This is a genomic window from Sphingobium sp. 22B (assembly GCF_001580035.1).
GTDB classification, from domain to species: domain Bacteria; phylum Pseudomonadota; class Alphaproteobacteria; order Sphingomonadales; family Sphingomonadaceae; genus Sphingobium; species Sphingobium fuliginis.
Window position 1 is genome coordinate 285,881 of sequence record NZ_LTAB01000002.1, and the last position, 40,952, is coordinate 326,832.

The window sequence follows — 40,952 nt, forward strand, 5'->3', positions numbered from 1 at the left end:
CGGTCCGGTCGCCTGGGCCTATGAGCGGCCCGACGGCGGACGTTCGGTCGTGTGGGGCGGCAACGACTTCCATGACAACATGCACCTCTATCCGCAGCAACGCCGGTTCCTGGTGAATGGAATACTGTGGGCCGCAGGGGTCGAGGTGCCGCGCGGCGGCGCGAACGACCAGATGCCGCCGGAATTCTAGAATGGAAGGTCCGACCGGCCGCCGCGCGGATCGGCGCTGCGCCACGCACAGGATGGGGAGATACCGAGCCATGGGATTCGACCGGCGGCTGAAGGGCGCCGCCCTCGCCTTCGCAGCCATGCTGCTGCCGCAGCACGCGCTGGCCGAGGACGGCTTCTTCACGCGCGAACAGGTGATCCGCCATACGCCGGCCTGGACCGGCGAACGCTTTCCGGACGGACGGCCCAAGGTGCCCGAAGACATTCTGGAACGGATGCGGGAAGTCACTCTGGAGGAAGCCTGGGCGACGCTGCGCAGCGCCGGCTTCAACCATCAATATGAGGATGGCTGGCTGTCCATCTTCCCCGACAAGGTGCTGGTCGGTCGGGCGCTGACCTCCCAATGGCTGCCCGGCCGCCCGGACATCCAGACCGTACTGGAAAAGCAGGGCGCCGACGACGGACGCAAGGGCGCCATGAACGCCTGGCCGGTCGACATGCTGCAAAAGGGCGACGTCTATGTCAGCGACCATTTCGGACTGAAGCAGGACGGCCCATCGATCGGCGACAATGTCGGCAACGCCATCTACGCCCGCAGCGGCAACGGCGTCGTCTATGACGGCGCGGTGCGCGACATCAACGGCCTCAGGGAACTGCCGAATTTCGTTTCCTTCGTCCGCTCCTACGATCCGTCGCATCATTTCGGCGCCATGGCGACGGGCGCGCGGCTCAATTCGACGATGGTAGGCATCAACGGTCCGATCCGCATCGGCAAGGCGACGGCCATGCCCGGCGATGTCGTGCTGGGCCGGGACGGCGGCGTGCTGTTCATCCCGCCGCAACTGGCCGAAAAGGTGGTGAAGCTGTCGGAGAATACGCGGCTGCGCGACATGTTCGGCCATATGCGCCTGCGCGAAGGCAGATATACCGCCGGCCAGATCGACACCCGCTGGACCGACGCGATCGAGGCGGACTTCTTCGCCTGGCTCCAGGCCAATCAGAACAAGCTGCCCGTGAAGCCCGACGCCGTAAGGCAGATCATCCGCGATCATGAAGCGGGCATCCCCTATGAGGGATGACCGGCCCGCAACCCACCCTTCCCCCCGAAAATGCTTGAGAAAGGCCCCGCCATCATGGACTTCCGCCTCCCCTTCGCCACCCTCCTCAGTCTCTGCCTGGCCGGGGCCGCCCAAGCCGCCACACCCGCCGAAGTGGTCGCCCGTCATGTCGAGAGCATGAAAGCCGGCAAGCTGCAGCCGATCATGGACGATTATTCCGCGGACACCGTCGTCGTGACTCCCCAGGGGCTGGTCGCGGATCAGGCGCCGGCCAAGGGGCCGGGCATCTATTCGGGTCAGGCGCAGGCGCGGCGCGTCTTCACGACGCTGACCGACAAGGATCATCATCCCGGCATCAAGGCGATGGAAACGACCATCGAACCGGCCGGCCCGGACAGCGTCATCCTGCATTGGGTCCAGTTCAAGGGGCAGCCCCAGCAGGTCTCGGGCAAGGACGCCTTCATCGTGCGGGACGACAAGATCGTGTTCCAGGCCATCTTCGTCGACTGACCGCAGCGCCGGCGGACAGTACCGGCCTCAGCGCGACCGGACCGCAAGGTCCGGCCGCGCTGAGGTTCAGGCGGCGATCGGTGGGACATTTTCCTCGAATTCAGTCTGCTGAACCGAAGTCGCCGCCATAGCCCATTTGCGCGTAGACACGGACGGGTTGCGAATGCGGCAGGCTTTGACCTGCCTGTCCCAACTATTCGCATGCAAATATCAACAGCCGTTCCCGATCAACTGCCCCTTCATCAGGCGAGCGGGCTCACGACGTCGAGCCACTCGGTGATGGCCAGTGGGACCTTGTCCGCGCCATCCCGCAGGTCATAAAGCGCTTCGCCGCCAAGCTGGACCCGGCACACCGTGAAGGCCCGCTTTTCGTCACGGCTGTTGTCCGTCAATATGGAGGCGTCGGCCACGCCCAGCGCGTGCGATATAGCCTTCTGCGTCCTGGGAAACCGCGAGACGAGTTTGCCGGTGTCGACGCCGTGGCCATGTTCAAGCACGCGCTGGCTGACGCGCAATATGGACAGATCGGCGTTCGAAAGACCGACGAAAAACAGCAGGACGAAATAACCCGCCGCCTGAAGATCGGTTATCGTGTCGAGTTTCGAGGCGACCGTGCCGTCAGGCCGCTCTTCCCAATGGCTGAAGACGGTTTCGGTTGCGAATGGCACCTTCGCGGCCATGGCATGCGCGGCGAACGCCTTCACGCCATTTTGCGCCACCTGCATCCAGCCGAGGTTTGTGTCGCGCAATTCCTGCGCCCAGTCCACAAGCGATCCGTCCCCCTGGGCTTCCGGCAGAATCGAAAGCATCATGCGATCCGCGTTCAGCAGCGGCAGCTGGAGCTTTTGCGCAAGAATCTTGCGCCACATCGTCGATTTGCCCGACCCGTTATGACCGGCCAGAATGATCGCGAGCGGCTTGTCGGTCCTGACCTGTGCGGAAAGTATCTGGTCTACCGCGCCCTTGAGCGCCGTCACGCAAATTCTTGAAACTTGCCGTCGACAAGCTGGCCGCGACTCACCTGTCCGTTGAGCTTGCGGATGACGATCTTGGGATTATCTTCATCAACCGAATAGAGCGGCACATTCTTGCGCTGAGGAATAGCCACCCCGCCCCGCACGATACGGGCCGCGGCACGCTCCAACGCCTGGGAGCTGCGCTTGACATTATCCTTGACGAGCGCGGCCGACGGCTTCTGGGCACTGACGGTCACATTACCCAGTTTGGTGGTGACCGTCCGCGTGCGCTTCGAGCCCGCAGGCCCGATGATAATCCCGGTCTTTCCGTCGCGCATGCTCGCCGAAGCCATTTTGCTCTGCTTTGCCATAAGCCCGATATAGCTCTTCCGCAGATCAAGTTCCAGCCGTCATGATCGCCAGGAAATCCATCGGATCGTCCTCACGCAAAAGCGCGCGCGCCGCCTCATGGAGGGTAACGCGCGTCGGGGGGTGTATCACCCGAGTCTCGAACATGGCCTATCCCAGCTTGATCGCCATGTGCGCCCGGCCCCGACAGGAATGTTTCTTTCATGGCGGGGACTGAGGGATCATGAGGAGCGCAGGTCGCCCGCGGCCACGCAAGAGCCGCTTGTGGCCGCGGGCGGAAAGGATCAATATTTGAAGCCGACCTTGAAGAAGATGGTGCGCGGCGGGTTCTGTGCGCCTTGCAGCAGCAAGGTGCCCGCATAGGGCCCGGCCTTGATGGCCGTGCCGATCGGCGTGAGCGTGGAATAATAAAATTCATCGCCGATGTTGCGCGCCGTCAGCGTGAAATCCCACCGCTTGTCAGCGGTCTGGAAACCGATGAAGGCATTTAGGAAATGCTTCGAACCGATCCGATATTGGGGATTGTTGAGCTGGTCGGAGAAATAGCCGGTCTGCCAGTTGACGCTGCCGCCGAACTTGATCGCGCCCAGCCCCTCAATCGGGATCGAATAGTCGGCGGACGCGAAATATTGCCATTTCGGCTGGCCGGGAAATTGCTTGCCCGTATAGTTATAGGCGGGAACGGTGCCCAGCGCCGGCGCCGAATAATCGTCATATTCGGTTGTCAGATAGGTGACATTGAAAGCCAGCGACAGATTGTTGGTCGGCTCTGCCGAGGTTTCCAGTTCGAAGCCCTGCGTGTGCGCTGACGGCGCATTGCCGCGCGTGCTGACATAGGTGCCGGAGATCGGACTGAACGCCGACACCGCTGTCTGCAGATCCTTATAGTCGTTATAGAAACCCGTCGCGTTGACCCTCAGCCGGCGATCGAACCAGTCGGTCTTGAAGCCGACCTCGAACGCATTGACGGTTTCGGGTTCATAGGGCAGCGCGGTGGCAAGGTTAAGCGCGCGGTTGTTGAAGCCGCCCGCGTCGAAACCCTTGGCATAGTTGGCGAACAGGAAGATCGTCGGCGTTGCCTGGTAGGAAATGCCTGCCTTCGGCGTGAACGCATGCCAGGTCTTCTTGTTGAGCACGCCGCTATTGTCGAAATTTACCTGCGTCGCGGCGACAGTGACGCCGAGCGCGGGGATCGCGCCGCCTGTCTTCACCTGCGGATAGAGCGTCGGATCGATCGGATGGCCGTCTAGGTCATAGTTGACGCCCTGAAAATCGAACGCGCGCCGGATGCTGATATAGCGGCCGCCGGCGGTCAGCGTCAGCCGGTCGGTCAGGCGGTAATTGGCCTGGAGATAGGCTGAATAATTATGCGTTACGGTCTTGCCGATCTGATCGAAGGGCGCGGCGGGCAGCGCCGTGTCCGATTGCGGCAGTCCGGTCACATAGCCGATCCGGTTGCTTCGGAAATTTTCGAACAGATAGTAGAGACCACCCGTGAAATCGAACCGGTTCCAGTTGCCCTGCAACTGAAGCTCCTGAGTGAAGGACTTCTGCTTGTAGGTGATGTAATTGTCCGAAATGTCGATGCGCCGGGGCTGGGCCGCATTATAGGGCAGCCGGTTCTGACCGTCATTATTGTAGTTTACCGGGTCCTGGTCGAAGCCCCGCAGCGCGGTGATCGAATGCAGCGAAAGATGCTCGTCGAGATCATAGTCGATGCGGCCGGTCACGCCGCCCGAATGCGATCGGTTTATCCCCGGTCGCCCGGCATAGCTGACATTCGCCTTGTAGGGCGCGAGCGAGGTCGGGCTGTAGAAGGTGCCGCCCGTGATCGCGCCAAGGCCTGACAATGCCGGATTCGTGGGATTGTAGGTCGTCGCCACATATTGCGCGGCCTGCGAATGATCGATGGTCCCGTCGGCCGACAGGGTGATCTTCAGCGCAGCACCCGGCGTGAAGACCAGCTTGACGCGGCCGCCGGTCGTGTCCTGATTGTTGACGTGCCGCTGCTGCGAGGGGTTCCAAGTATAGCCGTCATGCTCGTCATGGGCGACCGCGATGCTGGCCGCCAGCACGCCGGGCACGATCGGGCCCGCCACATAGCCATGCGCGTTGATCGTATTGTAGTTGCCATAGCCGGCATCGGCGCGCAGGTCGAATTTATCGCCGGGCGTGCGTGTGACGTAGCGGATCGCCCCGCCGGCTGAATTGGCGCCGAACAGCGTGCCCTGAGGACCGCGCAGGATCTCCAGCCGCTCGACATCGGTAAGGTCTGACATGCCATTGATGGCGCGCGGCAGGTAAACATCGTCGATATAAACTCCGACCGTCGGATCGAAGATCGGATCACTATTGCCGATGCCGCGAATGAAGAAGGTATTGGTCAGCGGAGTGATGCCCGAGGGCGGCGTGTAGAGGCCTGGAATCTGCCCGGCCAGATCGCGCGTGGTGACGACATTCTGGTTCCCGCGGAACGCCTCACCGATAACGCTGACCGCCACGGGCGTCGACTGAATCCTCGATTCCTTGCGGGTGGCGGTAATGACAATATTGTCGACGACCCCGCCCGCCTCCGCATCGGGCGCCGCTGCGGTGAGGGCATCTTGTGCCCATGCCGCGGTCGAGACCAGCATGGTGGAGAGCGCCAGTGCGGAGAAAGCAGATTTCCGGACATGCTCCTTGCCGGCCCAGCTCCGCTTCTTTTTAATTGCTATATTCATTCCCAACCCCCTTATTAACATTAGAAATAGATATATGAGTCATGTTCAAAAGAATCTCTCATGTCTTATTTCGATTCTTTTCTGAACCGGACTTAACGATTCAAGGGGACGGCAAGAAGAAAGATTTACTTTAACCATGATTTATTGTTTAGAAATCCAAATCTATTATTGAGTAATATTTATTATGATATATTAAAATATTGCGATTGGGCGAGGAAAGGGCCAATCGCTTTCCAGCTGTGGACATCCGAGAAATGTGAGGCGGATTGCGTAGCGTGGCGACATCAGTCACTTCAGCAGCGCCAACAGCTCTATCGGAAGCTTGTCAGGAGCCGCGCCTTTATGGACTGACGTTGCGCGGCAGGACCTGAGGGGGATCGAATATGGCGACGCGCGGCGGCGCGCCCTCGAACAGCCGCGCCTCGATCAGGCAGGTCTGGGCGACGCAGCCCTGCGACAGGCCCGAAGCGCCGCGATCGAGCGTCAGCACATTGGGATTGCCGTGCCGCTCCAGCCCCGGACCCGGATCGAACCATGCACCGGTCGCCAGCCGCGCCACACCCGGCATGATCGCATCGCTCAGGATTGCGCCTGCAAGGCAGCGGCCGCGATCGTTGAACAGTTCCACGACAGCGCCATCCGCAATGCCTCTTGCGGCGGCGTCGACGGGATTGAGATAGACCGGCTCGCGCCCGGCGACCTTGCCCGCCCGGCTATAGGCACTGGCGTCGAGCTGGCTGTGCAGCCGCCGCTCCGGCTGGTCGGAGAGCAGATGGAGCGGATAGCGCGCGGCCTTCTCATGCCCCAGCCACTCGAAGGGCTCCCGCCAGACCGCGTGGCCCGGACAATCATCCAGCCCGAACCCGGCGATCTTTTCCGAGTAGATCTCGATCTTCCCCGAAGGCGTGGCCAGCGGATGGGCCAGCGGATCGCGGCGGAAATCCGCATGCATGACATGGGGTTTGTCATGGGCGGAAAGGTCGATGATCCCTTCCTCCCAGAAATGGTCGAAATCGGGCAGGTTGATGCCGGTGGCGGCGATCTTCCCCGCGCTTTCAGCATAGATGCGCCTTAGCCAGCCCATCATGTCCAGCCCTTCGGTGAAAGCAGCCCCGACACCCAGCCGCCCGGCCAGCGCGGCGAAGATGGCGTGATCGTCGCGCGCTTCGCCCTGTGGCGGCACCGCCTGCCGCATGGCGACGAAAAATCCCTCGCGGGTGGCGAAGCCGATATCGTCCCGTTCCAGCGATATGGTGGCCGGCAGCACGATGTCCGCCTGCCGCGCGACCGGCGTCCAATATGGTTCCTGCACGATGATCGTTTCGGGTCGCGCCCAGGCCTGCCGCAGCCGGTTCAGATCCTGGTGATGGTGAAAGGGATTGCCGCCCGCCCAGTGGACAAGGCGGATGTCGGGATAGCGGTGAACGCCGCCATTATAGGTGAAGCGCTCGCCCGGATGCAGCAGCATGTCCGCGATCCGCGCGCAGGGGATGAAGGCGGAGACGCCGTTGGTCCCTTGCGGAAAGACGGGACCGGGCAAGCGCGGATGCGCGCTGCCCATGACGTTCATCGCGCCATAGCCCAGGCCGTATCCGCCGCCCGGCAAGCCGATCTGCCCCACCATGGCGGCCAGCGTGACCAGCGCCCAGAAGGGTTGTTCGCCATGAGCGGCGCGCTGAAGCGCCCATGCGCAATTGAGCATCGTGCGATGCCGCAGCAGGTCCTGTCCCAGAGCGGCGATGCGGCCGGCGGGCACGCCCGTGATCGCGGCCGCCCAGGCGGGGGTCTTGGGCGTGCCATCCGCCTCCCCGGTCAGATAGGCGCGGAAACGGTCGAAGCCGACCGTATGGCTGTCGAGGAACGAACGGTCGAACAGCGGATCGTGCAACACCACCCAGGCGAGCGCCAGCATCATCGCCGCGTCGGTGTTGGGCCGGACCGCTATCCATTCCTCCGCATCCCCATCGCCCAGATTGTCGCCGACCGGCCCGATATTGACGATGCGCGCGCCCGCCTCCCGCAGCCGCCGCAGGCCGTCCCGCGCGCGATGCCGCCCCGCGCCGCTCGACGACACCCGCGTATTCTTGAGCGGCACCCCTCCGAAGCTCACGAACAGTTCGCAATGCGCCTCCAGCACGTCCCAGCTCGTATGGGATGCGTTGCTCTCGTCCATGCTGGCGGCGATGTGCGGCATCAGCACGCGCCCGGCGCCCAGGCTGTAGCTGTCGACGCTGCGCACATAGCCGCCCAGCATATTGTAGAAGCGGTGGAGCTGGCTCTGCGCATGGTGAAAGCGGCCGGCGCTGGCCCAGCCATAGGAACCGCCGAATATCGCCTCATTGCCGTGGTCGCGGCGCACCCGCGCAATCTCCGCCGCGACGATGTCGAGCGCTTCGTCCCAAGGCACTTCGACAAAGGCTTCCTCGCCGCGCCCCTCTCGCGCCCGCTTTTCCAGCCATCCCTTGCGGATGGCGGGGCGGAGGACGCGCAGCCGGGCCATGCCCTCCTCCAACTGGTCGAGGCCGATCGGATTGGGATCGGGATCGCTGCCGAGCGGCGCCAATCGCGGCGCCGCATCCCTGTCGCCCGGCGAGACCTCATATACGCCCCAATGGGCGGCGGAATAGCGGGTCATGAAAAGCCGGCGTCGAACAAGGGGCGCACATCCAGCCTGCGATCGAGGACGCCTGCGCGGAAATAGCGGTCGGCCGTCGCCTGCTGCGGGGCGATCGGCGTCTCGTCGATCTTCACCGGAAAGCGGTCCGCCCGCTGCTGCGTGCCGCGCAATATATCGAGCGCGAGCTTTTGCAGCCTGTTTGCGCCCTGAAGCACGACGCGCGAGCCCTCGCGCCGGTCGCCGACGGACAGCTTGTCTGCGGCCCCAGCGCCCTCGCCGGCGCAGGCCGAGATCGCAGCGCCGCCAGGAAGAAGCAGGAGGGATCGCCGGTCGAACCTATGGAGCATGAAATGGAGTCCTCAGAGATGAGGACCAGTTTAACTTCCGTTGCGGCGTCTGAGGCATGACGATGCCAAATAGATGATCGAGAGTCGCTAAAGCGGTTCCCGGCATAAGAGCCTCATCGAGATGACAGCCATTGCGGCTTCAAGGCCATCGCCACCATAGGGATACGGGTGCCGTCACGCCGTGCGTCACGAAGGTCCGGCGCCCGCTCGAAAGGCGATGGGATGAAGCGGTGCGGCCTTTTCCATCTCTCGCCTTTCCAGCAGGTCATAAATAGCTGAGAAAGTCCAATTCGTCAGCCCATCCCAGAGCGCCTATGCTGGATCGCCGCGCGGATGAGCGAAAGCCGATCCGTGCGATGGCACCCTCTATCTGGGCCAGGAGGACAGGATGAGCAGCACGGACCAACTTCGGAAAGAGGGCCGCAGAGGCGCGCCGGCATCCCTGCGCGTTCCGCGCGAACTCGCGCCGCCGGTCTCCTGGCTTTCCTGCGCCATGGCCGAGCGCCATGGCTGGGACGGAGCAATCCGCCGATGACGACAGGACGACGCCTTCATCTGGGCGCCTTCATGCGCCCGATCTCGATCCACACAGGGGCGTGGCGCTATCCCGGCGCCTGGCCGGACGCCAATTTCAATCTTGCGCATATCAAGCGTTTGATCGGCACGCTGGAAGCGGCGAAGTTCGACGCCTTCTTCATGGCCGATCATCTCGCCGTCCTGAACATGCCGAACGATGCGTTGAAGCGCAGCCACACCGTCACCTCGTTCGAGCCTTTCACGCTCCTGTCAGCCCTGGCGATGGTCACCAAGCGCATCGGCCTTATCGCGACGGCGTCGACCACCTATGATGCGCCCTTTCACGTCGCCCGTCGTTTTGCCTCCCTCGATCATCTGAGCGAGGGGCGAGCGGGCTGGAACATCGTGACGACGGGCAATCCGGAAACGTCGCATAATTTTGGCAATGAAGAGCATCTGGCCCATGCCAGGCGCTATGCGCGAGCCCGCGAATTCCATGATGTCGTGACCGGATTATGGGACAGCTGGGCTGACGATGCCTTTGTCCGCGACGTTGAGAGCGGCATATTTTTCGACCCGGAGAAGCTCCATGTCCTCGATCATCGCGGGCCGCATCTTTCAGTGCGAGGGCCCTTGAATATCGCCCGGCCCGTTCAGGGTTGGCCGGTGATCGTCCAGGCGGGCGCTTCGGAAGCCGGGCGTCAACTGGCGGCGGAAACCGCCGAGGTCATCTTCGGTGCGGCCGGGAGCCTGGAAGAGGGCAAACGCTTTTATGCGGACGTCAAGGGGCGCATGACGGCGATCGGACGCAATCCCGATCATCTCAAGATACTGCCTGCCGCATTCGTGATTGTGGGCGAGAGCATCGAGGAAGCCCGAGCCATTCGCGCACGGCTCGATGGCCTGGTCCATTACGACAGCGGAATCCGGTCGCTTTCCGCCATGCTCGATTTTGACGTGTCGGGCTTCGATCCGGATGGCCCCTTGCCTGAAATCCCGGAAAGCAATGGGAGCAGGTCCGGCCGCGAACGCCTGGTTGCGTTGGCGCGCGCCGGCAATCTTACGATCCGCGAGCTGGCGGCGCGCGCAGGCAGCTTTGCGGGCCTCGCTTTCGTGGGAACCGCGCAGACCATCGCGGATGAGATGGAGGCTTGGCTGGAGGAACGCGGATCGGACGGATTTAACCTGATGTTCCCGTTCGTTCCGGCGGGATTGGAGGCCTTCACCGCCAAGGTCATACCGGAACTTCAGCGCCGTGGCCTGTTCCGCAAGGATTATGAAGGAACGACGTTGCGCGATCATCTGGGCCTTCCGCGGCCGGCCAATCGTTTCTTTCCCGTGGCCCGCGCTCCGCAATCCGCCTGGGCCTGACAACTGACATGGCGGTGTCGCGGTCGTCAGCCGTCGAGAAATTCCACTAGCCGGCGGCATCGGCCGTCTGTCGTGAAGCAGTGAGCGGAGCCACATCTTTCCGGCTCCCCATAAAGTCCCCCCATAAGCGGAGAACAACTCATGGTGCAAATTCCCTACAAGACCGCGCTCGTCGTAGGCACAGGTCCTGGCATCGGCACGTCGGTGGCGCGGGCCTTGTCGGCCGCAGGCGCGAGGGTGGCGGTCGCGGCGCGCAATTCGGAGCGGCTGAGCAGCCTCGCCCAGGAGATCGGCGGTGCCGCATTCGCCGTCGATGCAACAGATGCCGCTTCTGTCGCAGCGCTGTTCGATGATGTCGACAGAAGCATCGGCATTCCGGAGGTCGTCCTGTTCAATGCAGCGGGCCGCGTCCGCGGACCCGTCACCGATATAGACCCCGGCCAGGTCCGCCACGCCATCGAGGTTTCCGCCTATGGCGGCTTCCTGGTGTTGCAGCAGGCGGCAAGGCGGCTCGTGCCGCTTGGGCATGGCGCGATCCTGCTGACCGGCGCAACGGCCAGCGTCAAGGGGTTCGCCAATTCTTCGGGCTTTGCGATCGGCAAATTTGGACTGCGCGGACTGGCGCAGAGCGCGGCGCGGGAACTGGCGCCCAAGGGTATTCATGTTGCGCATTTCGTCATCGATGGCGGCGTGCGCAGTGCGGGCCGCCCCGATCCGACCGGCGCACCGGACAGCACGCTCGACCCCGATGCGATCGCCGACGCCTATCTGGCCGTCCTGGCGCAGCATCGCAGCGCCTGGAGTTGGGAGGTCGAGCTGCGGCCATGGGTCGAGCCATTCTGAGCCGGACATCAGGTGACAGGGGCGGCGCCGGGATCGACGGTCGTCCGCCTTCGGGGCATGTCGACCTCTTAACGGAAATCGAGGGGATGCACGAGGTCGGCGGAAAAAGGGCGCTGCTGGTGCGTATCGCCCTGATGCCGTCGCGCCGTTATCGACGCCGCCCAAGACGCCATTGACACGCTGGCGTTGGATCAGATCGGTCCGTTTGGCAATGAAACTCGATGACGGCCGCAACGCACGACGGCGGACGGCGACTCATCCTGATTCGGATTGGCGAGCCAGACCCGATGAAGATGAGCACTATATCCATGCCATAGCGCTGTGATAGCCGCTTCTAATAGATCGTCCGTCCTGGCACGGGATGGGCTTCATAATGTGCGAGACGCGATTCCAAGGAGCCGACGTGCAGTTCCAGCTTGTGGCCGTCTGGATCGAGAAAATAGAGGGAGTTTCCTTCGCTGCGATTGGACTTCCAGATCACCGCCTCGTTGGAAATTCTCTCGCTTAAAGCAGCGAATTCGTTTTCTTCCACATCGAGCGCGATATGCGTGTAATCCGGTTGGGGGCCAGCGCGGCTCGCATCCAGTGAGAGGCATAGCCAAAGCGTTCCGGCCTCAACATACGCCCCTTCATCCCATTGGGCACGGAGGCTGAATCCCAGAAGGTCGCGGTAGAAGGCAATCGAGCGCCCTATGTCAACGACCGCCAAGGTGAGATGATTGAGCCCTCTCACTTTGCCAGGGTTCGTCAGGGACATGCACTCTGTTCCCATTGGTCGCCACGATCATGATTGCACAGACTGCGCATGCCTTTCAGCGGCTGAATATAGACTTAGTGCACCGCCTATGCCAGTCCGCCCCGCTTCTCCAATGAGTATCCGCGATAGATGGCTCTCGCTATTTCAATATGACGGTCTTCCCATTCTGATGAAAGGAGTGTGCGGAAAGGGGATCTTATGGCGCGTCATGCTTTCATTCTCGGCGGATGCGAAAGCCACCAACGAGTTCCCGGCCATCATTGATGAGAAGAGATAATGTCGGTCGCCTGCGGCATTGCGACCATGATCCGCACCACACACATCCAGCAGCAATGCTCTTGCGATCTGACCAGTTCACTCGTCACGGCGGCTAAATGCCCTGATCCATGCTGAGAAGAGATCATCTATAGTTTCGAACTCGCAATAGCTGTTCGCCCTCGGGGAAGCCTATTCAGGGCTATCGCAAGATAGATGAAAGGATATGCCATGGATTTGCAACTTGCAGGCAAGCGCGCTCTGGTGACTGGCGGCAGCCGAGGGATCGGCAAGGCGATCGCCCTTGCACTCGCGCAAGAAGGCGTCCGTGTCCTGCTGTCTTCCCGGAATGAAGCGGCGGCAAGCAACGCGGCCCAAGAGCTGTCGGCGCAGACCGGCGGCGAACTTCATGCCTTCGTCGCCGATACGCGCGACGACGCGCAGGTCGACGCGCTCGTCGCCGCGGCGGTCGAAAAGCTGGGCGGCCTGGACATCGTCATAAACAATGCCGCGCAGCCCGGCGCGCGACCGGAAGTGCCTGGCGTCGCTGGCGTCGCATCCGATTATCTGCTGGACGAACTCAATACCAAACTGGTCGGCTATCTGCGGGTCGCGCGGGCCGCAGCGCCGCATCTGGTGGCCAATGGCTGGGGCCGGATCATCAACATCAGCGGCCTGGCCGCACGACAGTCAGGCACGATCCCCGGATCGACCCGCAATGTGGCGATCGCCGCGCTGACCAAAAATCTGGCCGACGAACTGGGGCCAAAGGGCGTCAACGTAACCGTGGTCCATCCCGGCGCGACCCGGACGGAGAAAACCGCCAATGCCGTGGCCCAAAAGGCTGCCGTGGACGGCACCACCCTGGACGTGGCGGAGAAGGCCCTGTTCGGCCAGTCGCTGATCGGCCGTATCGTCGAGGCGGAGGAAGTCGCCGCGGTCGTCACCTTCCTCGCCTCTCCGCGCAGCGTCGCGATCAATGGCGACGCCATAGCGGCAGGCGGCGGCAGCCCGCGCGCCATTCACTATTAAACGGAGGTTGAGACATGGCTGACCTTGGACCGCCCCGGTCGTCGGCGCCTCTGTTGCGCGCGCGCTGACAGCGGCCGGTCAAGGTCGTGGCCGCCGCCCGCAATCCGGATCCGCCGCGCATGTCGCCAGCGGGAGCGACGCGATCCCGCTGGAGGTCGTGCCGTACAATGCCCGCAGCCGCATGTGCGGTTCGGTAATGGAACTCAGATGGGGATTCGGGCCTGTTCGCCAGGATGTTCGCGATCGACCACAATGAATGTCGCACCGCCTTCGGCAGGAGGGTCGGGCAAAGGGCAGTGGCAACGCGAACCGATCGTCACGCTCGAGCCGGCATCAAGAAAGTTGCTGGCGATCGCGAATCCCATCCGGCTGGAAGCCCCCAAGAATGAAAGCATGATGTCCTGAGTCAATCTTCCCAGGCCAGGTTGTAGACATAGGATTTTGCGCCCTTGCGGCTTACCCAGATGCCTTCAGGCGGAAGGCCGGCCTGCCGCTCCTTCTCGACCTCCCAGGGACGGCTCAGCATTGCTCCGGCCTTATCCGTCACATGCCATCCCATCGGCCGGCTCCATTGCAGGCGGAGATCGCGATCGGTCCGGCGCCAGATCGGCCTGCCCTCGATCATCCCGGCCGGCGCGAAGCGATAGATCAAGCCGTCCTCTTCGCGACGGAAAAGGATCGTGCGATCATGACGAATCTCCTCCGATCGCTTCTCGGCGCGAACCACCGCCAGCGCAAAACCGTCCCAGCCCTTTTCGCCTACGGTCTGGATCGCGGTTGCTTCCACGCGTGGTTCGGCCGCCAGTATTTCCAGAAAGCTACGAACACCCTGCACATTGCTGTCATCGCTATACGGATCCAGCACGCCTCCGCCACGAACGATATTATCGCCGATGATGACCGTTCCGACGCGCGACAGCGCAAGTGCCCAGCGAATATATTGGGGATTGTTGGGCTTGTCGGCGTCGATGAAGATCAGATCGAAAGGCCCCGACAAGGTGGGCAGCACATCGAGCGCTTTGCCTGTGCGCAGATCGACAAGCGCCGAAAGACCCGCGCGATCGATATTGCGTCGTGCGACCGCAGCATGCGCTTCGTCCCGCTCGATCGTGACGATCTGGCTGCCAGGGAGCAGCGACCGGGCCAGCCAGATCGTGCTGTAGCCACCCAGGGTTCCGATTTCCAATATGCGCCGCGCGCGCGCCATATGCGCGAACAGGGCAAGCATCCGACCCTGGAGAGGCGAAACGTCATGCGCGGGCAATCCCGCCGCTTCGTTTTCGGTCAGGGCCGCGCGCAACGCATCGTCCGCAGGTGCGAGCAATTGCGAGAAATACGCATCGACCGCGGCCCATTTGTCGGAGTCGGCCGAGGGATAGTCGGGCTTGCGGGTCATATGATCGTATCCCTTCCGCCATGCGCCTTCGACATGCGTTCAGACCTGTAGCCCACGATCGCCCACGACATGGACATAGACTTCCTCCAGGCTGGGACGGGAGGTGCTGATGGCAGTGACTCCCCTTTCGATCAGTAAACCCAGGACCGTGCGGATGACCGCCGGGTCGGCGACCTCCACCCGAAATCCGGTTGGGGCAAGAGGCTTCACCCCTGCGACGCCGGGCAAGGCAAGAACGTTCCGCGCAACACTGTCATCGCCTTCAAAATCGATCCGCTCATGCTGGGAAACAAGGCGACCGAGCGATTCGGGCGTCTCGACCGCCAGCAACTTGCCATGATCGATCAGTGCGACCCGGTCGCATACCGCTTCCGCCTCCGCCATGTCGTGCGTGGTGAGCAGGATGGTGCGACCTTCCCCGCGCAACTCGCCGACGAGGGCGCGGAACTCGCGCGCTGCGATCGGGTCCATGCCGATGGTGGGCTCATCGAGGAACAGGACCTGAGCATCGCCGATAAGTCCACGCGCCAGGTGCAGGCGCTGCTTCATGCCGCGCGAATAGGTTTCGACCCGGTCGTCGGCGCGGGCGGCAAGGCCGACCCGATCGAGCAGGGCGGGCACTTTGCGCCGCGCTTCCTCCACCGACACGCGGTACAACGCAGCCCAATAATCGAGCGTCTGGCGGGCAGTGAGTTTTGGGTACAGTCCCTTGTCGCCGCCGAAGACAATGCCGATCGCCGCGCGAACGGCAGCGGTTTCACGGACCACATCATGTCCAAGGACGAAGGCTTGGCCCTCGCTTGGCAGCAATATGGTGGAGAGGATGCGGACGAGAGTCGTCTTGCCCGCGCCATTGGGGCCGAGCAGGCCGCGCACCTCGCCACGTTCGATGGAGAGGGAAAGGCCCTCCAGTGCGCGGACACCGCCCGCATAGACCCTGCCCAGATTCCTTGTTTCTACCGCCGTCATGCCCATCAGCCTTACCCGAATGCGATCGAGCCATCGCGTCGCCCGCGCTCGGCCATGTGGTCGATCGCCAGCAGGGCGAGGAGCAGCCAAAGCGCTGCGACGGCTATCTCCCGACCCAGTTCGGACAGGATTGCGATGGTCGGGCCGTCCGCCATCATCAGCCGGATCGCAGCGACGCCATGGGTGCATGGCAGAATCTCGGCGATCCACTGGACCGGCGCCGGCCAGAAGCCGACAGGCACGGACACGCCGCAAAAGGCTATAATCGCTGTCGTGAGCAGGTTGATGAGAATGTTGCGTAGCGCCGGCACTGCTCCCGCCAGTGCGCCAAGGAAAACAGACAGGCAGAAGGTGCCGACCGACAACAGTACGACGCCCACCGGCGCGAACAGCAGACCATGAAGCGGCGGTCGCCAGCCGAATGCCAGGATCAGCATGGCGAACGTCGCGGCGGACGATCCGATCCAATGAAGGATCCAGACCGCCATGCGCCCGATGGTCGCGGGCGCGAGGCTGGAGGGTGAGGCAACCAGCAACGGATAAACACCATCCCAACGGTCCCACACGGCAGCGGCGATGGCGAAGGTGCCGACGCCGGCGACTGCTGCGTTGCCGATCAGCAAATAGTCGAGCTGTTGCGGCGATCCGGTCAGCCGGCCCATCAGCACCCATATGGCCGCGCTCGTGAGGATGCGCGCCAGCCAGCCGAAGGTCCAAGTCCGCCAGGTCCAGAACATCTGGAAATCACGGACACCGACGAGAAAGGCGTGGCGCATGATGCGGATGTTGCTCATGTCAATGACAGCGTTCCGTCCCGGCGCAGCCGGTTCAACATCCGTCCGATCACCAGAATTCCTATCAAGCCGGTCATCACCCCCAGCCCAACGGTCGCGCCCAAACGCTGCACCGCATCTTCGACAGGCCCCGGTCTCAGCGTATCGCGCACCAATCCAGCGGCCCAGTAGAAAAAGGTGAGCGGCGCGAAAGGCTGAAGCCACATGGGAAGGAAATGCACGGGAACCAACACCCCGCCCAGCAGATAAAAGGGCCCATTCACGGCATGTTGGAAGGTGCGGGTGGTGCCGGCCAATCCCAAAAGCGCTGTGAACAGCAATGCCGTCCCAGTGCTGGCGATAACGGTGGCCACGAGCGTTGCCGCGAGCAGTCCACCATGGATGATCGGCACATGGACTCCGAAGATCCCCCAGGCGATCAGCCAACCCTCTACAAAACCAAGGATGCCGAGCGCGGTCAGCACGCCCACCCGCCCAAGCAAAATAACGGCATAGGACACCGGACTGGCGACGATGACGTCCAGCAACTGTTGGCGACGATCCATGGAGACGACTTCGCCCGCGACAAAGAAACCCATCTGTCCGACCGTCATCAGCAGCGATGCGCTGAGGGCGAAAGGGGCCAGATCAGTGCGGCCAGAATGGATGAGGATCGCCATCGACGGCAGCGTCAGCAGTGGGATGACAAGGATCGGCAACAGATCCTCGACATTATGGCGCGTCAACGCGAGCTGCATTCTGCTAGCGGCCAATAGCAATCTTAACGTCAATGTGCGGATTCCCCCATAGGCCGCACTGTTAGTTCCAGTCTCCGCTTCCCATCAAATTGCTATTTCTCGACCAACTATTAGGCTTGCTGAGCAGTGGACGACCGGCAGGTTCGCTTCTGATCATATATGACATTGGTCAGCAGGGTTGGGAATGTCGAGCGCTGCCCCAGCAGGCCTTCCCCGTCACGCCCGATCCGATGCACGTCGACCCCCCGGTCAGCGCTTCCTTGTCCTGGGGCATGGCCAGGCCTTTCGCGTCGCAGCGAATACGGTCCTGGATGCCGAAGCGCTGCGTTCTTCCGGATTGTCGCGCAGATAATCCACCGTCACATTCCTCAGCTGGCTGATCGTCACATCGGCCGGAATGCAACTTTTCAGTTTATTGACCTCCCGCGTCGTATTGAATGCATCGACGGCGCCCGTGATATAGGCGATGCACTCATAGGTCTTCTCCAGATAATCATTGCTGCTGCGCGGCGTGGAGCAAAGCTCGTAAAGCTCTTCCCCGGTGTAGAAGCCGGCCAGCGCCGCAGGAGAGCAAGTCCCCGCCGCAACCGCCAGCAGCAGATAAACCGGTTTGCCAGATTTCATCATCCACACTCTCAAAAGCACGACAAAGGATCGCAGAACTATACAGCCGTCCAGCGGCGGACTTCCGCTGCTGCTAACCGGTTTCCCGCGTCGCGACCGTCGAGGCCGCAAAATCGCGGGCGTGATCGATGAAGGCCCTGAACGCCGCGGACGGATTTCGCCGGCTTGGATAATAGAGGCATAGTGATGAAAGCGGTGGTGTCCAGTCTTCCAGAACGCGAACGAGACGTCCTGCGGCCACGTCTTCCTGAACATCGGATTCCATGAAGAAGCCTATGCCAATACCGTCCAGGACGGCAATGCGCGCAAGACTGGCCTCATCCAGTGTGATCGGCCCGTCGACGTCGATTTGAGCCTGCCGGCCATGCTTTTCGAACTGCCAGCGGTAAAGGGCTCCATTCGGCAGCCTGACACGAATGCATGGGTGGGTCAGAAGGTCCGGCGGCACCTGCGGCTTGTCACGCTGCCCGAAATAGGCGGGCGAAGCGACGACGGCGTAGCGCCGACAGCGGCCAAGGGGGACTGCAATCATGTCGCTGGGAACCAGGTCGACGTGGCGGATGCCGATGTCGAAACCGTCAGCCACGACATCCACGAGCCGGCCTTCGGTGACCAGGTCGACATGAACCTGCGGATAGCGCCGCAGAAAGGGGAGGACGAGTTGCGCAAGGATTTCCCGCGCAGCGGTTGCGAACGCATTGATGCGCAATGTCCCCGAAGGCGTCTCCTGCTGCGACCGGGCAGCGTCCATCGCCTCGTGAATGTCCTGGAGCGCGGGACCGACCTTGCCGACGAAATGCCGACCGGCATCGGTCAAGGAAACGCTGCGGGTGGTGCGATTGAACAGGCGCACGCCAAGTTGGTGCTCCAGCTTGCCCACCGCATTGCTGAGCGCGGTGGTCGACATGCCAAGCTCGATCGCCGCAGCGCGGAAGGAGCCCTTGCGCATGATGGCGATGATGGAATCGAGTTCGATCAGGCTATGTCTTGCCATTGTCCTGCTTTTCGTGATGCCGCATCCCCCTTTATCCCGATTATCGCGCAGCACATCCACCCCTAAATTGATGCGACGATCGAGCCGGACAGGGATCGACCCACGCATCCCCGGCTGTCGGAAATGGAAGGAGAAGAGACGTGGCCATCGATCTGCCAAAGGCCATAGCTGACTATTTCGAAGCCGACCGCGCCAAGGACGCGGGCGGCGTATCACGCTGTTTCACCGAGACAGCGGTGGTGAGGGATGAAGGCAATATCCACCGGAGCCGGGACGAAATCGGGCACTGGAAAGCGGAGTCCTCCAGAAAATATAAGTATGCGGCCGAACCCTTCTCCCTCTCGAAAGAGGGTGACCGCATTGTCGTGGCCTGCCATCTGGCAGGCGATTTCCCCGGCAGCCCGTTGGACCTGCGCTATTTCTTCATGCTGGAAGGCGGGAAGATCGCTGAGCTGGAGATCGTGCCATGAGGGCCGATCGTCATGCCCAGCCGCTGATCGGGTCGACGGCGGCGCATCGGAAGTTCGGCGCATGACGCCGTTCCTCACCCTCCGGGGCAAGCGGGCGCTGATCACATCGGGCACGCGGGGAACGGGGGCGGCTACGGTCAGCCTCTTCCAGGCCCTTGGCGCGGATGTTCTGACCACCGCCCGGACGCGCCCGGCCGACATGCCGGATGCGCGCTTCGTCGCCGCCGATCTCAGCACGGCCGTGGGCTGCGCGGAACTGGCGGAAGCGGTGAAGGACCGGCTGGGCGGCGTGGACATCATCGTCCACATGCTGGGCGGCTCCTCCTCTCCGGCAGGAGGTTTTTCCGCGCTCGGCGACGACCAATGGCGCACGGAACTGGATCTCAACCTGCTGCCCGCCGTTCGGCTGGACCGGGAACTGGTGCCGGACATGGTGTCGCGGGGCCATGGCGTGGTCATCCATGTGACCTCCATCCAGCGGGAGCTGCCCCTGCCGGAAGCCACGACAGCTTACGCGGCGGCCAAGGCAGCGCTGTCCACCTACAGCAAGAGCCTTTCAAAGGAAGTTGCGCCCAGCGGGGTCCGGGTCGTGCGCGTCTCGCCCGGCTGGATCGAAACGGAAGCCTCCATCGAACTGGCCCGCCGATTGGCGGCGGAACATGGCGGCGACATCGAGCGGGGCAAGAAGATCATCATGGACTCCCTGGGCGGAATACCGATGGGCAGGCCGGCAAGGCCGGAAGAGGTCGCCAACCTCATCGCCTTCCTGGCGTCGGATCGCGCGGGGGCCATCAGCGGGGCCGAATATGTCATCGACGGCGGGACGGTGCCGACCGTGTGAACCCGGCCCCGCCGCAGGACGGCCGGTCCAGCCCCGGGTTCACCTCAGCCATGGATCGGCGTCATGGCCGGCAAGCCGGGCGAGCTGGACGAATTCCTGCCGCCAATAGTCATTCTGGCTGCCCGCCAGCCGGGCGATGTCGGCATAGCCGAAGTCGCCCAGCCGCCTGTCCCCCCGCAGCTTCTGTCCGAAGGCCGCGACCGCCACGGCAAAGGCCATGTCGCGCCGCGGCATGCTCGCTTCGGCAAGGAGGGCGGAGGCAACCGGCTTTTCGATCAGGCGGCTGCGCGTCTCTTCAGGCAATTTGTAGCGCAGGCGGACCGTCGCGATCTCTCCGCCGTCCCCCGCCGGAAAGACCGGGGCGCGATTGGCGGCATATCTGCGCGGAGCCAGCCAACCCGCCTCGCCCGCCGGGACGATCTCATAGAGCGCCGTCACCTGATGCCCGGCGCCGATCTCGCCCGCATCGACGCGATCATCGGCAAAATCCTGTTCGGCAAGGCCGCGATTCTCATAGCCGATCAGGCGATACTGGCTGACCAGCGCCGGGTTGAACTCCACCTGCACCTTCACATCCCTGGCAATGGTGAAGAGGGTGGAGGACAGTTCCTCGTCCAGCACCTTCCGCGCCTCCATGGCGCTGTCGATATAGGCATGGTTGCCATTGCCGAGGTCGGCCACCGCCTCCATCATCGCGTCGTTGTAATTGCCCTGGCCAAAGCCCAGGGTGGTGAGCGTGACGCCGTCCTCCCGGTTCCGCCTCACCATCTCCTCCAGGCTTTCCCGATCGGACAGGCCGACATTGAAGTCGCCATCCGTCGCCATGACGATGCGGTTGATGCCGCCGGGGATGAAATGGGCGCGGGCCGTGTCATAGGCGCGCTCCAGCGCCGGGCCGCCTGCGGTCGATCCGCTCGCGGCCAGCCCGTCCAGCGCCGCCTTGATCTCCGCCGGGTCATGGCTGCCCTCGACCAGCGTTTCGACGAAGCCGGCATAGGTGACGATGGATATGCTGTCGTCGGGCCGCAGGGCGTCGGCCAGCGTGGAGAGCGCCTGCTTGACCAGAGGCAGCTTGTCGGCATCCTGCATCGATCCGGACACATCGACCATGAACACCAGATTGGCGGGCGGCCGTTGCGACCGGGCCACGTCATAGCCGCGCAGGCCGATGCGCAGCAGCCGCGTACCGGGGTTCCAGGGCGTCGTCGCAATGTCGGTGGTCACGCTGAAGGGCACGGACGGGTCGTCGGGCAGCGGATAGTCGTAGCGGAAATAATTGATCATCTCCTCCGTGCGCACCGCCTCCGCAGGGACGGTCCGGCCACCCAGCAGCATGCGGCGGACATTGGCATAGGCGCCCGTGTCCACATCGACCGCGAAGGTCGATACGGGCTCGGCCGCGACCTGATGGACCGGGCTGACCGGATGGCCGTCATAGCGCTCGCCATTTTCGCCCGGGGCGGCGTCATTCACCGCTTCATAGGAGACGGAGCCGCCGGGCGCCTGACCGCATCCGGCAAGGACAAGAACGGGAAGGAGAGCGAGGGTGGTGATTGCAAGATGTGCGCGCATGCACGTTTCTCCACTGCTTCGGTAGAGAGAAAATAGGGGCGATGAAATGACGCTGGCAAGCGACGGGTGGAGAGTAATGGCGCGGCGTGCAGCACCGCCGGCGTCCAGCATCGGGCCTTTCCGGCGGAAATCCGTCATTTCCGCTGCGCCGTGCACATTTTCTGCACCGGAACTGCGCCAATTATTGATCGTCGGCACGCACCGGTCTGCGTCGGGAAGCCGCATTCTGCCCTGACATTCAGGGAGATAGATTGATGGGTTCCTCTGCCATGCCGCCGCCTTTGCCCCTGCTCGCGCGCTTTCGCTGGAAGCTGGCGGTCGCCTTGATGATCGTCGGGATCGGGGACTGGATGTTCTACCAACGGCATCTCCATGGCGGCCATCTGGGGCTGTTCGCGCTGGCCGTGCTGAGCGCGCTGCTGGCCGGGCGGCCCGTGCTGCGGCGCGACCGGAAGGCCTTGCCGGCAATGGCGGCGGCGGCGCTGTTCGCGCTGGCCCTGCTCCATGATGCGAGCCTGCTGGCCTGGGTGCTGTTCTGGGTAGCGGCCGGCATGGCCGCGCTGATCCCGGCGACGGCGCGCTTCGATGACGGATGGCGCTGGTTCCAGCGGCTGATCTGGCTGGGGCTGCGGGCGCCATTCGGGCCGTTGATCGATCTGAAGCGCCTGTTGAAGCTGCGCGCGGCGGGGCGGACCGGGCGCTGGAGCCTGCACGCGGCGCTCGGCACATTGACTTTGCCGCTGATGGGCAGCGTTGTGATCCTGACGCTCTTTTCAGCCGCCAATCCGCTGATCGAGCAATTCTTCTCCTCGCTGCTGCTGCCGGAACCGTCGCCCGAACTGATCGCGCGGCTGGCCTTCTGGGGGCTGCTGTTCACGGCGATCTGGGGCCTGCTGCGGCCGCGCCTGGCGCGGCGCCTGCTGCCGACATTCGACGGCGGGCACGACCGGCATCTGCCCGGCGTGTCGGTCGCTTCGGTGACGCTGTCGCTGGTCGTCTTCAACCTGATCTTCGCGCTTCAGAACCTGATGGACATCGCCTGGCTCTGGGGCTGGGCGCCGATGCCCGGCGGCATGACCATGGCGGACTATGCCCATCGGGGCGCCTATCCGCTGATCGCGACCGCGCTGCTGGCCGCGCTGTTCGTGCTGGTGACGCTGCGGCCGGGATCGGAAACCGCGCGCATGGGGACGATCCGGCGACTGGTGATGCTGTGGATCGGGCAGAATGTCTTCCTGGTCGCCTCATCCATGTTGCGCACGGCGGATTATATCGAAGCCTATTCCCTTACCCGCCTGCGGATCGCCGCGCTGGTCTGGATGGCCCTGGTCGGCTTCGGGCTGGCCGCGATCTGCTGGAGGCTGCTGCGGGAGCGGAGCGCGTCCTGGCTGATCAACGTCAATCTGGCGGCGGCGGGGCTGCTACTGACCGTCATCTGCTTTGTCGATCTGGGGGCGGTGGCGGCCGAATGGAATGTGCGCCATGCGCGGGAGGTCGGCGGACGCGGCGTGGCGCTGGACCTCTGCTATCTGGGCGAGCTTGGGGACTCGGCCCTCCTGCCCCTGCTCTCGCTGGAACGGCGACCCGGTTTGCAGCCGGAATTCCGGGAGCGGGTGCAGGCGGTGAGGCTGCGGCTTCACGCCAGGCTGGAGGCGGAACTGGATCAGCGCTGGACCTGGGCCGGGCAAGGACGGCTGGAGCAGGCGCGGGCGATTGCAGCGGATGCCGCACCCGCGCCCCTGAAAGCGGGACCGAGGGACTGCGCCGGCAGGCTGGTCCCGCCGCCGTCGCCGGTCAGCCATGTGGCCCCCGATGCGGTTCCTGCGTTGACAGCGGAGACGGGGAAATGATCCTATGCCCCATGCCCAGCACGATCCTGATCGTCGACGACGATCCCCATATCCGCCAGTTGCTCGTCTTCGCCTTCGGCAAGGCGGGGCTGGAGACGATCGAGGCAAGCGACGGCGAGGCCGCACTGGCCGAGGTCGAACGGCACGCGCCGGACCTCGTCATCCTCGACATCAACATGCCGCGCATGGATGGGCTGGAGGTCTGTCGCAGGCTGAGGGCGCATAATGACGTTCCGATCTTCTTCCTCTCCTCCCGCGATGACGAGATCGACCGGGTGCTGGGCATAGAGCTTGGCGGCGACGATTATGTGGTGAAGCCCTTTTCCCCTCGGGAAGTGGTGGCGCGATCCATGGCGATCCTGCGCCGCACATCGGCCCGGCCGCCGGCGGTGGAGGCGATCGGCACGATCCGGCATGGGCGGCTCGCCCTCGACACGGAAAGCTGGTCGGCGCATTGGGGCGCGGAGGAGGTCAGCCTGACCGTGACGGAGTTCACCATATTGCGCACCCTGCTGGCCATGCCATCGCGCATCTTTTCCCGCGACCAGATCATCGACCGGTTTCGCGGGCCGGGCTTTGCGCTGACCGACCGGACGGTGGACAGTCATATCCGCAACCTGCGGCGTAAATTCGCGGATGTCGGCGGCTTCGACATCATCGAGACGCGGGCCGGCATCGGCTATCGGCTGGGCGGGTGCAGCGGGACGGCGCCGCCTGCATGATCGCAGGGCTGAAGGGGTGGATAGCCCGGCATTGGCCTGTGCTGCGTTTGCGCACGATCCTGCTGGGCACCCTGCTGTTCGTGGCGGCGCTGCCGGGTTTCGGTGCGATCTTCCTGCGGGTCTATGAAAATGCGCTTGTTCGCCGGACGGAGGCGGAGCTCGTGGCGCAGGGCGCGGCGCTGGCGGCGAGCGCGGCGGTGGTGGGCAGGGGCATGGCCGCCGATCCCGCCCAGCCCGCCACGCCCGTGCGCTATCATGACCGGATGACGGAGGTGGACCTGCGCTCCTCCCCCATCCTGCCGCCGCGTCCCCGTGCAGCCCCGACGCGGGACCGGCCGGACGGCGCCGCCCTGGCGCTTGCGCGGCGGATGATGCCCGCCTTTGCCGAAACCAAGGTCACGACGCTGTCCTCGATCCTGATGCTCGACCGGCGCGGCGTGGTGCTGAACGGCCGGGAAGGCGGACGGAGTCTCGCCGCGCTGCCGGAGATCAGGGCGGCGCTGGGCGGCAGGGCCGTGACGGTGCTGCGGGAAAATGAAGGGACGGCCACCCGTTATCCGCTGGAATGGCTGAGCCGGGCGGCAAGCATCCGCCTGCATCATGCCCGGCCCATCCGCGTCGACGGCAAGCCGATGGGCGTGCTGCTGGTGTCGCGTTCGCCGCGTGCGCTGTTCCTGGGGCTGTACGAGGATCGCGGCAAGATCGCCCTGGGCGTGGTGGCGATCTTCCTGCTGCTGGTGCTGCTGTCGGCCATATTGTCGCGCGCCATCGTCCGCCCGATCGAAAGCCTGAGCCGCGCCACCCGCGACCTGGCGCTGGGCCGCCGGGTCGCGCCGCGTCACCCCTCGCTGCAGGTGGTCGAAATCAGGGCGCTTTATCGGGATTTCGAGCAGATGGCGGAGAGCTTGGAAAAGCGTTCCCGCTATCTGCGCGACTTCGCCTCTTCGGTCAGCCATGAATTCAAGACGCCGCTGGCCGGCATTTCCGGCGCGATCGAGCTGTTGCAGGATCATGGGGCGGACATGGCGGCGGCCGACTGGCAACGGTTCCTCACCAATATGGCGGCCGACGCCCAGCGGCTGTCCCGGCTTGTCCGGCGGCTGATGGAACTGGCGCGCGCCGACGTGCTGGTGGGCGAAAGCGACGCGCGCACGGACGCCGCGCCGCTGCTGGTATCGGTGGCGGATGCGCTGACGGCGGAGGATTTCGTCATCGACCTGCATCTGCCCGACGTCTTCCCCCCGCTGATCGTGGATGCAGCGGCATTGGAAGCCGTGCTGACGACGATAGCGGAAAATGCGCGGCAGGCGGGCGCATCGCGGCTGGACATCGTGGTCGCCTTGCAGGATCGCCTGGCATGGATCGACTTTGCCGACAACGGCCCCGGCATTCCGCCGGGGGACCGGCAGCGCATCTTCGACCTGTTCTTCACCAGCAAGAGGGAAGACGGCGGAACGGGCCTTGGCCTCGCCATAGCCCGGTCGCTGCTCGACGCCTATCATGGCGAGCTTCACCTGCTTCCTTCGGAACAGGGCGCTCGCTTCAGACTCGTGATCGCCATCGCGCCATAGGCCGCATGCATGAAGGCGCAACGCCGCCCATGCCGCGCATGTGCCCTCATCTCGATGGACGATGCCTCCTCCCGGACGTCGCCCGGTTGCGCCGCGCATGCCGGCGCTCTAGCCTGGGGCGGAACATCAATCCCTGAAAGCGTGCCTGTTGCCGATGCCTCCTGCTGCCTTGCGTTATGTCGTTCCGCTGATTGCCCTTCTGCCATGCTCCGTCCTCGCCTTGCCTGCCAGCGCGCCGAAACCGGGCCAAACCCGCGTGGCGATCGAAACCTCGCTCGGCACCATCATCGTGGCGACGGACGATCGCCGGGCACCGATAACCTCCGCCAATTTCCTGACCTATGTCGATGACGGCCGGTTCGACGGCGTCACCTTCTATCGCGCGGCGCGGCGCAAGAGCGATCCGAAGCTGGGGCTGATCCAGGGCGGCATCGATACCGATGCGCGCCGTTCGCTGCCGCCGATCCGCCATGAGCCGACGACGCGGACGGGGATCAGGCATCTGGACGCAACACTGTCCATGGCGCGGCCCAACCGCGCCAATTCCGCGATGGGCAATTTCTTCATCACCATAGGGCCGACGCCGAACATGGACGCGCGGGGCGATTATATCGGCTATGCCGCCTTCGGCCATGTCGTCGCGGGCATGGATGTGGTGAAGCGCATCCTCGCCGTGCCGACCTGCTGCGGATCGGGCCCGATGCGCGGTCAGATGATCGTCAAGCCGGTCAGGATCATCCGTGCGAAGCGGCTCGACGGCAAGCCGCATCCGACCCGCGGGGTGAAGCCATGGCTGCTAGGCCTCAAGCGGAAGATTTAGAGCCTTCCCGGCAGGCAGAATCATCTGCTGCCTGGGAATCCGTTCCGGGCGGCGGCTCACCGGCCCGGCTTGCGCAAATCGCTTGGGGACGGCAATGCTGCGCCCCGCCCGATGATCGCCGCTGGACTGGGGAACGGCGCCATGGGCATGCGGTCAGTCGCTCATGTCCGGATCACGCCCCTGACGCCTGTCGAGCCATCGCATGGCGGGTGTGACGGTTAGGCCGTGGAGCAGGATCGACATCAGTGCGGTCAGGCCGATGATCGCCCACAGGCGGCTGGCCTCTCCCACCTTCATCTGGTTCAGACCATAGGCCAGATAGTAGAAAGATCCGACGCCCCTTATGCCGAAGAAGGCGATGGTCAGCTTTTCGACCCGATCCGCCCTGAAGCCGGCCAGACCCACAAGACCCGTCACCGGACGAACGATCAACAGGATCAGCAGCACCAGCACAATGTCGGACGGGCGCAACGGCGACAGGAGACCGCCGATCAGCGCGCCGCCGAACAGAAGCAGGAGAGCCATCATCGAAAGGCGCTCCACCTGTTCGGTAAGGTCATGCATCTGCACGTTGAACGCATGGTCGCGATGCGACGCGCGCAGGGTCAGCGCCGTCACGAAGACCGCCAGGAAGCCATAGCAGTTGAGGATTTCGGTCAGGCCATAGGACAGGAAGGTGGCGGCTATGGCGATCAGGCCGTCTCCTGTCCGGGCAAGCTTCGTCTCGGCCGGAATGTGGAAGGTCAGCCATCCGAACAGCTTTCCCACGGCCCAGCCGCCGCCCACGCCGACGACAATCTCCCACAGCACGTTCAGGCCAAGCCATTTTCCGAACCATGGCTCCCCCATATTCCCCGTCAGGGCGAGCGCGATGGCGAGGTGGACGAAGGGAAAGGCAAGGCCGTCGTTCAGGCCTGCCTCCGATGTCAGGCCGAAGCGGACTTCATCTTCCTCGCCCGTGCGCGGCGGGCCGACCTGGACATCGGCGGCCAGCACCGGGTCGGTGGGGGCGAGGCTGGCGGCCAGCAGCAGGGCGATGGCCCAGGGAAGACCGAGCAGCACGCCCCCCAACAGCGTGATGAGCGCGATGCCCAGCGGCATGGTGATGGCGAGCAGCCGCCAGGTCACCATCCAGCGCCGCCAGTCGAACGGCCGGTCCAGCTTCAGTCCCGCGCCCATCAGGGCGATGATCACGACCAGTTCGGTAAAATGTTCGGTCACATCCGGATATTCCAGCGGCGACGGCCGGAATTCGATGCCGGGGATGCAGAATATCGCGGCGCCGATCAGGATGCAGACGATGGGCAGCGACAGCGGCAGCTTCCTCAAGGCCAGCGGCAGCCATGCGACCAGGACTATCAGCAGCCCCGCGCCCGTCAGGACCAGAATATAGGGATCGGGCGCGGTGAACGGCATTTCCATGGGGAGGCAACGCGCCGCCGCGGCCGGCGTTGCCGCGACATGGCCGGCGGTCCGCCCCTTCGTCCCGGAAGGTCAGCTTGCCGCGGCCAGCGCCCGGTCGATGTCGCCCAATATGTCGTCGATATGCTCTATCCCGATGGAAAGCCGCACATAGCCGGGCGACACGCCGGTCGCCATCTGCTCCGCTTCGTTCAACTGCGAATGGGTCGTGGACGCTGGATGGATCGCCAGGCTGCGCGCGTCACCGATATTGGCGACATGGTAGAAAAGCTCCAGCGCATCGATGAAGCGGCGACCCGCCTCCATGCCGCCGGCAAGCTCGAACCCGACGAGCCCGCCCTTGCCTCCGGTCAGATAATGCTCCGCAAGGGCCCGGGCGCGGCCATCCTGTTGCGAGGGGTGGATGACCCTGGTCACGGCGGGGTGGCGCGCCAGATGTTCGGCCACCCTGACCGCATTGGCGCAATGCCGTTCCATCCGCAGCGCCACGGTCTCGATACCCTGGATCAGCTGAAACGCATTGAAGGGGGACAATGCCGCGCCCAGATCGCGCAGCAGGATGACCCGCGCCCGCAGGATATAGGCGATCGGGCCCAGGGGCTTTGCCGCCTCTGCCCATATCGCGCCATGGTAGGAAGGATCGGGCGTGTTCAGCAGCGGCTGTCGTTCGGGATGAGCGGCCCAGTCGAAATTCCCGCCATCGACGATCAGACCGCCGATCGACGTGCCATGTCCGCCAAGATATTTCGTCGCGGAATAGACGATAATGGCCGCGCCGTGATCCAGCGGGCGGCACAGCAGCGGAGCGGCCGTGTTGTCCATGATGAGCGGGATGCCCCGTTCCCGGCCGATGGCGGCGACCTCCGCGATCGGGAACACCTCCAGCTTGGGATTGGGCAGGGTTTCGGCATAGTAGGCGCGCGTGCGATCGTCGGTCGCCCGCCGGAAATCTTCCGGATCGGCCGGATCGACGAAGCGCACTTCGATCCCCTGGTCCTTCAGTGTGTTCGCGAACAGATTATAAGTGCCGCCATAGAGCGCCGTCGAACTGACGATATTGTCGCCGGCCCGCGCCAGATTCTGGATCGCATAGGCCGACGCCGCCTGTCCCGACGCCACGGCCAGCGCTGCGGCGCCTCCCTCCAGCGCCGCGACCCGCTTTTCCAGCACATCGGTGGTCGGATTCATGATCCGCGTGTAGATATTGCCCATTTCCTGCAGCGCGAAGAGCGAGGCCGCATGCTCCGCGTCGCGAAACTGATAGGATGTCGTCTGGTGGATCGGCACCGCGACGGAGCCCGTCGCTGGATCGGCCCGCCATCCCGCATGAACGGCAAGGGTTTCCGGATTCGGCTTGTTCGTGGACATTGGGGCTCCGCAGCATCGTTGATCCGGCGTCAGGGTGACGGTGTGGCCCGGCAAAAACAAGAGGCTGCGTCACGCGCGGCGGTCAGGGGAGCCGGCCAGCTCCGCCTTCCGGCGCGCCGGAAGGCGGAGCGCCGGTCATGCCGTGGCCGCGGCTTCCCGCTCCTGCCTGAACCAGCGCGAAAGCAGGAACAGCACAGCGGCGACATAGAGGCCCGCGCCGGGAACCCACATCAGCAGCCCGGCAAGCTGCTGGTCCTCCAGCGGCGTCAATCCCCAGGCCAAGCTGCTGATGAAATGCGGGGAATAGACCGCCACGCTCGAAAAGGTCAGCAACGCGCCCAGCAGGCCCATCTGGAGCATGGTGGCCAGAAGAGCGGTCACCGCCAGAGGAAGCGGCGCGGCCATGACCCCACGCCACAGCGCCAGCGCGGTCAGCAGCAGGCTTCCCTGCATCGTCCAGTAGACGGCATGATCGGAAAGCGCGGCGGCATAGGCGCCGGGTATATGCCACGACCATAAAGCGGCCGCATGCAGGCAGGTCCATAAGGCCACGCCGCCCACGGCTCGCCGCTCGGCAAAAGCCATGGCCAGCAAGGGGGCGGCAATCGATGTCAGGACGAGATGGTGCAGGGTCCGGGCCGAAAACAGGGCGGAGGTCAATGCGCATAGCGGGGAGATGAACAGAAATGCGAGCAACAGGATCGCGGACAAGGACCGGCTTCTCCCGTCCGCGGACCGCAGCCGGAGGCTCGCCATGATGGCAAGCCCGAACGCTGCCAGCAGCACCGGATCGACGTTCCAGCGGGTCAGCAGGTCCACGGGCGCCGGCGCGGGTCCGCAATAGGGTATCCAGCCTGATCCCGGCTCCACGCGCTGCCTCCGTGCGAAATGGCGGATCGCCCTTTAACCGCTCGCGCCGGGGCTGGTTCCCGGATGCGGCATCGTGCATCGCGCGGCTGCGCTATCGTCGCAGCAGGACGCTGCCGACCTTGTCTCCATTGGACCGCCGCATCACGCAATGGGACGGCTGGTGCTGCTGGATGGCGTTCAGGATCGCAGCGGCATTCCCCCGCGACACGGGGGACCAGAATGGCGGCGTGGTGAAGGAAATCTCCAGATTCTCGGCGGCAGCGCGTTTGACGATCGAGCGAATCAGGGCGTTCTTATGGTCCGACATTCATGTCCCCCCAGCGATGTTCATGCGCCCGTCATGCGGCTTTGCCCGCATTTTCATGGTTAATTCCATCCAACTGGCCACAAACGGCAGGCTGGCCTTTTTGTTCCGCACCTGCGAAGAAAATTCTTTCGGCCATGTTTGCGGGCAACAGGGCAACAGGGCAGCGCGGGCAACCCGTGCATTCGGCCTTCACCATAGCACGCCATCGACCGGTTCCACCGGGGCGGGCGGCGGCAGATCGATCGACTGATACAGGTCCGCTTCGATCACCGTCGTGATGCTGTCGAGCGGCAGGTCGTGGACGCTGTTGCCGAACGGATCGACCAGATCGTCCCCGATCTGGAGCACCGCCAGATACATGAAGCCGGCGACCGCCGATCCGATCGGCGTCGCCGCGCCCAGCGTCTCCACCAGCCCGACCGGCAGCAGGATGCAGAAAAGCCGGGTGAAGAATTGCGGGAAGGCACGATATTGGGCAGGTAGCGGAGTATTCTTGATCCGCTCCATGCCGCCCTGCGCATTGGCCATGTCCACCAGCACGGCTTCGATCCGGCCTTGCTGGATAGTGTCGATGCATCCCCGCCGCACCAGACCGGCGACACGGCGTCCGCTGCCCTCCAGCAGGCCGTTGGCGGGATTGCGCCGGGCCAGTTCCGGATGATCGCCCGGGCCCAATATGCGGTGGATGTCCCCGCCCGTTTCCAGCCGCCGCAACTGCCGGCGCAGCGTGTGGACATAGGCCACCTGGCGCAGCACCAGTTCACGTCCCAGGGCCTGCGCCTCCTCCCCTTCGGGCAGGAAGGCCAGCACCGCGCGGGCGAAGCTGCGCGACGCATTGACCATCGCGCCCCACAATATGCGCGCTTCCCACCAGCGCTGATAGGCCGAATTGACCCGCACGCCGAGCACCAGCGCAAGCGCCGTGCCGAAGATGGTAAGCGGCAGGGCCGGAGCCCTGAACGGCGAGATGAAGTAGAAGATGGTGACCGCCAGGTCCCAGAAGAAGAGCGCGACCAGCACGCTCCAGGCTCGCTCGAAACCCTGACGGATGCGTGGGGCGGTACCGATGATCATGAGAGGTTACGAAACGGCACCGTCATGTTCGTCCAGCTTCAGCCAGGCGTTGCGCAATGCAAGGCTGCCGAATATGCCGACGGCTTTCAGCGTCGTGGCTTCCAGTGTCGGCACGCCATCGAGCAGCGCCAGGACAAGGCAGCCCAGGCCCAGAAGCATGGCGGCATAGATGGGCAGCGCCTCCAGGTCGTTCCATCCGATGGGGGCAAGGGCGTCGGCGCGGGAAAGCCGGATCGGCGGCATGACGGAAACTCCTCTTCCAGATGCAGGGATTTCCGCGAAAATGATGCGTTGCGAAAGGCGCGGTCAACGCTTCCCGCGCCGTGCAACCCAGTCTTGCGTCAGGGTGAAACGAGCAAGAAACGCTAACAGTCCGGGCTTATTTCGGAGACGCGGCAATGAAAACATACGGTCTTGCAACCTGACTTCCGTTGCATCGCAACATGCCGGGCCTAGCTTGTCCCCATGCCTGATCGCTTTGCCGAGATCGAATCCTTCGTGACGATCGCCCAATCCAACAACCTGTCGGAGGCGGCGCGGCGTCTGGGCCTGTCGCTGGCCGCGACCAGCCGCCGCCTGTCCCAACTGGAACAGCGGCTGGGGGTGCTGCTCGTCCGCCGCAACAGCCGGCATTTCAGCCTGACGGACGAAGGATCGCTGCTGTATGAACGGGCGGGCCACGCCCTGACCGCAATCGAGGAGGCGGAAACCGATCTGATGCGCCGGTCGACGGAGGCGAGCGGCACGCTGCGCATCGTCACGACCATCGACGCGGGGCGGGCGCGCCTGGCGCCGCTGTTCCACGAATATGCGCTGCTGCATCCCGACGTCACCCTGCATCTGGAAACGTCCGATCAGCCAGCGACCAGCATGATCGGCAGCGGGCACGACATCGCCATCTGCTTCGATCCGCCAGCCGACAGCGCACTGATGATGAAGCGGCTGGCGGACAATCCCCGGCTGCTCTGCGCCGCCCCCGCCTATCTCGACCGGCGCGGGCGCCCGTCGCGGACAGCCGATCTCGCGGGACACAACAAGATCGTCGTGGGCGCGTCGCAGGGCGAGTTGTGGCGAAGGATCATGGGTGGCGCGGCAGGATGGCGGCTGACGCTGAACACCAATGATGCCGAACTGGCGCGCGCCTGGGCGCTGGAGGGGTCGGGCATCGGCATCAAGTCGCTGTGGGATGTGCAGGAGGATCTGGAGAACGGCCGGCTGGAGCCGGTGCTGCCCGACCTGTCGCTGCCGCCCTCGACCATCGCGGCGCTCTATCTGCCGGGCCAGTTGAATTCACCCAAGGTCCGCTCGTGCCTCAACTTTCTCGCACGCCGCCTGCGCGGATCATGACGCCTTCTCCGTCGATCCCGCCTTTCATCGATGGGATCGAACGGGCAGGACGCCCCTATTTCACCGTCTCCTCCCGCTCCCGCGCGAGCCGCGTCGCCAGCAGTCGGCGTGACCGCCCGGCATAGCGGCGGCAGGCGCCGGGCGAGCCGTCATACCGCCCGGGACCGGCATTGTCCGGATGCGCGGCAATCAATATGTCGCAATTCAACATGCCCATGCGCCTGTAGCTGACAGCAAAACCTCTGACGATCGCGGCGCTGGAAGGTGCGGTAAAGCGGTAATTATCGGCCGACACCGGGTTGAGGCTGGACGCGAAGACGATCTCCTTGCACGCCCTGCCCTCACAGGCGTTCCAGCTCCACGTCATGCTGCCCATCGTATGGCCGGGCGTCGCATGCGCCTTGATGGATATGCGGCCCAGCCTCAGGACTTCTCCGTCATCCATGATGCGCAGCCGCGACACCGCCGGCCAGGTGCCGCCATAATCGAATTGCGGATCGTCCTTCGCAAGTGCGCCGGCCCGCAGGCCCTCGGCGCCGCGCCGGCTGGCCACCACCGTGGCGCCGGTGGCGCGCGCCAGCGCCGCAAACCCGCCGGCATGATCATAATGCGGCTCGGTACTCAGAATAAATTTGATGTCTTTGGGATCGAACCCCAGCTTGCGGACATGCCTCAGGATCGTCGGCGCCGCCTGCGGGAGCGCACCGTCGATCAGGACAAGACCCGCCCCCGTGTCGATCAGCACGACGCTCAGGCCGCCGAAACCCACCAGATAGCTGCTGCCGAAAATCTTCTCCGGCGGCAGAGGCGCAAGCCACTCCCGGGCTCTCTCCACCGCCATCGGGCGGGTCAAGGGGTCGTCCGCAGGCAAGGGCCCATGGGGTTCCGTCCTGACAGCCGCTGACGCGGAACTCACCGCCAGCGATGCGGCCATGGCTATCGATGCGATCATCTTCATCTCCCTTCCCTGCCGGGATGCCGATGGACGCTTTCGCGCACAAAGCATGATTTCTCGACAAAGCCATGAGAATAATTGATGACGGGCCATGGACCGCGCGCAACTTCCCCTGAACGCCCTGCGCGCCTTCGAAGCGGCGGCGCGCCACCTTAATTTCACCCGCGCGGCGATCGAGCTTTGCGTCAGCCAGGGGGCGGTCAGCCATCATGTCGCGCAGCTTGAGCGCCGCCTCGGCGTCCGCCTCTTTCACCGCCTGCCGCGCGGGCTGGCGCTCACTGACGAGGGACATGCGCTCGTGCCCGTGCTGGCGGAGGCGTTCGACCGCGTGGGCGCGACGCTCGACCAATATGCCGGCGGCCGCTTTCGCGAGATGTTGAAGGTCGGCGTCGTCGGCACGTTCGCGACCGGCTGGCTGTTGCCGCGACTGGACGCCTTTGCCCGCGCCCATCCCGCCATCGACCTGCGCGTTTCGACCAACAACAATCGCGTGGACCTGGCGGGAGAAGCGCTGGATTTCGCCATTCGCTTCGGTGACGGCGCATGGCATGGCACCCATGCCGAACCCATGTTAGAAGCACCGCTGACGCCGCTTTGCGCGCCGGCCATGGCCGCGCGGCTCAGCGCACCTGCAGACCTCCTCCATGAACGGTTGCTGCGTTCCTACCGGCCGGACGAATGGGCGCTCTGGTTCGGGGCCGCGGGCGTTGCCGCCCCGCTTCTGCGCGGGCCCGTTTTCGACAGTTCGGCGCTGATGGTCTCCGCCGCCATGGCCGGCCTGGGCGTCGCGCTGGCGCCGCCCGTCATGTTCATGCGCGAACTCGCCTCGGAACTGCTCGTCCAGCCCTTCCCGGTCATGATCGACGCGGGCCGTTATTGGCTCACGCGCCTCATCTCCCGTCCTGAAAGCGACGCGATGCGGCGCTTCCGCGAATGGCTTGCGGACAGCGGCGGGGCAGAAGCGCCGACCGCGCCATAGCATCGGATTCCGGCCCCGACATGGAGCCTTGTCCGCCCCATCGAAATCGTCCAGATTTCCGTCGAACCGATGGCGGAGAACAGATAATGGGCTTTCAGGCGGCGCTTCCGCGCATCCTTCGCGTCGGCGGCGGCGTGTCCGGCGAACTCGCCCCGCTATTGGCGACATTGGGGCTGTCGCGGCCGCTGATCGTCACCGACCGCTTCCTGAAGGACGGCGGGCGAGCCGATGCCCTGATGGACGAACTGCACAAGGCGGGAATGGCCGCCCGCATATTTGCCGACACCCTGCCGGAACCGACCGCCGCCTCCATCGAGGAGGCCCGCGCCTTTCTGGAGGAGGGCGATCATGACTGCGTCGTCGGCTTCGGCGGCGGAAGCCCTATCGACAGCGCGAAGGCGATCGCGGTGCTCGCCGTCCATGGCGGCGTCTGCCGCGACTATAAGGTGCCCCATGTCCAGGACGCGCCCGGCCTTCCCGTCATTGCGATACCAACGACGGCCGGCACCGGATCGGAAGCGACGCGCTTCACCATCGTCACGGATGAGACGACGGACGAAAAGATGCTGCTGGCCGGCCTCGCCTATCTGCCGACAGCCGCCCTGGTCGATTTCGAACTGACGCTGACGATGCCGCCGCGCCTGACCGCCGACACCGGGATCGACGCGCTGACCCATGCCATCGAAGCCTATGTGTCGCGCCGGGCCAATCCCTTTTCGGACAGCTTCGCGCTGTCGGCCATGCGCGCCATCGCGCCGCATCTGCGACGCGTATGGGCGGACCCGGAAGACCGCCCCGCACGCGAGGCGATGATGTTCGGTTCGACCCAGGCCGGCATCGCCTTCTCCAACGCCAGCGTGGCGCTGGTTCATGGCATGAGCCGGCCGATCGGGGCGCATTTCCACGTGCCGCACGGCCTTTCCAATGCGATGCTGCTGCCGGCTGTCACCGCCTTTTCGGCGCCGGGCGCCCTTCGGCGCTATGCCGATTGCGCGCGGGCCATGGGCGTCGCCGCGGCGGAGGAGGGCGACCAGGGCGCCGTGGGCAAGCTGATCGAGGATCTGACCCGCATCAACGAGGAACTCCGCGTCCCCACGCCCGCCGCCTACGGCATAGACGCCGACAAGTGGGACGCGCTGCTGCCGCTGATGGCGGAGCAGGCGCTCGCTTCCGGATCGCCCGGCAACAACCCCATCGTGCCGGACGCGGACGAAATCCAGGCGCTTTATCGCCAGGCCTGGGGGCCTTGATCCGGGGCCCGAGGCAGGTCGTAGCCATGCATGTCCCGATCCGGCACAACCCTATGTTAACCATCTTTAACCCTTAGCGCCGGGCGATCGGTCGCATAGGGTCGGCGCATGAAAAAGCTCAGCATTCTCTTCGCCGCCAGTGTTGCCGCCCTTGCAGCCTCGCCCGGCCTCGCTTCTCCCGTCGCGGGCACGGACGCGCTGCGCGAATGGAATCTGATCGTCCTTGGCAACCTCGATTCCTCTTCCGAAGTGGAAGGCAGAACCTTCGTGGGCGGCGACCTGACCGGCACGTCGTCCAATTATCAGATCGGCACGCCGACCGCCTCCCCCACCGGTCAGCCCGGCCTGACCGTGGTCGGCAACGTCACGGGCGGCGTCAAGAACCTGAACAACGGATCGGGCGCCGTCATCGGCGGCAATGTCGATAGCGGGTTCAACCTCAATGGCCCCAGCCAGACGGTGAAGGTCGGCGGAGCGATCAACAACACCAACGTCAACCAGAATGTGGTGCAGTCCGGACTGGCCGGTTCGGACCCCGCCTTCATCGGCAACCTGACCGCCCAGGGAGCGACCCTGGCCGGCAGCATGAAACAATTGTCCGCGACCCTGTCGGGCCTTTCCCCGAACAGCCAGATGGACATCAGCGGCAATCGGGCGACCTTCAACGCGGCCCCCGATGCGGACGGGCTGGCGGTCTTTTCTATCACGGCGGCAGACCTCAATTCCATCGGGGAAATCGCCTTCCATCTGAATGGCGCGGATACGGCCATCGTCAATGTGAGCGGGGCGTCGATCAACCTGAACGACAATTTCCTGGGCGGCACCGCGGGACTGGGCGAACATGTCATCTGGAACTTTGGCGATGCGCAGAATCTGGACCTGACGACCAGTTGGGGCGGCTCCGTCCTGGCGCCGTGGGCGGCCGCCCATAGCAGCAATTACATTCAGGGATCGGCTGTGTTCGGCAGCCTCGATCAGGACGGGGAAATGCATCTGGGCACCTATAATGGCGGGTATAATCCGCCGGTGACGCCGCCCGGCGGCAGTTCGGGAGGAACGCCGGTTCCAGAAGGTCCGGCATGGCTGCTTTTCATCTTAGGGGCCGGTGCGCTGTTTTTCGCAAGGCGGCGGCGTCGTTCGGCAGCGGCCGGGGGAATGTAAGGCCGGCGTCTCCTGTCTTCGTCATTGCGTGGAAGCGATCTTTTGTTCAGTTTCGCGCCGGATGATGAAAGAAGATGATCGGCAGGACCGCCCCATGGCCCGACATATCGCGTTTCACCGCAAACATCCCGTCGCCGCCACGCTGGTGACGCTGGCGCTATCGGCAATCGGCCTGGGCGGGACTCTCTGGGCCTGCGCCGACTCTTCCTGCTCGCCCGGCTGGCAATTGGCTTCCCCCGATTATGATTGCGGCGGACGCGCGGCGATCAGCCCGGGCAACGATACGCGGATCAACATCCTGCTGCTCATGCGAAGCCTGAGGCCCGTGGACGGCCCTCGCAAAGGCGCGGCGACCGATGTGAACAATCCGCAATTCGGTGGAACCTTCATGACATGGCCCGGCCTGCGCGCCGCCTTCTGGCCGGAAGCTGCAAGGGACAGCCAGGGCGATGGCGCTGCGGCGAACGGCCATGCGACCGACTGCGCGGCTTCCGCTGAAGCCACGACAGCCTTCAATGCCGCGCTTGCCGTCGAGACCGGCCTGCCGGAGGCGGAACGCACCGAACTGGCGCGGCTCCGAGCACAGACCGGTTGCGGCACGGTCGATTGGGGAAATGCCGCGATCTCCAGCAGGCCTGGCCGCGAATATCTATCCTATCTGAAAGCGGCAGATGCCTTCCACAAGGGCGACTGGCAGGTTGCGCGAGACAGCTTCGTTCCGTTGACCCGCGCCCGCAGCCAATGGGTCGCGGAAACAGCGAAATATATGCCGATCCGTATCGGCCTGCGCGCGGCGGTGGCCCAGGCGGTCGATGAATATGGCGATTTCGCTGGCCCCGAAAAGGTCGATCGCGCCGCGGTAGCGGAGGCGGGCAACGCCATCTCCGCTTATCTCAAGGCTTATCCCAGGGGCCGCTATGCCGCATCGGCCGAAGGGCTGATGCGCCGCGTGGCGTGGTTGAGCGGGGACATGGCGACGCTTGCCCGCAGCTATGAAAAGCTGCTGGCCACGGTGCCCGGCGACGATGAGGCAGCAGCCGATCTTGCAGAGGAGATCGACATCAAGCTGCTGGAACGTCAGGATGCGAGCCGGATCATCGGCAGCCAGAACGGAACGCCGCTGCTGCTGGCCGTGGCCGACCTCAAGCGGATGCGGCGGCAGGGCGCCGATCCGGCCGTCCTGTCTGCCACCGAGCTGACGGCGCAGAAGAGCCAGTTCACCGCCCATGCCGATCTTTACGGGCTGCTCCAGGCCAGCAGGCTCTATTATGCCGGGGACGATCCGAAGGCGATCCTGGCGCTGCTGCCCGATGCGGCGCGCAGCAGCCGCTTCACGCCGCTTGCTTTCAGCCGGCAGATGCTGCGCGGCATGGCCCTTGGTCGAACGCGCGATCCCAACGAGGCGGGATTCTGGCGCGATCTGCTGCGTGGGGCGAACCCGCTTTATGAGCGGCCGTTGGTGGAAATGGGGCTTGCTCTCCGCTGGCAGCGCGATGGACGGCTGGAGCAGGTCTTCGTGCCCGGATCGCCTGTCACGGACAGCATGACCCGGACGATTTTGCTGCAAACCCTGGCAAGCCCATCCATCCTGCGTGCGGCGGCGAATGATGGCACGCGTCCAGTGCGCGAGCGGGACGTGGCGCGCTTCACCTTGCTCTACAAGGATTTGACGAGAGGCGCCTTTGGCGATTTCACCGGCGATCTTGCGCTGGTGCCCACCAGCGCGGGAAGCGAGGGCGGGCTATGGGACTTCTCTCAGCAGGACATGATTCCGGTGGGGCTGTTCCGAAAGGGCAGATGGTCGGACGGCTTTCCTTGCCCCAGCATAGCGCAAACCGCCGCGACTCTCGCGCACGCTCCCGCCAATGCAAAGGCGCGGTTATGTCTGGGCGATTTCTATCGGCTGAACGGTTTCGATGGCTTCAGCCTGTTCAAGGCAGGTGGCGACAGGTTTAGCCTCGGCAATGGGCCGGACGGCTTTTCCGGCCACCCCCTCTCTCGCGCGGACATTTATGCCGCGATCATCGCGGACAAGGGAGCGGCGGCTGAAGACCGGGCCTATGCCCTGTATCGTGCCGTGATGTGCTATGCGCCGTCTGGCTTTAACGGCTGTACCGGGCCCTATCGCAGCTATGAGGAATTGGAGGCGGCGCAGGCACCTCAAGCCGATCGCAAGGCGTGGTTCACCGAGTTGAAGCAGCGCTATCCAGACAGCCGATGGGCAAAGTCCCTGCGTTATTATTGGTGAACATGCGTGCAAGCGGATGGTCGATGGCGTTGCTGGCGCTGCTGACGTTGACCGGCTGTCGGCGCGAGACGGAGGCGGAGCGTGTCGATCCGGCTGGTCATGAGGCATTCTATCTCTGGCCTGGCGTGCGTCCGGCAAAGCATGTCCGGGCGAAGATCCTCTACCTTCTTGATGGGGAGGTTCGGCGTAGGGGACCGGCCCGGCTTGAAAAGCTGCGCATGGGAATGCCCCGGTTGCCGGGCAAGAAGATCTGGCTGGTCGTCAGGGCCGATCGGCTGGACTGGAATGATGCTGTTTACGAGACGATCCTCGACGATCTGCATCGCTGGCGCGAGGCAGGCAATGAGGTTGTCGGACTCCAGGTCGATTTCGATGCCGCTACGCGCGGGATCGGCGGCTATGGCGACTTTCTGCGTGATTTGCGGCAACGCCTGCCCCGCCATTGGCGGCTGTCGATCACCGGCCTGATGGACTGGAGCGCCCATGGCGACCCGCAGGCCCTGGCAAGACTCGCCGGTCTGATCGATGAGGTTGTGGTCCAAACCTACCAGGGTCGCACCACCATCCCCGGCTATGAGGATTATTTTCGCCGGATGGAAAGCTTCCCCATTCCCTTCCGCGTGGCATTGATCGAGGGCGGAGCATGGCAGGCGCCGCCTATGCTATCGCGTCATCCGCAATTCAAAGGCTATGTGGTGTTCTTGCTATCCCGGAACAGCTCTGACGGCCATTGATTCTCAATCGGTTCCTTCCAGAGACCAGCGCCATGGGTGATTTGCCCAGGGTTGGAGGGTGGGTTTGAGGTATGATTTGGGCTGGGCTGGTGGTTTGCCGGTTTGCCAGGGCGGCCTGAGGGGCTGCGCTTGGGGGGCATTGCNCCAGGGTTGGAGGGTGGGTTTGAGGTATGATTTGGGCTGGGCTGGTGGTTTGCCGGTTTGCCAGGGCGGCCTGAGGGGCTGCGCTTGGGGGGCATTGCGCCTGGGCGCAGGAGATTGCGAATGGGTTATGTGTGAAGCGCGAGCTATAATGCCTGGCGACGCCCTACTCTTCCGGGGCTTGAGCCACAGTACCATCGGCGCAGACTGGTTTCAC

Annotated in this window: 41 protein-coding genes (1 of these 41 cut by a window edge); 19 read left to right on the top strand and 22 right to left on the bottom strand. The window is 64.3% G+C overall.

What is annotated here, in order from left to right:
* From A0J57_RS04215 to A0J57_RS04225, 3 genes are all read left to right on the top strand, one after another.
* Positions 1-190, top strand: partial view of a ThuA domain-containing protein gene (locus A0J57_RS04215; protein WP_235600780.1) — the 3' portion only. Its footprint begins 773 nt before the window's first position; 190 of the gene's 963 nt are visible here — the last part of the coding sequence; the start codon falls outside the window, past its left edge; the stop codon is at positions 188-190.
* Between the two features lie 70 nt (positions 191-260).
* On the top strand, positions 261-1,247 hold the full coding sequence (locus tag A0J57_RS04220; RefSeq protein WP_061934070.1) for an RraA family protein: 987 nt from the start codon (positions 261-263) through the stop codon (positions 1,245-1,247).
* 54 nt (positions 1,248-1,301) lie between these two features.
* Complete coding sequence (locus A0J57_RS04225; protein WP_044662922.1) at positions 1,302-1,736, top strand: hypothetical protein; 435 nt, start codon at positions 1,302-1,304, stop codon at positions 1,734-1,736.
* Between the two features lie 242 nt (positions 1,737-1,978).
* Here the strand turns inward: A0J57_RS04225 and A0J57_RS04230 are convergent, their stop codons facing one another.
* From A0J57_RS04230 to A0J57_RS04250, 5 genes are all read right to left on the bottom strand, one after another.
* Positions 1,979-2,713, bottom strand: a complete 735-nt coding sequence (locus A0J57_RS04230) for a zeta toxin family protein (protein WP_025546897.1) — start codon at positions 2,711-2,713, stop codon at positions 1,979-1,981.
* Positions 2,710-3,045, bottom strand: a complete 336-nt coding sequence (locus tag A0J57_RS04235) for a hypothetical protein (protein ID WP_226870094.1) — start codon at positions 3,043-3,045, stop codon at positions 2,710-2,712. The genes A0J57_RS04230 and A0J57_RS04235 overlap by 4 nt, the downstream gene beginning before the upstream one ends.
* Before the next feature lie 300 nt (positions 3,046-3,345).
* Positions 3,346-5,781 carry a TonB-dependent receptor gene (locus A0J57_RS04240; RefSeq protein ID WP_235600781.1) on the bottom strand — a complete coding sequence of 812 codons (2,436 nt, stop codon included), beginning with the start codon at positions 5,779-5,781 and terminating at the stop codon, positions 3,346-3,348.
* Positions 5,782-6,121: 340 nt separating this feature from the next.
* On the bottom strand, positions 6,122-8,416 hold the full coding sequence (locus tag A0J57_RS04245) for a molybdopterin-dependent oxidoreductase (protein ID WP_061934072.1): 2,295 nt from the start codon (positions 8,414-8,416) through the stop codon (positions 6,122-6,124).
* Positions 8,413-8,745 (bottom strand): hypothetical protein, encoded by a 333-nt coding sequence (locus A0J57_RS04250; protein ID WP_061934073.1) that lies wholly within the window; start codon positions 8,743-8,745, stop codon positions 8,413-8,415. The genes A0J57_RS04245 and A0J57_RS04250 overlap by 4 nt, the downstream gene beginning before the upstream one ends.
* 388 nt (positions 8,746-9,133) lie before the next feature.
* Between A0J57_RS04250 and A0J57_RS26310 the strand changes: the two genes are divergently transcribed.
* The 3 genes from A0J57_RS26310 to A0J57_RS04260 all read left to right on the top strand — a co-directional run bounded on the left by A0J57_RS26310 (position 9,134) and on the right by A0J57_RS04260 (position 11,475).
* Positions 9,134-9,280, top strand: coding sequence for a hypothetical protein (locus A0J57_RS26310; RefSeq protein ID WP_158298501.1), 147 nt, complete (start codon positions 9,134-9,136; stop codon positions 9,278-9,280).
* Positions 9,277-10,632, top strand: coding sequence for an LLM class flavin-dependent oxidoreductase (locus tag A0J57_RS04255; protein WP_061934076.1), 1,356 nt, complete (start codon positions 9,277-9,279; stop codon positions 10,630-10,632). The genes A0J57_RS26310 and A0J57_RS04255 overlap by 4 nt, the downstream gene beginning before the upstream one ends.
* A gap of 141 nt (positions 10,633-10,773) precedes the next feature.
* Complete coding sequence (locus A0J57_RS04260) at positions 10,774-11,475, top strand: SDR family oxidoreductase (RefSeq protein ID WP_061934078.1); 702 nt, start codon at positions 10,774-10,776, stop codon at positions 11,473-11,475.
* A gap of 334 nt (positions 11,476-11,809) precedes the next feature.
* Here A0J57_RS04260 and A0J57_RS04265 read toward each other — a convergent pair whose 3' ends face one another.
* Positions 11,810-12,232, bottom strand: coding sequence for a fosfomycin resistance glutathione transferase (locus A0J57_RS04265; protein ID WP_061934080.1), 423 nt, complete (start codon positions 12,230-12,232; stop codon positions 11,810-11,812).
* Between the two features lie 486 nt (positions 12,233-12,718).
* Here A0J57_RS04265 and A0J57_RS04270 point away from each other — a divergent pair, with 486 nt between their 5' ends.
* Positions 12,719-13,519: an SDR family NAD(P)-dependent oxidoreductase gene (locus A0J57_RS04270; RefSeq protein ID WP_061934082.1), complete on the top strand. Its 801-nt coding sequence runs from the start codon at positions 12,719-12,721 to the stop codon at positions 13,517-13,519.
* 203 nt (positions 13,520-13,722) lie between these two features.
* On the opposite strand, the gene A0J57_RS26815 is transcribed toward A0J57_RS04270, so the two are convergent.
* The 7 genes from A0J57_RS26815 to A0J57_RS04300 all read right to left on the bottom strand — a co-directional run bounded on the left by A0J57_RS26815 (position 13,723) and on the right by A0J57_RS04300 (position 19,033).
* Positions 13,723-13,929 carry a hypothetical protein gene (locus tag A0J57_RS26815; protein ID WP_153023161.1) on the bottom strand — a complete coding sequence of 69 codons (207 nt, stop codon included), beginning with the start codon at positions 13,927-13,929 and terminating at the stop codon, positions 13,723-13,725.
* The gene (locus tag A0J57_RS04275) at positions 13,926-14,915 is read right to left on the bottom strand and encodes an O-methyltransferase (protein WP_082718582.1); all 990 of its coding nucleotides are present in this window, start codon (positions 14,913-14,915) and stop codon (positions 13,926-13,928) included. Before A0J57_RS04275 ends, A0J57_RS26815 begins: the two co-directional genes overlap by 4 nt.
* A 39-nt stretch (positions 14,916-14,954) precedes the next feature.
* Positions 14,955-15,884 (bottom strand): ABC transporter ATP-binding protein, encoded by a 930-nt coding sequence (locus tag A0J57_RS04280; RefSeq protein WP_061934135.1) that lies wholly within the window; start codon positions 15,882-15,884, stop codon positions 14,955-14,957.
* A gap of 11 nt (positions 15,885-15,895) precedes the next feature.
* The gene (locus A0J57_RS04285) at positions 15,896-16,678 is read right to left on the bottom strand and encodes an ABC transporter permease (protein ID WP_061934084.1); all 783 of its coding nucleotides are present in this window, start codon (positions 16,676-16,678) and stop codon (positions 15,896-15,898) included.
* Complete coding sequence (locus tag A0J57_RS04290; RefSeq protein WP_082718583.1) at positions 16,675-17,415, bottom strand: ABC transporter permease; 741 nt, start codon at positions 17,413-17,415, stop codon at positions 16,675-16,677. Before A0J57_RS04290 ends, A0J57_RS04285 begins: the two co-directional genes overlap by 4 nt.
* Before the next feature lie 249 nt (positions 17,416-17,664).
* Positions 17,665-18,042, bottom strand: coding sequence for a Rap1a/Tai family immunity protein (locus A0J57_RS04295; RefSeq protein WP_235600782.1), 378 nt, complete (start codon positions 18,040-18,042; stop codon positions 17,665-17,667).
* A 70-nt stretch (positions 18,043-18,112) separates the two neighbouring features.
* Positions 18,113-19,033, bottom strand: coding sequence for a LysR family transcriptional regulator (locus A0J57_RS04300; RefSeq protein WP_061934088.1), 921 nt, complete (start codon positions 19,031-19,033; stop codon positions 18,113-18,115).
* Between the two features lie 140 nt (positions 19,034-19,173).
* Between A0J57_RS04300 and A0J57_RS04305 the strand changes: the two genes are divergently transcribed.
* Both A0J57_RS04305 and A0J57_RS04310 read left to right on the top strand, forming a co-directional pair.
* Complete coding sequence (locus tag A0J57_RS04305; RefSeq protein WP_061934090.1) at positions 19,174-19,503, top strand: nuclear transport factor 2 family protein; 330 nt, start codon at positions 19,174-19,176, stop codon at positions 19,501-19,503.
* A gap of 61 nt (positions 19,504-19,564) precedes the next feature.
* Entirely contained in the window at positions 19,565-20,344 is a 780-nt protein-coding gene (locus A0J57_RS04310) for an SDR family oxidoreductase (RefSeq protein WP_061934092.1), read from the top strand.
* A gap of 39 nt (positions 20,345-20,383) precedes the next feature.
* Here the strand turns inward: A0J57_RS04310 and A0J57_RS04315 are convergent, their stop codons facing one another.
* The gene (locus A0J57_RS04315) at positions 20,384-21,916 is read right to left on the bottom strand and encodes a VWA domain-containing protein (RefSeq protein ID WP_061934094.1); all 1,533 of its coding nucleotides are present in this window, start codon (positions 21,914-21,916) and stop codon (positions 20,384-20,386) included.
* Between the two features lie 254 nt (positions 21,917-22,170).
* Between A0J57_RS04315 and A0J57_RS04320 the strand changes: the two genes are divergently transcribed.
* The 4 genes from A0J57_RS04320 to A0J57_RS04335 all read left to right on the top strand — a co-directional run bounded on the left by A0J57_RS04320 (position 22,171) and on the right by A0J57_RS04335 (position 26,879).
* Entirely contained in the window at positions 22,171-23,766 is a 1,596-nt protein-coding gene (locus A0J57_RS04320; protein ID WP_061934096.1) for a DUF4153 domain-containing protein, read from the top strand.
* A gap of 11 nt (positions 23,767-23,777) precedes the next feature.
* On the top strand, positions 23,778-24,488 hold the full coding sequence (locus A0J57_RS04325) for a response regulator transcription factor (RefSeq protein WP_048575622.1): 711 nt from the start codon (positions 23,778-23,780) through the stop codon (positions 24,486-24,488).
* Positions 24,485-26,059 (top strand): HAMP domain-containing sensor histidine kinase, encoded by a 1,575-nt coding sequence (locus A0J57_RS04330; RefSeq protein WP_061934137.1) that lies wholly within the window; start codon positions 24,485-24,487, stop codon positions 26,057-26,059. The genes A0J57_RS04325 and A0J57_RS04330 overlap by 4 nt, the downstream gene beginning before the upstream one ends.
* Before the next feature lie 154 nt (positions 26,060-26,213).
* The gene (locus A0J57_RS04335) at positions 26,214-26,879 is read left to right on the top strand and encodes a peptidylprolyl isomerase (protein WP_044660868.1); all 666 of its coding nucleotides are present in this window, start codon (positions 26,214-26,216) and stop codon (positions 26,877-26,879) included.
* Positions 26,880-27,032: 153 nt separating this feature from the next.
* On the opposite strand, the gene A0J57_RS04340 is transcribed toward A0J57_RS04335, so the two are convergent.
* The 7 genes from A0J57_RS04340 to A0J57_RS04365 form a co-directional block, all read right to left on the bottom strand.
* Entirely contained in the window at positions 27,033-28,301 is a 1,269-nt protein-coding gene (locus A0J57_RS04340; RefSeq protein ID WP_061934098.1) for a sodium:proton antiporter, read from the bottom strand.
* A 72-nt stretch (positions 28,302-28,373) separates the two neighbouring features.
* Positions 28,374-29,669, bottom strand: a complete 1,296-nt coding sequence (locus tag A0J57_RS04345; protein ID WP_061934100.1) for an O-acetylhomoserine aminocarboxypropyltransferase/cysteine synthase family protein — start codon at positions 29,667-29,669, stop codon at positions 28,374-28,376.
* A 135-nt stretch (positions 29,670-29,804) separates the two neighbouring features.
* On the bottom strand, positions 29,805-30,539 hold the full coding sequence (locus A0J57_RS04350) for a cytochrome c oxidase assembly protein (RefSeq protein WP_061934102.1): 735 nt from the start codon (positions 30,537-30,539) through the stop codon (positions 29,805-29,807).
* Between the two features lie 91 nt (positions 30,540-30,630).
* The gene (locus tag A0J57_RS04355) at positions 30,631-30,846 is read right to left on the bottom strand and encodes a hypothetical protein (protein ID WP_025546858.1); all 216 of its coding nucleotides are present in this window, start codon (positions 30,844-30,846) and stop codon (positions 30,631-30,633) included.
* Positions 30,847-30,877: 31 nt separating this feature from the next.
* Entirely contained in the window at positions 30,878-31,042 is a 165-nt protein-coding gene (locus tag A0J57_RS26820) for a hypothetical protein (protein ID WP_158298502.1), read from the bottom strand.
* The gene (locus tag A0J57_RS04360; protein ID WP_061934104.1) at positions 31,036-31,920 is read right to left on the bottom strand and encodes a bestrophin family protein; all 885 of its coding nucleotides are present in this window, start codon (positions 31,918-31,920) and stop codon (positions 31,036-31,038) included. Before A0J57_RS04360 ends, A0J57_RS26820 begins: the two co-directional genes overlap by 7 nt.
* Positions 31,921-31,926: 6 nt before the next feature.
* Positions 31,927-32,163, bottom strand: a complete 237-nt coding sequence (locus tag A0J57_RS04365) for a hypothetical protein (RefSeq protein WP_025546856.1) — start codon at positions 32,161-32,163, stop codon at positions 31,927-31,929.
* Between the two features lie 222 nt (positions 32,164-32,385).
* Here A0J57_RS04365 and A0J57_RS04370 point away from each other — a divergent pair, with 222 nt between their 5' ends.
* A complete protein-coding gene (locus A0J57_RS04370; protein WP_061934106.1) occupies positions 32,386-33,267 on the top strand; it encodes a LysR family transcriptional regulator in 882 nt (293 codons plus the stop codon).
* Between the two features lie 55 nt (positions 33,268-33,322).
* Here A0J57_RS04370 and bla read toward each other — a convergent pair whose 3' ends face one another.
* The gene (gene bla / locus A0J57_RS04375; RefSeq protein ID WP_061934139.1) at positions 33,323-34,219 is read right to left on the bottom strand and encodes a subclass B3 metallo-beta-lactamase; all 897 of its coding nucleotides are present in this window, start codon (positions 34,217-34,219) and stop codon (positions 33,323-33,325) included.
* Positions 34,220-34,313: 94 nt separating this feature from the next.
* On the opposite strand from bla, the gene A0J57_RS04380 reads away from it, so the two are divergent.
* The 5 genes from A0J57_RS04380 (at position 34,314) to A0J57_RS04400 (ending at position 40,594) form a co-directional block, all read left to right on the top strand.
* Positions 34,314-35,201, top strand: coding sequence for a LysR family transcriptional regulator (locus tag A0J57_RS04380; protein ID WP_061934108.1), 888 nt, complete (start codon positions 34,314-34,316; stop codon positions 35,199-35,201).
* A gap of 86 nt (positions 35,202-35,287) precedes the next feature.
* The gene (locus A0J57_RS04385) at positions 35,288-36,451 is read left to right on the top strand and encodes an iron-containing alcohol dehydrogenase (RefSeq protein WP_061934110.1); all 1,164 of its coding nucleotides are present in this window, start codon (positions 35,288-35,290) and stop codon (positions 36,449-36,451) included.
* A gap of 108 nt (positions 36,452-36,559) precedes the next feature.
* Positions 36,560-37,612 (top strand): choice-of-anchor A family protein, encoded by a 1,053-nt coding sequence (locus tag A0J57_RS04390; protein ID WP_061934112.1) that lies wholly within the window; start codon positions 36,560-36,562, stop codon positions 37,610-37,612.
* 94 nt (positions 37,613-37,706) lie between these two features.
* Positions 37,707-39,860 (top strand): hypothetical protein, encoded by a 2,154-nt coding sequence (locus A0J57_RS04395; RefSeq protein WP_061934114.1) that lies wholly within the window; start codon positions 37,707-37,709, stop codon positions 39,858-39,860.
* Positions 39,861-39,883: 23 nt separating this feature from the next.
* Positions 39,884-40,594: a DUF3142 domain-containing protein gene (locus tag A0J57_RS04400; RefSeq protein ID WP_061934116.1), complete on the top strand. Its 711-nt coding sequence runs from the start codon at positions 39,884-39,886 to the stop codon at positions 40,592-40,594.
* Positions 40,595-40,952: the final 358 nt, after the last annotated feature.

Coding starts and splice junctions, on each gene's coding strand:
- A0J57_RS04225 (WP_044662922.1), top strand. CDS start 1,302: ATGGACTTCCGCCTCCCCTTCGCCACCCTCCTCAGTCTCTGCCTGGCC.
- A0J57_RS04390 (WP_061934112.1), top strand. CDS start 36,560: ATGAAAAAGCTCAGCATTCTCTTCGCCGCCAGTGTTGCCGCCCTTGCA.
- A0J57_RS04240 (WP_235600781.1), bottom strand. CDS start 5,781: ATGAATATAGCAATTAAAAAGAAGCGGAGCTGGGCCGGCAAGGAGCAT.
- A0J57_RS04295 (WP_235600782.1), bottom strand. CDS start 18,042: ATGATGAAATCTGGCAAACCGGTTTATCTGCTGCTGGCGGTTGCGGCG.
- A0J57_RS04310 (WP_061934092.1), top strand. CDS start 19,565: ATGACGCCGTTCCTCACCCTCCGGGGCAAGCGGGCGCTGATCACATCG.
- A0J57_RS04220 (WP_061934070.1), top strand. CDS start 261: ATGGGATTCGACCGGCGGCTGAAGGGCGCCGCCCTCGCCTTCGCAGCC.
- A0J57_RS04235 (WP_226870094.1), bottom strand. CDS start 3,045: ATGGCTTCGGCGAGCATGCGCGACGGAAAGACCGGGATTATCATCGGG.
- A0J57_RS26310 (WP_158298501.1), top strand. CDS start 9,134: ATGAGCAGCACGGACCAACTTCGGAAAGAGGGCCGCAGAGGCGCGCCG.
- A0J57_RS04320 (WP_061934096.1), top strand. CDS start 22,171: ATGGGTTCCTCTGCCATGCCGCCGCCTTTGCCCCTGCTCGCGCGCTTT.
- A0J57_RS04250 (WP_061934073.1), bottom strand. CDS start 8,745: ATGCTCCATAGGTTCGACCGGCGATCCCTCCTGCTTCTTCCTGGCGGC.
- A0J57_RS04345 (WP_061934100.1), bottom strand. CDS start 29,669: ATGTCCACGAACAAGCCGAATCCGGAAACCCTTGCCGTTCATGCGGGA.
- A0J57_RS26820 (WP_158298502.1), bottom strand. CDS start 31,042: ATGGTGAAGGCCGAATGCACGGGTTGCCCGCGCTGCCCTGTTGCCCTG.
- A0J57_RS04275 (WP_082718582.1), bottom strand. CDS start 14,915: ATGACCCGCAAGCCCGACTATCCCTCGGCCGACTCCGACAAATGGGCC.
- A0J57_RS04355 (WP_025546858.1), bottom strand. CDS start 30,846: ATGTCGGACCATAAGAACGCCCTGATTCGCTCGATCGTCAAACGCGCT.
- A0J57_RS04330 (WP_061934137.1), top strand. CDS start 24,485: ATGATCGCAGGGCTGAAGGGGTGGATAGCCCGGCATTGGCCTGTGCTG.
- A0J57_RS04335 (WP_044660868.1), top strand. CDS start 26,214: ATGCCTCCTGCTGCCTTGCGTTATGTCGTTCCGCTGATTGCCCTTCTG.
- A0J57_RS04325 (WP_048575622.1), top strand. CDS start 23,778: ATGCCCAGCACGATCCTGATCGTCGACGACGATCCCCATATCCGCCAG.
- A0J57_RS04255 (WP_061934076.1), top strand. CDS start 9,277: ATGACGACAGGACGACGCCTTCATCTGGGCGCCTTCATGCGCCCGATC.
- A0J57_RS04395 (WP_061934114.1), top strand. CDS start 37,707: ATGGCCCGACATATCGCGTTTCACCGCAAACATCCCGTCGCCGCCACG.
- A0J57_RS04365 (WP_025546856.1), bottom strand. CDS start 32,163: ATGCCGCCGATCCGGCTTTCCCGCGCCGACGCCCTTGCCCCCATCGGA.
- A0J57_RS04270 (WP_061934082.1), top strand. CDS start 12,719: ATGGATTTGCAACTTGCAGGCAAGCGCGCTCTGGTGACTGGCGGCAGC.
- A0J57_RS04245 (WP_061934072.1), bottom strand. CDS start 8,416: ATGACCCGCTATTCCGCCGCCCATTGGGGCGTATATGAGGTCTCGCCG.
- A0J57_RS04360 (WP_061934104.1), bottom strand. CDS start 31,920: ATGATCATCGGTACCGCCCCACGCATCCGTCAGGGTTTCGAGCGAGCC.
- A0J57_RS04300 (WP_061934088.1), bottom strand. CDS start 19,033: ATGGCAAGACATAGCCTGATCGAACTCGATTCCATCATCGCCATCATG.
- A0J57_RS04260 (WP_061934078.1), top strand. CDS start 10,774: ATGGTGCAAATTCCCTACAAGACCGCGCTCGTCGTAGGCACAGGTCCT.
- A0J57_RS04315 (WP_061934094.1), bottom strand. CDS start 21,916: ATGCGCGCACATCTTGCAATCACCACCCTCGCTCTCCTTCCCGTTCTT.
- A0J57_RS04280 (WP_061934135.1), bottom strand. CDS start 15,884: ATGACGGCGGTAGAAACAAGGAATCTGGGCAGGGTCTATGCGGGCGGT.
- A0J57_RS04370 (WP_061934106.1), top strand. CDS start 32,386: ATGCCTGATCGCTTTGCCGAGATCGAATCCTTCGTGACGATCGCCCAA.
- A0J57_RS04380 (WP_061934108.1), top strand. CDS start 34,314: ATGGACCGCGCGCAACTTCCCCTGAACGCCCTGCGCGCCTTCGAAGCG.
- A0J57_RS04265 (WP_061934080.1), bottom strand. CDS start 12,232: ATGTCCCTGACGAACCCTGGCAAAGTGAGAGGGCTCAATCATCTCACC.
- A0J57_RS04290 (WP_082718583.1), bottom strand. CDS start 17,415: ATGCAGCTCGCGTTGACGCGCCATAATGTCGAGGATCTGTTGCCGATC.
- A0J57_RS04385 (WP_061934110.1), top strand. CDS start 35,288: ATGGGCTTTCAGGCGGCGCTTCCGCGCATCCTTCGCGTCGGCGGCGGC.
- A0J57_RS04340 (WP_061934098.1), bottom strand. CDS start 28,301: ATGGAAATGCCGTTCACCGCGCCCGATCCCTATATTCTGGTCCTGACG.
- A0J57_RS04400 (WP_061934116.1), top strand. CDS start 39,884: ATGGCGTTGCTGGCGCTGCTGACGTTGACCGGCTGTCGGCGCGAGACG.
- bla (WP_061934139.1), bottom strand. CDS start 34,219: ATGATCGCATCGATAGCCATGGCCGCATCGCTGGCGGTGAGTTCCGCG.
- A0J57_RS04285 (WP_061934084.1), bottom strand. CDS start 16,678: ATGAGCAACATCCGCATCATGCGCCACGCCTTTCTCGTCGGTGTCCGT.